The sequence below is a fragment of the Kitasatospora kazusensis genome (genome assembly GCF_039529945.1).
Lineage (GTDB): Bacteria > Actinomycetota > Actinomycetes > Streptomycetales > Streptomycetaceae > Kitasatospora > Kitasatospora kazusensis.
In genome coordinates, this window is record NZ_BAAANT010000007.1 from 1 (window position 1) to 57,671 (window position 57,671).

Sequence of the window (57,671 nt, forward strand, 5' to 3'; positions counted from 1 at the left end):
CATACCTCACAGCACATGACTACCGGGACCGACCCCCCGCAGGCAGGTGAATGCCCCTGCTTCACCCATCCGAGCGACATCACGGATTCAACTTCAGCAGCACTTCAGATCCTTCCCAGTGAAGGAATGGCCGCAGTCGGCACACTGCCGCTCAACTGCCTGACAGGTGCTGCACTTCAGCATGTCGCTAACGATCTCCCGGCCACACTCTTCGCAGTTCCGCTTGATCTTCCGACACGGTTTGCACTTCCTATTGGTGCCCTTGAACTTTTCACCGCAGTTGTCGCACGTGCGCTGCCTGCTGGAAGCACACGATCCGCAAACGCGCCCGTGTCCGTGAAACGACCGGGGGCAGTGCTTGCAGGTACGCCAGTCAGCGCGACACGGCGAGCACTTGAGGCTGGTCCCACGAAACTTGCGCCCGCATGCGCATACGCGATCTTGGACCGCCACGAGTCGGCACCCTTCCCCAGGACCCACCACGCGAAGGGTGGGATTTCTGCGGCCGACTGTAGAGGGCATCTCTGACAAAGCGACTCTGACGAGTGATCACGTGATCTGCGCTAGGCACAAATGCCAGTTCCCTTGACGTCGCTCAAGAGGGTATCTTCGCAGCTCAGCATTCATGCGGGGACTGTTAAGAAAGTGGCATTGGGCCTAGTCCGTACCCCACCGGGAATGGCCGAAGGAGATCCAGTTGCCGAGCGGCCCGGAGGCGCTGCCCAGTTCCAGCCGGCCGTCGGGGTAGACGAAGAGGTTGACCTTCGCCGCCGTATCGCAGGCCACCAGCAGCACCTCACCAGCCTTGGGCCGGCAGTTCGCGGCCGGGATGGTCCCGATCCGGCCGTTGCCCTGGCCGGCTGGGATCGCGATGATGCCGCGCAGCTGGCAGGTGCCGTCCGGCATCCGGCGCAGCTGTGCGGGCCGCCACCCGCCGAAGTTGCTGATGCCGCTGGCGAGCTGGACGGGCTGCCATGCCTCGACGGCGAGTTCGCGGTCGTTGAAGGTGTAGGTCGTCGCGGCGCTTCCGGCGGCGGGGAAGGCGGTGACGATGACGCTGCGGCCGGTCCCGCCGATGTAGAGGTTCGGGGAGTTCTTGTCGCCTGTTCCCAGCTCGATGTGGCCGAGTTCGGTGGCGGTCACGGAGGAGTTCAGGTCGAGGTAGGCACGGCCGTACCCGTAGTGGGGGGCCTGTTGGCTGAGGCGCCCGGCAATCGGGTCGGCGTAGACCGTCCCCGGGGACTTCTCCCCCGCGATCCCCGTATAGAGCAGCACGGCCGGCATCGTGGTGCCCGGGATCCAGCTGATGTCGGGGTTGATGACGACGCGGGCGCCGGTGGTGCCGGTCTGGACGGTGCCGCCGGTGATGGTCGCGCCTTTGATGGTCTTGCCGTCGATGGCGTCGGCGGACAGGGTGGTGGCGGTGACGGCGCCGGCGGCGAGCTGTCCGGCGGCGATGGTGTTCGCGGCGATCTTGTCGGCGGTGATGCTGAGGGCCTTGATCTCGCGGCCGGTGATGGCGTCAGCGGCGATCTTCCCGGCGGCGACGGCCCCGGCGGCGAGCTGCCCGGCGGTCACGGAGCCTGCGGCCAGGGCCGGGGTGGTGACTGCTCCGACGGCGAGTTTGGCGGCGGTGACGGCGGCGGCGGCGAGTTGGAGTTCGCCGATGACGCCGGCCAGGACCTCGTCGGCGACGACCTTCGCCGGGGCTGCGGTGGTCTCGGCGGAGGCGGGTGAGGCGGTGCCGGAGGTGGAGCGGGTGACCAGGAGCGCCCACACTGCCGCTCGGGCGGGGATGACCGCTGTGCCGCCTTGCGGGGTTTCGATGGTGGTGACCAGGGTGGCGGCGCTGGGGGTGAAGCCGGTCGCGGGTGCGGCGTGGACCTCGACGCGGGCGAAGTCCAGGGGGCATGGCTGTCCGCCGGTGAACGTCCCGTCCCAGCCGACCCGGACCCCGCCGAGGACCGGGGCGGCGTTGGGGCGTGAAGGCGTGGGCGGGACGGGGCCGTTGACGACGGTCACCGCGGTGGTGCCGTCGGGCTGCTGGCCGATCAGCGCCCGTAGTCTGCCGTCGGCGGTGACGGCGAGTGCGCCGTCGTCCACGCTGGACTGCGCCAGTCCGGAGGAGCGGTCCGCCTCGCGCGTGGCGCGCTCCAAGTCCGTTAGGCGGCTGACGAGTTGGTTGATCGGGTCGGGCACGGTTCAGCCTCCGGTGGAGTAGGGGCGGGACAGGCGCAGCGTCGCTTTCTCTTGTCCGCCTTGGGGGTTGGGGTGCAGGGTCCAGGCGGTGATGCGGCACCAGTTGTCGAAGTCGGTCCACTGGTCGTGGACGGTGACGCGGATGTCGTCGCCGATGGCCCAGGAGCCGATGGGGGCAGCGGGGTGGTCGGTAACGGTGATTTCGGTGATGTCGCCGAGGCGTTGGCGGCGGGTGCGTTCGGTGCGGGTGCGGGCGGCGAGGCGGTCGGTGCTCTTCTCGGCGGGTGCGTCGAGCACGCTCTCCAGCCGGAGCCGGTTGTTGCGTGCGGCGTCGACAGTGCGGACCTTGGCGCTGCCTTCGCCGGCGCCGAGGCCGATGACGACCTGGGCGTACTGGTCGCCGTCGAACAGGACCGGGACCGCCGCGGTGATGTTGACGCCGGTGGTGAAGGTGAGGTCGGTGCGGCGGGTGCCCAGGCGCGGCCAGCCGACGACGACGGTGCGCTGCGGGCGCCGGCCGCTCCAGGTGACGCGTTCGGTCCATTCGGGGCCCTGGTCGAGTGCGGTCATGTCCCGGACGATGGTGGCCAGTTCGGGGGCTTCCCATGGCTTGGTGGTGTAGGGCTGCTCCTTGGTACCGACCGTGATCCCGGCGGGGGTGGTGTCGACGTGGACGCCGAGGTCGCCGTCGGGGACGGACTGGCAGTACTCCCAGACGTCGCGGATCACCGCGCAGGGGTCGGCTGCGGTGTAGGGGCCGCGTCCGGCGAGGTTGCCGTGCAGGTCGTGGCGGCGGGTGAGGTAAGAGGAGAACCCGGCGCCCTCGATCGGGTAGCGGCCGCCGACGGGCTCGGCGCGCCACACCAGGCCGCCCCACAGCAGCTGGTCGTCGCGTTCGGCGAACAGCAGCGTGTTACCCGCGTCCGCGAAGGCAGGGAGCACGTCGGCCAGGCGCGGTTCCAGGGTGCCGGTGAAGGATCCGGGGCCGTTGAGCTCCGGGCCGAAGGCGACGTCGCCGACGGGCAGGTTCCAGGTGAGGATGTCGCCGGTCAGGGCGTGCTGGGTGAGGTAGCGGTAGGCGGCCACGTCAGTAGACGCCTTCGAGGAACTCGGTGTCGAAGATCAGGGCGGTGGAGGAGTTGACCTCCGCGCCGCCCTTGGCCCACCAGTTGTACCGGCCGCCCTGAAGACGCAGCTGCTGGCGGGTCCCGCGCATCGGTGCCGTGATGCGCGGGGTGTCGGAGGCGAGGACGTTGACGTTGGAGTAGGCGGTGATGGTGTCGGTGTCGACCTGGAACTCGGCTCCCGGCGCGCCGGCCCAGTTGTTGCGGAAGCCGATGAACGTCTCGCCGTAGACCCGCAGGCCGGCGAGCGTGGTCACGAAGTTCGCGGACACCGCCCACGCTGGGACGTCCACGTTGACCACGCCGTTGGGTGGCCAGTTGGGCTGCCACACCCCGGCGTCGGCGGGGAACACGCTGGGGGTGAAGCCGTTGATGATCTGGAGCTTGCGCTCGCGCCGGGGGTTGGCGATCTGCCGCAGGTCCGTGATCATCGCGTCGGTGACGGTCGCGCAGTTCGGCGGCAGGGTGATCCGGGCCAGCGGGATCGCGGTCATCCCTGTCGGTGGCGTACTGGTGGTGGCGGGGACGTTGGGGATGACGTGGAAGTAGCCGATCTGGTCGGTTGCCGGGTTGCGGCCGCCCTCGTACTCGGGGTCCTCGACGCGCAGGCACAGCAGGTCGCTGCGGCCCGTTCCGGCGGTGGGTGCGATCGGCACGGAGGCGTCGCCCACGTTGTACTGGGTGTAGGCGCCCTGCCCGAAGGTGGCGCCGCGCACCACGGCGGACCCGTCGCCGACCCGCACGCCGGCGCCCGGCGTCGCGGTCGAGCTGACCTTCAGGTCGTTGCCTTCGGTCACGCCCTGGGAGCCGCGGGCAAGGTCGCGGACCATCATGCGGAACGCGCGCGCGGGGTGGGTGCCGCCGTGGACCATCATCGGGGGCTGGATGAGCGTCATGCCGTTGTCCTCACAGGCTGGTGAAGGCGTCGCGCCAGGTGACGGCGAGACGCGCGGTGTTGGTGTAGTCCGTGGCGGTCCACCGCAGCTCCGAGCGGCCGGGCGGGACCTGGAAGCGGTCCAGCCGGGACGCCGCGCTCAGGGCGCCGGCGGCGTTGCCGGTGCCGTTGCGCAGCACAGTGCGGGTGCCGGGACGGGTCTCGATCTGCACGTACTCGCCGTCGCTGAGGGCCAGTGACAGTTCCAGGACCTGGCCGGTCTCCACGATCCACAGCCGGGGGTTGGTGACCGGGCCGGTGATCCGCAGCGACGGCCACGCCGGGCTGTCCCCGGTGCTGACCAGCCAGCCGGGGCGGGTCGCCGGGTTGGCGACGCCGGTGGTGACGGGCGCGGTGATCGGCGCGGTGAACCCTTCCCGGGTGTTGGAGACGTCCAGGGACAGCGTGACGCCGGAGGTGGTGTCGGACTGCCACAGCGGATCCGCTGCCGTGAACTCGATCTCGACCGGGATCCAGCCGTGCACGGCCCGGGCGACACTCGCCGGGTCGACCCGGCGGACCCTGCCGTACAGACGGCGGGCCGGCTGCCCGGGGCGCTTGGCGCGCAGCACCACCAGAGCGCCGGGGCGGCGGCGGATCTCGGGGGCGGCGCCGGCCCTGGCCAGTTCCGCGAGGCGGTCCAGGACCGCGCCCGGGTCACCGGCCTGCCGGATGCCCGCGATGATCCGCACCAGCCGGGGCCCGTACAGGTCCACCCCGGCGAACGCCCCGTCCTCGCCGGGGATCTCGGCGTCCTCGGTGCGCAGCGGCGCGGTTCCCAGGCCCTGGATGTCCTCGATCAGGACGTCCGTGCCGGTGCCGATGACCGTCCCGGCGAGGTCGAGCTGCCAGTTCTCCAGGTCGGCCATCAGGCGTGCCCTCCCCGTTGGACGGAGCGCAGGCGGCGCATCACCGCTTCGGCGACCGCCTCCCCCGTGGTGCTGTTGTTGCCGGTGACGGTGATCGGCATCGACCCGACGAGCGGCCCGGTGCGGCCTTCGCGGACGACCACGACGGTGGGTGCGCCCGGGTGGGCGGGGACGAGCTTGAGGGTGCTGCGGGCCGGGGCGAGCGGGCGGGGCGCCGTGCTGGTCCGGCCGAGGACCGCGCCGTCCGCCAGGTGCTGGAGCTTGCCGTAGACGACGTGGCCGCCGAAGCGGCGGGCGGTCTCTTCGAGGATGGCCTTGGAGCGGGGGCGCTTGGAGGCGGCGAGCGGGATGTACGCCTCGCCGTGGGTCTCGGGTTCCGCCCACACCCGCCAGGCGCCGGCCGGGGCGATCTGCGCGACGTGCTGCTCCCGGCCGCCGGTCAGCGCGCCGTCGGCGAAGAACGTGAGGACGGAGCCGTCTGCCTGGCGTTGCATCTCCTCACGGACCCGCTCGCCCTGGCGGCTGAACATCACCGGGATGGTCACGGAGTCCGGGGCGTTCACGGAGACGTTGATGGTCTTGGAGCCGGGGATGGCCCGCACGGACGCGCCGATGCTGTCCAGGGCGGCCTGGACCTTGCCCAGGTCGCCGGACAGCAGCGCCTGGGTGAGGGCCTGCGCGGCGGCGGCGCCTTTGTCCTTGCTGACCTGCGCGATCAGGGTGAGCATCGCCGACCACTGGTCGTTGGCGCTGGTGCCGGCCTGCTTGAACGCCCCGACGACCGCGCTGAGGTCGGGTGGGTTGATCGGCTGTTTGCTGCCCCAGATCGTCTGGAGGGTCGTCATCGCGCCCTCGATGTCCCCGGCGAGCAGGGAGCGGGCGAACCCCTGGGCGGCGTCGGTGCCCTTGGCCTGCGCGACCTGCGTCACCAGGTCCAGCCCGGTGGCCATCTCCGCCTTGGACGCGGCGGCGCCAGCCTGGACGGCCTTGGTCATGTCGGTGACGGCCATCTGCTGGAGGATCTTCCCGAACGCGGCGACGTCGTTGGTCTGGGCGGCCGTCGCCCACGCGCGGGCGGTGGCCTGCCCGTACCGGGCGGCGATCGCGGGCAGCTGCTCCAGCCCGGCCTGGAACGTGTTCTGGCTGCGGGCGGCGTCCTCCACCACGATCGACTGGAGCTCGTCGGCGACCTTCGTCTTGCCGTCCTTGAGCTGGCGCACCAGCTCGTCGAGCATCGGCGCCGCCGACACCCCGAGCTCCGCGAAGTGCCCGGTCAGGTCGGAGTACCCGGCGAGCGCGAGCTCGGACAGGTTCGCCTGGAAGTCCCGCTGCGCCTTCAGCTGGCGGCGCAGCTCGGCGAGGTAGTCGTCCAGCCCGGCGCGGGTGGCGTCGACCAGGCCGTTCAGCTGCTCGGCAGCTCCGGTCTTCCCGGCCTTGAGGTTGGCCACCAGGTCGTGGGCCATGCCGGCCGAGGCGTCCCCGAGCGAGCGCAGGTGGTCGGCGAGCGGCGCGTAGCCGCGCGTGGTGAGCTCGTCCAGGTCGCTCTGGAAGGACCTGGACGCCTTGGACTGCTCGGCGAGCTTGTCGATGTACCCGGAGATGCTGGTCTTCGTCAGGTCGATCTGCTGGGCGCCGGTGCGGCTGCTCGCCGCGGCCCGGTCCTGCGCCGCCTTCCACGCCTCGGTGGGCTGGACGATGTCGCCGACCGCCTTGGCCAACGCCTTCATGCTCTCGGCGTACTTGGGGGCGCCGTCCTTGTCGGTGGGCAGCAGCTGTTCCAGCGACCACGGGCCGCCCGCGCCCCGGACGGCGCCGTCGACCTTCGCCTTCACGATGTTCATGGCGTCGGCGTACTCGGCGGCGGCCTTCACCGCGTCCGACCACGACTTGGAGCGGTCCTGGAGGACCTTCTTGGCCTGGTCGAAGCCGGTGTCGTAGGCCCCCAGGCTCGGATCCCACGACTTGGCCTTGCCGAGGTCGAGCTTGTCGTTCAGCGCGGCCAGCTTGGCGCCGCCGTTGACCAGCCCGTCCACGACCTCGTTCAGCTCCAGCCCGGCCGCCTTCAGCTTCTTCATGTCGTCGGAGTTGGCCAGGCTCTCCGCCAGGGCCCGCAGGCCGGCCCCCGTGTCGTGCTCCTCCTTCTCACGGCGCAGCGCGGCGACCAGGTCGTCGGTGACGGCTTTGGCCTTCTGCTTGCTGGCGGAGTAGGCGGCGTAGCCGACCACCCCGATCGCCAGCAGGCCGGTCAATCCCGACACGGCGAGGCTGGTGCCGCGCAGGACGGCGGGCAGGACGGAGCCGCCGGCGGCGGCCTCGGCGGCGGCTGCGCGGAACGCGGTCACCTGGGAGGTGATCTGGGCGAGCCCCGCGCGGCCGATCATGGCGGCGGCGGCCACCGCGATGAGGATCCCGATGGCGCTCTTCACCGGCTCGGGGAGGTCGCCGAACGCCCCGGCGACGATCCCGGCTTCCTGCGCCAGTTCCTGGAGGACCGGCAGCAGGACACGGGCGATGTCCATGCCCACCGCCGACGCCTTGTTCTTGAACAGGTCCCACTGGCCGGACGTGGTGTCCATCTGGATGGCGTAGGCGCGCTGCGTCGCCCCGGCGCGCTCCACCTGAAAGTTGATGGCCTGGTAGGTGTCGGCGTAATTCTTTCCGTCAGCGGCGGCCAGCGCGAGCGCGGCGCGGGTTGCGCGGATGTCCTTGAACAGCACGGCTGTTGCTTCGGCCTGGCCGTGCGTCACGGTCTTGACCTTGTTCATCACTACGAACAGGCCGTCCTGCTGGACGGCGCTGGCCGCCGACTCGTACCCCAGGCCCTTGATGAGGTCCTCAAGGTCCTTGCCCGGCTTCATCATCCGCGTCATCAGCATGTTCAGGGCGGTCGCGGACTCCGCTGCCGGGATGCCCGCCAGGGTGATCGCGGCGAGCGCCGACGACAGGTCCGCGAAGCTCACCCCTGCGGCGGCCGCCATCGGCACCACGTCGCCGAGCTGCTGCGCGAGCTCCTCGAACGAGATGACGCCCTTGTTGACGGTCTGGAACATGATGTCCATGACGTCGGCTGCTGCCGAGGCGGGCAGGCCGTATGCCTTCAGCACGCCGAGCAGGGCCCGCGCGGCGACCTCGGTGGTCGTGAGGCCGGCGGACGCGCCCTGCGCCGCCACCCGCAGGATCGTCATCGCCTCGGCGCCGTCGAACCCGGTCGAGACGATCTGGTACAGGCCCCGCGCCAACTGGCCTGCGGTCTGCGGCAGTTCGGTGGACATGCGGATAAGCTCGTCGGTGAACGCCGCGACGTTGTCGCCGTTGATCTCCTTGGAGATGGTCAGGACGTTGGCCATCTCCCTCTCCAGGGAGATCGACCCGGCGACGCCGGCGGCCAGGACCGCCCCGAGCACCAGGCCGCCCTTCAGGAACCCGGAGATCCGGGCAGCGGTGACGGCCTGAGCGGCGGCGGTGGCCTCGGTCTGCGCGCGGGTGACGGCGGCGGTGGCGGCTACCGCGCGCTGCGCGGCCTGCTCCTCGGCGGCGCCCTGACCGGTACGGGCGCGGCCCGCCGCGAGGGCGGCCGACGCCGCCGATGTGCTGGTCCGCTCGGCGAGCGCGGTGGCCCGGGCGGAGGTCTCCTGGGCGGCAGCGGCCCGGGCTGCCTGGGCGGCCTGGGCCTGCGCCGCGCGGGCGGCCGAGGCGGCGGACGCTTCGGCGGTCCGCTGCGCGGCTGCCGCCCCCGCCCCGGCGGTGGCCTGGGCGCGGGCCGCCATCGTCTGGGCGATCTCCTGCGCGCGGACGGCGCGGGTGGTCGCCTCGACGGCGGCGGCCTGCTCCGCCTGCGCCCGGGCGGCTGCCGACGCCGCGACCGCCTGGGCTCGGCCCGCGCGCTCGGCCGACGCGGTGGCGGCGTTCTGCGCGGCAGCCGAACGCTCGACGGCCGCCTGGACGGCGGCCTGGGAGCGGACGGTCTCCGCCGCTGCTGCGGCCTGGGCCCGCCCGAGTCGCTCGGCCGCCGCTTCGACGCGTTGCAACTCGGCGCGGGTGCCGGATAGTTGCCCGTCGAACGCGCGCAGCTGCTGCGCTCCGCCGCGCAAGCCCGTGGTCAGGCCCGACAGGCCGGCCTGGAGCTGGACGTAGAGGGTGTAGGCGCCGGCCACGCCGGTCACTCCTGTCTGGGCCGCAGCCCGATCTTCACCCCGCGCGCCTCAGGCCCCTGCGGGACCTGCTCCTGCTCCATCTCGACCAGCTCGCAGCCCAGGCAGCGATGCGACTGGGCAACGTAGGCGAACCGGTCGCCGCCCTGCTGCTCGTCCCACTCCGCCGGCCTCGTCCCGCAGCCCTCGCACACCGCCCGCGTGAACGCGAGGTGAGCCAAGGCCTTGGCCCGGTCCAGCGCCGTCCACCGGCCCGCCCCAGCGCCCATCAGCTGCGAGTGCGGGATCCGGTAGGCCGCGCACAGCTCCATCTCCGACCGGAACCCCGGGTCGGCTACGAGCCTTTTCCCAAGTCACCCCGCACCGTCTGGTTGGGCAGCAGAGCGGCGGTGAACAGGACCTTGGCGTCGGGGTCCGACCACTCGTCCAGCAGTGCCTGCGCGTCCGCGACGCTCATCCCCTCCACCTCGGCGCCGGTCCCGTCCCGCTCGACGTGGCACGCCGCGACCAGTGCAGCCGGGAACGTGTCGACGTCGTACTCCATCCCCTTGTCGGCCTGCTCCTCGCTCGGCGCGTGCTCGCGCAGCAGCTGCTCCCAGGCCGGCCGGGGCAGCGCCCGGAACGTCAGGGTGAACGTCGCCTCCGCCAGGGCGTGTTCGGCCGTCGCCAGGAGGGATCGGGCGATGACGACCTGCGGCTGGGACTCCAGCCAGGCGTCCTGCTCCCGCTCCGAGATGCCCGCGACGGCCGCAGCGGTGCGCGCGTCCGAGCGGGCCTTCACCAGGTTCAGTGTCGCTTCCGACACCGTCCGCTTCGCCTGGTCGTCGTCGCAGAAGCTGGCCGGGCGCTCCGCGAGCTTGCGGGCCTTCAGTCGGGCCAGCTTGGCGGCCCAGTGCGCGTCGTCGGCCACCGCTCGGGCGGGTGGCTCCTGTCCGGCCGTCATCAGCCGGCCGCCGGTGCCGGGACGGCCGCGTCCAGGGTCGGGATGTCCGTGACGGCGAAGACCACCTTAAACTTGGCGGGTTCGGTGCCGGTGGAGTAGCTGGCGGCGCGGGAGGCGACGCGGACCGGGAAGGCGTCCAGGCTCTTGCTGGCGGGCACGTCGCCCTTGCGCAGGATGACGACGTACCCGGTGGTGCCCTTGGACAGCAGCGTCTCCACTGTCTCCGACGCCAGGTCCTCGTAGAACGTCAGCGAGCTGGTGGCGGCCTTGTCCTCGCCGGGGATGGAAGACGCGAACGCATTTCCCAGGTCGGGGGTCTCCAGGGGTGTGTTCTCCAGCGCCCAGCCCTCGACGTCGGAGATCAGCCTGGACAGGTCCGTGGCGCCGGGCCCGGTGGTGAGTTCGGCCCGGGTCGGGATGTTGGTGGGCGCCGCGATGGTCTTCAGGAAGTAGATCTTGGTGATGCCGCGGCGCATGAACCGCTGCTGCGTGGATGCCACGCCGACTCTCATTTCCGGGGAACACCGGCACCGGGGATCACAGACCACCGGAGACCCGTCCCCTGACGGCCACCCACTACGAGAGGTGGTCGGGGAGTCAGCCCGTGCCGGCGGCCGGGCGTCCGTGCGGGGGTCTCCACGGTGAGAACATGCTCGGCGGTCAGCTGCCCGGAGTTGTCACATGCAGGGCGAACCGCTCGATGTAACTGTATACGCCGCTCACGACGGTGACCCCGTCGCTCTTGTCCAGCTCCCGGCCGGTGACGACATGTCCGGCCGGTGCGACCGGTGTGGCGAACCCTGCTCCCGGCGCCCGCCCCAGCAGCGCGCCGCGGACCTTGTCCGCCATCCACTCCGCCTGCTCGGCGGTCGTCCCGATGCTCGTCACCTGAACCAGCACCTTCGCGTCCGCGTCCGCGTCGCCGAACGGCGGCCCGTCCGAGACACTGCCGAGCGGGTACAGCACGCAGTACGGCACGGTGTTGCCCGTCGGCTTGTCCGCGGCCACCGGCGCCGTCGCGTAGCCGCAGCTGCGGCCCGTCGCGCCGGACAGCGCCGCCTGCACGGCGAGGGAGACCACGCGTCCCTGCACAGCCACCGCTACTCCCCCTCCCTGTCGTCGCCGTCGTCCGCTTGGAGGCGGGAGGCGGTGAGGTGACCGGCCAGGTCCAGGCTCGCGTACGACACCATCCCCGCCCGGTCCCACGCCGGCATGTCCTGCGGCGACGTCTCCACGAACATCCCGAGCTCCCCGGAGTCTTCGTCGAACACCTCGACCAGCAGCACGGCGCGACTCAGCAGCCCGGCTCCGTGCGAGCGCAGGACACCGGAGAGGGCTTCGTGCAGGTCCTCCACGAACTGGCTCACCGGCTTCCCTCCGCCACCGCGCCGAGGGCGGCCACGAACAGCGGTGTGATCCGTTCGACGGCCGGGCCCACGTGGGGGTACGGCGGCTGGTGGAAGATCCGGCCGAGGATGTCCGGCCCGACGAACCCGAACTCCAGCCGCCTCGACTGGGGCTTGTTCGTCCCGACGACCGCCTCGACACCGTCCGCCCCAACCTGGACCTCGTGGGTCCAGGAGCGCCGGTAGTCACCAGTCGGAGCGTTCGGCCCCGGCCGGCCCGAGGCGTTCGCCTTGACCGCGGTCTCCAGCAGCATCGCGTGATGGCGGACCGCCGCGACGGCGGCAGGCAGCAGCGCGGCGGCCCGTGCCTCCAGCTGGACGGCGATCTGCGCGCCATTGCTGTACGCACCGGCGGCGGGGTGGGCGTTAGGGTGCGGGTTCAGCGGGGACGCCATCACGCGGCCTCGTTCTCGTCCAGAACGGACCAGTTCCCGGCCGCCCACTCCCCCAGCTGGAGGAGCAGTGCACGGGTGAACTCGGACGAACGGCCGTCCATCAGGTCGTGGCGGCCAAGGGCGGCGCGTTCCAGCTCACCCGGGTCGATCGCGGCCAGGAACCGGACGGCGGCCGGCCCCGGATCCGGCGCTTCGCCGATCGCGACCCGGGCCGTCCCCTCCCAGCCCTCCACAGTGGCCGGGTTGAGGAGGAGGAGCAGTTCCGGGAGCTGCCCGGCGCGCTGGTTCAGGGTGTAGGCCGCGACCTGGGAGGAGATGTCCCGGCCGTCGAGCTCCAGGCGGGCAGCCGGGCCCGTCGCGGCGATCCGGACGTGGCTGGTCCGCTCAGGTGTGGTGGGAGTGTCCATGATCCCGACCCTAGAAGCCGTGAAAGACATCCTCCCGAGAGCGCCGGTCACGGCGTGGTGATCTCGTCCAGGCGGGTCACCCGGGCGACTTCCACCGTGCTGGCCTCCGCCGGGTCGAGGACCTGCCAGACCCGGCCGACCGTCCCGGCTGTCGCTGACGCGGCGGCGGCCACCTCCACCCGGTCACCCCGCTGCGCGAGCGGTGCGGCCAGCGGCGTGACCAGGCCGTACCAACTCGACGTGTCATCGAGCCATTTGCCGCCGACCAGGCGCTCAACCGTGCCGAGGCCGTGCGCCGAGAGCACCGCTCCCGGCCCCTCCCACACCAGCACCGCAGGTGCTGGCCCGACGAGCCCGGTCACCACGTCAAGAATCGGGGTGCCGGTCGGCCGGGAGATCCGCACGGTGTCCACCATCACCGTGCTCTCCAGATGCTGACGGACCGCATCCAGGTCCACAGGCGTACTCACGCGCCGCCCCCGGCCGAACCGGTCTTCTCGATGCGCATCCACGTCGTCCTCACGACCTGGAGCGTGCCGGTCTCCCCCGGGTCCAGCGCCCGCCACACCCGCCCGACGGCCGCGCCGTCCCGGCTCTCCACCATGGTCACGAAGTCCCCAAACTCCGCGACCGGCGCCGACAACGGCGTGAAGAGCAGGTAGCGGCCCTCACCGTCGTCCTTGTAAGGCTGGCCTTCCAGCCGCAGGACGATGCCAGGCCCGCTGACGGGCCGGTGCGCGCCAGGCCCGGACCAGACGACGAGATCAGGGCCGGGCTCCAACTGCCCGGTCGCCGGGTCGAGGACCTGCGGGCCCGGCCGGTAGATACGGATCACGTCTTCGAGGAGCTTGCGCTCGACCAGGGCAGTCACACCGTCAAGGCGCAGACCGCTGGCAGGGGTGGGGGTCGTCATGCTCCTGAGCGTAGGAAGAGCGACCGACACCCGACCCTTTCAAGGGCGCTGCTCGGGCAGCGGTCGCAGGGGCTTGGCGTTCCAGGCGAGCGGCACCCGGAAGACGTGGTGCAGGACGTTGATCGACAGCCCGGCGTCGGTGAGGGCATGCAGTGGCATGACTCCGTCGGCGATGCGCCGGATCACCTCGACCTGCCAGCCGTCGGGCAGCCTTGCGAGTCGGCCGACCAGGTCCCGGCTGAGCTCGACCTGGCGCTCCTCGGCGTACCGATGCACCGCCGCGGGTCACCTCACCCGCCACCCAACCCGACGACGGCGACGAACCGCCCCTTTGTGCAGCACCCGTCCGCTGACGTTGCCGTCAGCGTTGCCATCAAGAACGCGAAAAGCCTCGCCAGAAAAGTCTGGCGAGGCTTCTCGCTTTTCTCCTGAATTTCAGCTTCAGCCGGATTCTCGCCAGCGAGTCACAGCACGCTGGCACAGGGCGAGAGCGAAGGACCCAAAATCATCCCCGGGCCTCTCCATGCTCTGACGGTCCGCGACGCCAGGATTCCAAACGAGGACCGGATACTCACCTTCCGAATCCACTTGGGAGGAATCTAGAACGATCAAGCCACCCATTCCGTCAAACATTACAACGATCAGGTCGGATGGCATTCCGTACTGACTGCAAGCATCCAGAGTCTCAGCTACGGAGCCCAACAGCTTCTGCCCCATGGCGGGTGTCTGATACACGCCGAGGAACTCTTCGCCAGCGATATCCCAGGTCCCGAACTCTTCGATCACGCGGCGGTACGAGGGAGGGAACGTGACGCCTAGGTCGTGCTCAGCGGCGGCGATCATCGCTGCGTCGCAGCCATCTGCATGGTTCGCGATGTCGTCGTTGCCGCGAACCAGCTCGACCAGGCGCTCACTGGCCTCGATTGCGCTCATCATTCACCAAATCCTGCCGCTCTGTCTTTCCAGTACTGGGATTTCCAAGCATTGAAGGCATCGCGATCGATTCCGCTGGGGATCTTGGTGCCCGCCTTCCAGTGCAGCTGATTATAGTTCCCGAAGTGCATGGAGTGCGTCACCTCGGCGATCGGCCCGTCCTGCGTCTGGAGCATGTGATGAAGGTTCAGCGGCTTGTCATCCGGGCCCATCGGGGCCAGCCCCTGCTGCATTCTCTTGAGATTGCCTCGACCATACTTATCTGCAGGCGAAAAGTAGTCCGGATTGACCAGATCATCCCGCTGGTAAATACGCTGACCGTTGTAGTCGGTCGGCGACCAGAATTGGCAGTTTGAGTTGTGAACCAGGACCGGCGTGGTCCCCGCCAGCACATAGTACGTGTGGAGCTGGTTGACAGTCAGGTTGTGCATGTCGGCCGCGCCAGGCACAGGCTGCTCGGCAAGGACCACAACGTGGCCGCCAGCAGCAGTTACGAGGGCATGGCCGATCGGGAGCCGGCCAGCGGCGACCCACTCGTGGGTACTGTCATCCCAGAAGGGGTGGTTGTCCGTCGTGTGGATAGTGGCCGTTGAGCCGTCTTCGAGTTTGATCTTGAGGTCAAGGAGGTCAGTATCATGGTTGGTCCAGGTGGCGGTTACTGTGCGCTGGCCCGTGTTCTTGCCGGAGGCTGGATCAGCGGCCTCAACCTGGTCACCCACATGGATTTGACCGATGGCTTTTGAAGATCCGTCACCCATGAGAACTGGCGTATCAGATGAAAAGCTGCAGCCTTCATTGCCGGGGAGGTCGTGGTCAATCGAGGAAGTGCTCGTCACTATCTCGGAGTCGCTCTTCAGGCCCTGGATCACTGTCTTTACAGAACTGCCAAGGCTCCCCGATTCGGTAGTACCAGCCTTGATGAATCGTCCGACGTCAGCGACAATATCGACTGCACCATCAGCCCCCGTGGCCAGGGTGGCAAGGGTCGTGACGACGTAAGCAGCCTTGTAGCCGTTCGAGTTCCGATCAACGTGGAAGGTGTCCGCGAACGGGTGATCCGAGGTCGTGACGGGCTGCGGGGCTGGCGCTCCCGCTCGGTTCAGCGCGCCTGAGGCCGCGTTGGCGAGGCGGGCGGCGGGGTTGATCGTGTTTATCCAGCCGATAAGTGCGTCACCAACTGCTGCAAAGGCTTTCGAGAACGAGAAGCCGCCCTTGGGACTAGAACCCACCATCGCGTGTGCGTCCTGCACGTCACAGGTGAACTTGCCCCCTCCGTGGCAGGTGGGGCCACTGTCGCCACCACCGTTACCGTCATCACCGGTGTCAAGACCACCGTAGACGTTGTCGATGTTGCCAACGTTGTTGGGGCCCTTATAAGCGTCGTCGCCCCCCTGGTTCGCCTCGTTCTGAAGGCCGTTGGGGTCGCTGCCGGTGGTGGGGTTGTTGGCGGCGTAGGTGTAGCCACCCATCTGGTTGGGGTCGCCAGCTTCGAGGATGGGGTCGGTGCTGAGGAAGCGGCCGAGGGTGGCGTCGTAGTTGCGGGCGCCGAGGAGGTTGAGGCCTGTTGTGGTGTCGGTGGGCTGTCCGAGGTAGCCGTGGTTGTCGGCCCAGGCAGTCGGGGCGGTGCCGCGGGGGTTGCCGTAGGGGTCGAAGGACCGGCGGGTGACGGCCATCGTGCCAGCGTCGACCTGGAGCCCGGAGGTGTGTTGGGGGTTGGTGGGCTGGTAGGTGAGGGTGCCGGTGCTGGAGCGGACGATGACGGTGCCGTCGGGGTTGTGGTAGTACCGCAGGCCGCTGACCGTGGTGGGGCTGGTGGTGGTGTTGAGGGTGAGTTGCTCGGCACCACCGAAGAGGTACAGCACCGTGCTGGTGGGGCCGTGCTGGATGAGCAGGCCGCCACTGGCGTCGTAGAGGTAGTCGGTGTGCTGGCTGACGCCGGTGCCCTGGGTGGTGGTGACGGTGGCGGTGCGGCCCTCGGCATCGTAGGTGAGGGTCTGCGAGGCGCCGGGGGCGGCGGCCGTGTTGTTGGTGGTCCACTTCTGGCTGGGGGCGGCCTTGCAGGTGGAGGCGACGAGCCCGGTGCCGCTGACCGTCGTGCCGTTGGCTGTGTCCAGGCAGAGGTTGGCGGCGGGGTTGTAGATGGTGCCGTCCGGGCGGATCTGCCAGGTCTGCGGGTTGCTCACGGCACAGGCAGCCAGCTGGATCGGGTTCCCCGAGGTCTGGTTGCCGACGATGGCGGCGCACTTGCCGTACAGCTGCAGCGTGCTGGTCTGGTAGGACCACTGCTGCGGGTTCGACTGGTTGCAGGTGTACACGTACACCTGCGTGCCGGGCGTTTTGTTGGCGTTGTACCCGTCCACGCAGGTGCCGCCGGAACTCACGATGGTGGTCTTGGTGGCACGGCTGGTGGTGTTGCCTGCCGAGTCGTAGGAGGGGGTCTGGGTGACCGTGCCGGTGGCCGGGGTGGTGCTGGTGACGCTGCTGAGGGTGTTGGGCTGTGGGGCGGCCGTGGTGCCGGATCCGCGGTAACTGCTGGTCTGGGTGCTGTCCTTGCTGGTGTTGCCGGTGATGTCGTGCTGGACCTGCTGGGTGCGGTCACCGAGGAGGTCGTACTGCCAGCTCTGCCAGTAGGGCGTAGGGCCGCCGATGGTGGCCGGAGTCGGGGCGGGAGTGGTGCAGTGCGAGAGCTGGCCGGCGGTGGGGGCCGTGGTGCCCTTGGTGTCGGTCCAGGCGGTGGTCAGCCGGTCCAGGCCGTCGTAGGTGAAGCACTGATTGTCGGTGGTGAGGTCGGTACCGCCTGACGACTGGGCGTCGGTGACGCTGGTGAGGTTGCCAGCCGGGTCGTATCCGTAGGTGGTGTAGTCGATCGGGTTGGCGGTGGCGGTCTGGAGCCGGACGCTGTTCTTCGTCAGGCGCCCGGTTGCGGCGTCCCAGGTCTGCGCGGTGCTGAGTTGGCTGCCGGCGTTGCCGTAGGTGGACTGCTCGATCTGGCCAAGGGGGCTGTAGTAAGCCGCATCGAGGTAGTGCGTGAAGCGTCCTGAGCCGCTGGACACCTGCAGGCCTTGGAGGTCGTACCCGTAGCCGACGCTCTCGGCGGCCAGGCCGCCGTCCGCGTTGTAGTTGGTGTTGCTGAGCAGGCCCACCGTGGGCGAGTAGGTGGCACCGACGGTGTAGGTGTTGGCAAGCTTGGTTTCGGCGGCTGGGATGGTGACGGTGCTGCCGGTTGGCTGGTAGGCGGTGTTATAGCCCGTGACCGCCTGGGTGTAGGCGCTGCTGCCGGTTCCTGATCCGCCGATGTAGCGGGTCGCGGAGGTGGGGTAGCCCTTGGCGAGAGTGTCGTAGGTGTATCCGGTGAGCTGCTTGGTCGCGTCCGTGGTGTTGGTGCCGGAGTACTCGCCGGTCTTACGGCTCAGGATGTCGTAGGTGAACGAGAGGGTTTGGTTGCGACCGTCGGTCGTGGTGGCGATGCGGCCCAGCTGGTCGTAGGTGGTACTGGAGTTGCCCGAATCGGGGTCCGTCTGTGCGGTTTGCTGCCCGAGGAGGTTGTACGTGTAGGTCCAGGTGTTGCCGGCGTTGTCGACGGTCGTGGCGGGCTTTCCGTCGGGGGTGTAGGTGTAGCGGGTGGTCACGTCACCGATGCCGGTTCCGCCGTGGACGACTGAGGAGGTGGTCTGGCCGAGTGCGTTGGTGAATGTGGAGGTGGCGCTGGCGCCTGGGGGTGGGGTGGTGTCGACCTCGTCCACGCCTGGGTAGTTGGTGGTGGACTGCCACAGCAGGGATGCGCTGGAGTACAGCTGCGACGCCGTTACCCGGCCCAGCCCGTCGAAGACGGTTTTTGTCTCGGACGGGACGCTGTTCTCGGCTTCGACGAACAGGGTGGATCCCGGTGCGGTGATGGTGTCCGACCATGTGGGGATGCTGGTGGTGGCCCAGCCGTGGCTGTCGTACCAGGTGGAGGAGACCAGACGCCCGACAGAGTTGTCCGCGGTGGTCGTCTGGGTCTGGCGGGCCTGCAGGTACCCGTCGTAGATGGTGACGGCGGTGTTGTAGGACCCGTCGTCGCGCAGCGTCTGGGTGGTGACGCTGGAGGGGTCGGGTGCGGTTGTGGGGGTGGGGCGGGTGCCATGGATGGCGTAGGAGAACGTCTTGTCCGGGGTCTGGGTGGCCTGGTCGCGGCCAGGGGTCCAGACCTGCGTGTGGCGGCCCAGGGCGTCATAGGTGGCGGCGGTGACCCGGTTGTTGGCGTCAAGGGACTTCAGTGCCAGTGAGCGGGCCGGGTCGAGAGTTGTCGTCTGGGTCCAGCCGAGAGCGTTGGTGCTCATCACCGAGGTAGGAAGGATCCCGTGGTCGGGGAGGTACGCGGTCTTCGCTGAGGTTCCCGCCAGGCTCGCGGTATCGATCGCTCGACCGTACTGGTCATGCGTGACCGCTTGCATGGTCCGGTAGACCGGGTTCCCGGAGGCATCGTAGGAAGCGAGTTGCTGGACTGCGGACGTGTTGCCGACGGTGGTGCCAGTCTGCCCGATCACTCCGGGCTGTCCCGGGTTGGTGATCGTGCCGTCACCGTCGTAGAAGAGCCGCTCGTCACTGAGGGTGGTGGACGTCGACGGCGTCGTAGAACAGGGGCCTGAGACCCGCAGCACCCGAGCTGGGTAGGAGGCCATCATGGGGTTGCTCGACGGCGGCGTGGCGTAGGTAGTGGTGGTGCAGGTTTCCTGCGCGGGCACGCTCAGATCGCCCTTGGCATCGATCGTCCAGGGCCGTCCAGAATCGTCATATGTGGTGCTGGTCTGGGTGGTGCGCCAGGTCTTGCCGTCTGACATCAGGCCCACGGAGCGGCTGCCGGCCGTCTTGATGCGTCGGGCCGTCAGGTCCGGCAGTGTCGACAACGGTGGCCTAGTCGACGATGTATCCGTGGTGTAGGCGGTCCGTGGGCTGGAGACCTCGCTGGTGAGAGTGGATGGGTCGGCGATGGTCTTGGCGGTGATGGTGCCGCCGTCCTGGGTGTAGGTATCCGTCTCCAGGGCGGTCCCAGCGAGCCAGTCGCTGTCCGTGGTGAGCGGCTCGTTGGTGGGTGCCTGGCTCAGGGTGGTACCGACCTGGACGCTGCGTGTGGTGCCGTCGGCTTTGTAGTCCCCGTCCATGCCCTGCAGGTAGGTGGTCACGGACTTGGTGATCGGGTCAGGGGCCTTGCCGCTGGTGATGGTGATGGTGCGGAAGCCGCGGAACTGGTCCCAGGTCCGGTACTGGTCGTCCGTCAGGTCGGAGTCGTCCCGGTGCCAAGCCGGTCCGTCGTAGGTGTAGTTGGTGACCTTCTGCGGGGAGCCGGCCTTGGTGGTGTCGTTGTCGGTGATCTGGCTGACCAGGGTCTTCTGGAACCAGTCGGCGATGGGTTTGGCGCCCGGCGGGCTCCAGTAGGCCTGGTAGCAGGCCATGGTGTCACTGTCCGGGGAAGGCGGCATGTGGTTGCTGGTGCGTGAGCACTCGGGGGCCCGGTAGGTGACGGCGATGGACTCGCCGGTCTCCGTCTGGATGCTGGTGATCCGGGGGTGGTACAGCGGCGGTGCCGCCGGGCTGGGGCCGTCGACGCGGTTGTCGGTCTCCTGGCCCATGAAGGTGACCGGGTCCAGCTGCGTAGGACCGCTGCCACCGGCTGAGGTGTCCTGGCCGGTGTGCTGGATCGCGGACAGCCACATCACCGACTGGATCGCGCCGACGTCCTGGGGGTTACCGTCGATGCCCGTCTGGCCGGTGACAGGGTCAGCCGTGCCGCCGGCGTCCGAGAACGCCTGCGAAAGGGCGTAGGAGTCGACGTTCTGCCATCCCGTACTGGTCTTCACCCGGGTGGTGATCTCGCGGAGCCGCACGGTAGACCAGAAGGTGGGGGACGCGACCTGGCACACCGAACTTCCGGTCCCGGAGGTCGTGTCCGTGGAAGGACAGTTCAGGTCGTACGGGACGTCCGGCCAGTTCACGGCCGTGGAGCTGGACAGATTGGAGGACTGGCAGACGGTGTCGGAGGTAGTGCACCGCTGCGCCGCCGGGTAGTCCGGGTTGAAGAGGACCTGCGCAGCGGGGTCCCTGCCGGCCGCCTCGTCAGCGAGCTGGTAGCCGTAGGAGATCTGGGTGAGGTAACCGCCGCGGGTGTACGAGGTCAGGGTGCCCGCACCGCCGGACGCTGCGACCTGGCCGTAGCCCATGTTGTACCAGTTGGTCTCGGCGGCCCAGTCGTAGCGTTGGACGTTGCCCTGTGGGTCAACTACGAAGTCGAGGTTGAAGCGGTAGCCGACCGGCTGGTTGCAGGTGGAGCTGCTGCCCTTGGCGGAGTCGTAGCACGGGTCGCCGGAGTTGGGGTGGTAGACCGGCACACCCCAGGCACTGTTGGTCGCCGCGTCGGAGGTGGTGTTGGGCGCGTGGTTGGCACCCAGGTAGTAGGAGGTGCCGTCGGTGGTGGTGACCTTGAAGTACTCGCCGTTCCAGAGGCCGTTGGAAGCGCCGGAGAGGTCTTCGACCTTGGTGCCGTCATCGCCGAGCAGATGGTAGACCTTGGACTTGCCCAAGCCTGGGGCGCTTGTGTCCTCGGGTACCAGCCGACCGGTGTGGGAGCCGAGCGAGATGGTGGCGTTGTACCCAGCCCAGCATTCGTCGCCGGAACCGGTGATCCCGTCGGCCGTGCACGGCTTGAAGGAACGCTCGATGAAGCCGGGGCTGTAGTTCCAGCCGTCGCCGATCCAGGAGGACTGGGAGTTACGTCCCGAGGTCTCTCCGTCGATGGACTGCGAGTTGTAGGAGAGGCCGACGGTCGGGGCATTGCCACCGAGGGACGGCGGTGAGGTGATCGAGTAGTTGTAGGTAAAGGCGCCGGAGGACGACTGGGACCATGAGCCGGACGGTGACAGGGACGTCGCCGTGTAGGAGCCCTGCGATCCGCCGGCACCGGAGATCGCGGCCACGGCCACGCCTGACGTCAGTGCTGCGGTGCCCGCTGAGGGGGCAGCGAACGCGCTGGCGGTACGCTGTGCGGCCGACAGGCCGACAGTGGTCGTCAGCTTGTGTCCGGCTGTGTCGTTCGTGAAGTCGAGGGGGTGCTGTGTGCGGCACTGGGCAAGCTGGGGGGTGGTCAGCGCGCACGAGGGCATGGCCACCAGTTGCAGACGTGACGCCCAGGCCCCGCCGTATGCCTGCGCAACGGAACCGTAGTCCAGCGACACCGAGAGGCCGCCTGCGCTGCTCTGCCCGTCCGCGCGGGTCAAGCCGACCAGCAGGCCGTCGACGTTCGCCGCCTGCGCGCCTGCGCGGTCGGCAAGTTGCACCTTCACCGATGTGGGCGGGGTGAACGGTGTGACCATGCTGAGCATCGACCGCGCCTGCGCGCCCATCTGCTGGGACGGCACGGCGCCCACCGATACCGGAGATGATCCGGCTCGGACCAGATCAGCCCCGGCTGCAGCGGCGGCAGATGCGGCGCGGCTGCCCGCCCCCAGGGATTTGGCCGCCGACGAGGTGAGGTCGACGGTCGAGGCGGAGGCTGCGGGCCACTGCGGGGCGACGGCGGCATGGGCGGCCATCGGCCGCGCACCCGCCTGGAGCGGCGCCGAACCTGTGTGGCCGGGGCTGTTCGCCGCGTGGCCCTTGACCTTGGGCTGTTTGGGGAGTGGATCGCCCGGCCACACCTTGCCGGTGTAGTGGTATCCGCCGACAACGATTTCGGCGCTTGCCGTCGGAACGATCAGGGACATCGCCGCCGCTGTGGCTACCGCCACCGTGCCGCCCCGTCCCCACCTCCGACCGCGTGCGCCCTTGATCCAGTGCAGCCTCGTGCGCACGCCGAACACCCCAAAAATCGGTCCACAGAATGGAACACCAAATTCCAGCCCTCGGACGGCTGGGGACAACACGTGAAGCCGGACATACGGCTGGGCGTGGTCGGCTGAACCGTATTGTCATCCCATCAGGCGGCGCAATAGCCTCCCCCGACACCCGCATGCCACAAGGCCCTTTGACCTGGAGTAACTCGTCGACACTGAGGGTGGATGAAGCGGATCACGAGGTACGAACCGGACACCTCACCAGGGATGCAGTGCAAAGAAGTCCCAAAATTACATCATTGAACTTTTGCCTGATAATTACTATCTGAAGGAAGACACCATGCCCCAATCTCATCCACAGCGACGGAGTCGGCCCCGGTCCGGCCTCCGTCGTGCGGCACTGATAGCCGCCGTCACCGGACTGCTCGTCAGCGGCGCCGGTCCCGCGCTGGCCGACGACCGCCCGTGGGCCACCGACCCAGGCCAGAGCACCCCGCCCCCCGGCACCACCCCCGCCCCAACTCCCGGCGGCCCGATGCAAGCCGCGCTCCTCCAGGCGAAATCGAGCGGCCAGCCGGTCACGGTCGACACACTGACGACCCAGACCTCGATCACCGTCGCCAACCCCGACGGCACCCTCACCCAGACTACGAACATCCAACCGGCCCGCGTCAGCAAGCAGGGCGCCTGGACCGGCGTGGACGCCACTCTGGCGAAGAACCCCGACGGCACCTACTCGCCGACCGCCACCCCCTCCGGTGTGGCACTCTCCGGCGGCGGCACCGGCCCGCTGGCCACCTTCACCGACCCGGCCGGTCACAGCTTCGCCATGACCCTGCCTATGTCCTTGCCAGCACCGGCCGTCACCGGCAACGCGGCGCAGTACACGGACGTCCTGCCCGGCGTGGACCTGAAAGCCACCGTCACGGACCAGGGGGCCTTCCACGAGGTCCTGATCGTCCGCGACGCCACCGCGGCCGCCAATCCCGCGCTCAAGACCCTGCGGCTGGCGACCAGCACCAGCGGACTGAACGTCACCACCGACCAGGCCGGGAACATCACCGCCGTTACCCCAGACGGCACCCCCGTCTTCCAGGCGGCCACGCCGGTCATGTGGGACTCCAGCACCGCTGCCCCCTCCACTGGCAACCTCGCACACACCACGGCTCACACGGCCGTGCAGCGCGCAGCAGTACCGCGCGCTGCGTCAGACGCCCCCGGCACCACGCCGACCGCCCCGCTGCCCGGCGGAGTCGACCCTGCCGGAGTGCCGACCTCGTCCGCCGACGGCCCCGGCCAGAACGCCCGCATCGCCGCCGTGGCTGTGCACAGTGACGCCACGTCCGTGACCCTCACGCCCGATGCGGGCCTGCTCGGTGGCGGCAGCACCACGTGGCCGTTGTACATCGACCCGTCGGTCAGCCCCGTCAGTACCGGCACCAACCACTACACCGAGGTCCAGCAGGGCTGTGTTCCCCTTGACGTCAACTCGACCCTCTATGACAAAGCCCAGACCAACGGCGAAGGCATCGGCTATCAGCACTATGCCGGCGACTGCTACGGCCTCTACCGCTCGTTCTACGAAATCGACACCAGCAGCCTGACCAGCAACATGGTCATCTCCAACGCCACCATCTACTTCAGCGAGACCGCCGGCGCGAACTGGGACTGCAACGCCACCGCTCCCGTCACTCTCACCCACACCGGCGGCATCGGGCAGGGCACCACCTGGGCCAACATGCCAGGTCCTACCAAGGAACTGCAGAACCCCGTCCTGGGGACCCAGAGCCCCACGAGCGCCGGGCCCAACGGCACCTGCCAATACCAGTCAGTCAACTTCGACATCACCGCCGACGTCCAGAAGTTCGCGGGCAACCACCCCAATCTGACGTTCCAACTCTCCGGCGACGAAAGCCAGTCCGACACGAACTACGGCTTCATGCGGTTCGGTACCAATCCGGCCCTCATCACCAAGTTCGACATCCCGCCGAAGACGCCGAGTGCGCTGAACACCTCACCAAAGTCACAGAACCCGAGCGACCCCGCCTGCGGCAGTGGAACCCCCGGATGGATCGGCAGGACCACCTCCACCGGGAACGCCTCCAACATCAATCTCAACGCCCTGCTGATCACCGACATGAACGGCTTCAACCTCTCCGCCGGGTTCCACGTCTGGGACAACATGGCCAACGACACCACCGGACATCCCAAGACCGTCGCCTGGCCAGGAAGCGGCTGGGCCGCCAGCGGCAGCACCGTCAGCGCCAACATCGGATTCCCCGTCAGCGACGGCCACACCTACGGCTGGAACGCCTGGGCCACCGACGGCACTCTCAACAGTCCCAACTCCCCCAACTGCTACTTCAGCGTCGACCTCACACCACCCGCCCCGGCCACCATCGCCAACTCCACAGCCTTCCCCCCTCTCGGCAGCGGCATCCCAGTGACCGGCCATGCCGGCGACGCAGCGAGCATCACCGTCACCACCACCGACCCTGTCCCCCCGGCCGGCAGCTGCACACTCGCGTCGTGCCTCAGCAGTGGCGTCGCCAAATTCGAATACTCGCTCGACCAGAACATCCCCGTCCAGGGCGCGCTGAGCACGCCCGCTACAACGACCAACGGGGTAGCCACCGCAACGATCCCCATCACCGTCGGCCCGGACCACTGGGGTGACCACACCCTGTACGTCCGCGCGGTCGACAAGGCAGGCAACTCCCAAGCAACCGTTGCGACCTACAGCTTCTACGCCCCGTGGAACAGCAGCCTCAAGGTGACCCCGGGTGACCTTACCGGCGACGGCATCCCCGACCTCCTCGCCACCACCACAGACGGCAACCTCAGCCTCATACCCGGCAACGGCGCGGCAGTGCCCACCATCGCCTCCACCCCCGCGACAAGCCCTACTCCGAACACCGGCTGGGACAAGTTCCTCATCGCGCACCACGGAAGCCTCACACAGGCCAGCGTCGACGACCTGTTCGCCTTCAACACCATCAGCAAGACGATGTACACCTACAAGAACGACTCCAACGGCACCACGCCTGGAACACCTGGACACTTCACCCACACCCAGAACATCTCAACGGCCATACCCCGACCGACCTGTGCCTCCACGCCCAGCAGCAGCTGCGCCGGCTACAACTCGGCAGACTGGTCAGGCGTCTCCCAGATCATCGCCCCCGGCCCACCGGCTGCCGACCTCATCACCGTGGAGAACGGCCGGCTGTGGTACTACACCAGTGGCGGAGACGCCGCCCACTTCTCCAACGCCTTCCCGATCAGCACCGGTGACTGGTCCAACGCCACCCTGATGGCCCCCGGCAACACCGTGGACCGCGCGTACACCCTGTGGGCCCGCGACAACATCACCGGAGCAGTCCTCAGCTACCCACTGACCTTCGATACCAACGGCAACCCCACCTCCACCTTGGCGGCACCCACCCACACACCGCTGGTCTCAGGCATCCAGGACACCAAGGGTGCCAACCTGTGCCTGGACATCAAGAACGCCACCACATCCAACGGCACACCCGCACAGGTCTGGTCCTGCAACAGCAGCGATGCACAGAACGCCACCCTCGGCCTGGACAACACCGTCCACATCCTCGGGAAGTGCCTCGACATCGTCAACGGAGGCCTGAACCACGGCACACCCGTGCAACTGTGGGACTGCAACAACACCGGATCCCAGCAGTGGACCCCCGGTGACTCCCCAGGCTCCCTGAAGAACCCGCAGTCAGGGATGTGCCTCGCGGACCCTGGCAGCAGCCAGGCCCCCGGCACCCAGTTGATCACTTGGGAGTGCGGCACCGGCCACCCCGAGCAGAACTGGGCCTACACCACCGCCGGCTACGCCCTCCCCGCCCCGCAGTCCCTCCTCCCGCTCGGCATCAACAGCCACGACTACCGGGGAATCGCCTCGCCCGGCGACGTGCACAACAACGGCCTCCCGAGCCTGTACACCACCAGCTCTTCCGGCCAGATATCCGAGTACCCCGGCGCTCCCGCGTCCGCCCCGGCGGCAGTAGCCCGGCTGAGGCTCACCGACACCACGAACACAGCAAACCCGCAGCAGAACAACCTGACACTCAGCGGCACCGCCGCCTTCACCACCGACGCCACCCGGGGCGCCGTACTCAGCCTCGACGGCACCGCCGCCTCGGCCTCGACAACCGGCCCTGTCCTGGACACCAGCACGAGCTACACCGTCTCAGCCTGGGTAAAGCCCGGGGACCTGACCACCACCGGTGTCGTCGCGTCCCAATCCGGTACGAACGGCTCAGGCTTCCAGCTCTACTACTCGGCCGGCGCCCACGCCTGGGCCTTCGGCCGCAGCAACGCCGACGACACCAGTAACACCTTCAGCGCCGTCTACGGCCAGACCAGCGGCCCCAACAGCCCCCAGCTCGGCAAGTGGGCACACCTCACCGGTGAATACGACGCCACCGCGCAGCAGCTCACGCTCTACGTCAACGGCACCATCGCCTCCACGGCCCCGTACTCCGGTACGACGTGGAACGCCACCGGCCACGTCCAGATCGGGGGGCGCGTCCTGGTGGGCGGCACCTTCGGCCAGTATGTGAAGGCTTCCATCAGCGACGTCACCATGTGGGGAAGCGTCCTGACACCCGCCGCCATCACGCAGACCTACATCGGCGCAGCGAAGTTCGGCGCGCCCGTTACCGTCGGATACGTCGAACAGCCCGCCGACAGCTGGAAGCTCAACGGTGACGGGTACGACGGGTCAGAGGCCAACAACACCACCAAGGTTCACACACTCACTGTCAATGGCAGTTCCTTCACCTCCGACAGCAGCCTTAACCGGCAGGTCCTCACCCTCAACGGCAGCACTGACTACGCTGCCACCAGCGGCCCCATCATCAACACCGGCAAGAGCTACAGCATCTCCGCCTGGGCCAACCTCGCCAACACCAACGGCTTCGCCACCGTCGTCGGCCAGTCCGGGAACACCGCGAGCGCCTTCTACCTCCAGTACTCCAAGTCGCTCAACGCCTGGGCCTTCGTCTCACCCGCCGCAGACAGCACCAGCCCCGGCAGCTACGCCGTGGCAGCCTCCAGCGCCGCAGCGGTCACAAAGAAATGGACGCACCTGGTCGGCGTGTACGACGCGACAGCGCAGACCATGAGTCTCTACGTCGACGGAGCACTCACCGCCACCACCAGCAACACCAGTCCATGGGCCGCCACCGGCCCCCTCACCATCGGAACGGCAAAGAACGCAGGCAACAACTTCCCCGGCTCCATCAGCGACGTCCAGTACTTCGACAGCGCGCTCACACCCGCAGCCGTTTCCCTCATCGGCTCTCAACCCGCCACCACACAACTGAGCTGACCCCACATATAGCCGGGGTGGTTGCTCGTCCAGCGGACGAGCAACCACCCCGGCTCCGTCACTCCGGCAGGCCCTTCAGGCCGTCTGGTCAGGGGGGGCATCTCCGCTTCCATGTCCGGACCCTGGAGCGGCTATTGACCGGTGGATTCGGGGTCAGTGGTCGGGCTTCGATAAGACGAGCAGGAACAGCTATCTCGCTACAGAGAATCTCCATGGCATCACCGTCAGGAATACTCTGACTATGTCAGGTCATTGGGAACCATGGCCAGGTGATCGCCAGCACGAACACAGTAGAGGGCAACACAGGTGGGACTCATGACGAAGTGGTGGCAACGAAGGTCCGACAGTCGCCTTGCTCAGCAGGCCGACGGCCTGCACGCGCAAGGCAAGCGCCTCCTGGCTGAAGGCAAGGCACAGCAAGCGGAGGACGCTTTCCGTGAAGCGGTAGAGCTGCGAACCCAGCTGCTGGGTCCAGACGCTGAGGCCACCCTTCAAGCCCGGGTCGATGGGACCCATGCACTCCTGATCCTCAAGCGTCTCGACGACGCCGAGGAAGAGCTCCGCGACGTCCTGCGCCGTTGTAGCGGGTCACCCAACGGAAGCGACCAGCTTCTTCTGGCGAGGGTGCACTATGCCCTAGGACTGGTGCTCCGTGCCGCTTCGCGTCTCCAAGAGGCCGAGGTGGAGGCACGCACCGTCATGTCGCTGCGCAAGGCCATGCCCTTGGACCCTCTTCTACTGGCTGCCTGGGGGCTTCAGGCATTCACGCTCGGGGATCTGGGACGGCATGCCGAGGCCGTTCAGAAGTACGCCGCCCTGGGCGGCGCCCTCACCGAAGTCAAGGGTGATACACGGTTGCGAATCCTGAAGGCCCGTTCCGACAGCACGCCGCACCTCTCCTACCTCGGTCGGTACGACGAGGCCGAATCGGAGTGTCGTGCGATCGTAGAAGCTGCCAAGCTCAACGGCTTTGTCCCGCTGCACATGGCGGCGTGCAACAACCTGGTCTTCGCTCTCGCCGGCCTCGGGCGCTTCGACGAGGGCGAACTCGTAGCAAGAGCAGCGATCGAACACGCCGCTGGCCTCGCAGACGCTCGTTTCGGCAACACGCTTCATCTGACGTTGGCCAAGTGTCTGAATGGCCAACACCGGTACGAGGAGGCGGCGCGGGCCGTCGGCCAAGCCAAGGTCGGATTCCTGAAGACCTCGGCGACCAGGAACAGCGATCTCGCTGCTGTGGGCATCGCCACAGCTGCAGGACTGCTCGGACTCGGGAAGCATGCCGCTGCCGAGAAGGAAGCCCGCGGAGCCCGCGCGAACTGCGAGCCTGGATTCAGCGCGACCCATCACCGCACCCTCGAAGCGGACCAGCTCATTGGTCTGGCGCTGGCGGGCCAAGGGCGGCTCCTAGAAGCCGATGAGGCGCTGCGCGCCAATTACGCTGCATGGAAGGCGAACTTCGGCGAGGACCATCCCAATACCGCGTCTGCAGCCGCCGCGCTCGCAGAACTAGCGCGCGAGGCCGGCTCCAGCAGCGCATGATCGCGAACGCCTGGGATGGCGTTGCAGAGCATGCCCGGCACGTGCTGCACCTCGCTCTCCTGGTCGACCACTGTCTCCTCTTGCTACAGCAGTCCAGGCTGTGACCCGGCTGAAGGGTTCGCCATAACCGCCACAGGACCCCATAGTGGCCGTAAACCTATTGTGGCGATTACCGGCATCCGGGGGCTCACCTCGCGACTGCTGGCGCGCCCTTGACGGCAACACCCGCCCAGGCGGCCGACCGGTACGGCGCCCGCTGCTCGGGGCGCCAGTTCTCGGTGGCCGTCAGCCCGGGGCTGAGCAGCGGCAGGCCGCAGAACAGGGCCCTGACCTCAGCCCGTTCACGAAGGCGCAGTGGTAGGCCCGCGCGTGTGCAGATCTGGGCCAGGGCGGTGGCGGTCTGTGGGTGGTGGTCGGCGGTGGCGTGGGTGATGGACAGGGTGCTTCCTGGTGGGAGCCAGGTGACGAGGCTGTCCATGGCGTGGTGCAGGGCGGGGTCGTCGGTGATCCAGTGCGCGACTGCCGTCAAGGTCACCGCGACGGGCAGGGCTGGGTCGAGGTGCCCGCTGATCTGGGGTGCGGTGAGGAGGGCGGGCATGTCGAGGATGTCCGCTTCGAGGGTCCGGACTGCGTCGCAGTCGTCGAGCAGGGCGCGGGCGTAGCCCATGACGAGGGGGTCGTGGTCCACGTAGACGATGCGGACGTTACCGGGTGTCGCGGTGGCGTCCATCGCGGTGCGGTGGACGGTCGGGAGCCACCGGTCGGCCCTCATCGTGTGCTCGCGGCGGGCGTACCCGCAGCCGAGCTCAAGGAACTGGTGGATTCCCCGGCGGGCGGCCAGTCTCGTCACCCGGGTTTTGAAGTCCCAGTTGGCCGCTGCGGCCGGTGGGAGGCAGCTGGCCTGGGCGAGCAGGTCGTGGCCGAGTTCGCGGTCAACCCAGAGGTTGTTGTGACCGTCGGCGAAGAAGTCGTGGAGGCGGCCAGGGGTCGGGCGCATCAGCCACGGGAGGTGGAGGGCGGGGTTGTCGGTCGGGTGTTCCACGGGGGTGCTCCGTTGTGCTGGCCTGCGGGGGCAGGGCGGAGGAGCGGCCCGTGCGGCGGGGCCGTCCGCCCGCGGTGTCGTATCGCCTGTAGTCGGGGCTGTGCTGCGCCGGCTCGGTGCTCACCGCGTCCACCCTTCGGTTGCGTGAGGGGTGCCTCGCAGGTACGCGGCGATGCCGGCGGCGTTGTAGGGGACGGTGTGGGAGGGCAGTTGCTCCGGGGTGACCCAGGTCAGGCCGGCGCACTTGGCGGGTTCGGCGTTGACCGGCTCGCCCTCCCAGCGGCGGGTGGCGAAGAACCAGCCGACGCGGGGCTGCCCTTCGGGGTTTCGGAAGTGGACGACGTGGACGGTCCGCAGATCGTCGGCGTCGACCTTGATGCCGATCTCCTCGAAGGCTTCGCGGATCACCGCGTCGGTGACGCTCTCGCCGTCGTCCACCTTGCCGGAGGGCAGGTTGAGGAGTCCGTCGGCGTAGCCGGTGTTGGCGCGTTCGGCGAGGAGGATCTTTCCGTCGGCGCGTTCGAGAATCAGCATCACGTCGAGGACAGGTCGCTGGGTGCTCATGGTCGGGGCCTTTCCGGGCCCCGCCGGTCAGGGTATGAGGAGGCCCAGATCGCTAACGCGGTCGGTGACCCACCGGACACGCGAAGCGGTGTCGAGGCCGGTCGGCAGGTCGAGGATCTTCACTCCGGCGTGCGCGCACGCCTCGTGGACGGTGTGGTCCACGGGCCCTTGGAGGTCGAGGACCTTGTCGCGGAACCGGTCGCCTCCGGACTGCTGGTCGAAGTGGTCCCGGCAGTACACCACGGCGTCGTACGCGTGCGGCATCCAGGCACGGCAGAGGGTCTGCATCGCGTGCAGGGTCTCGCGGACGGCCGGGTCGTCCTGGTCGAGGACGAGGCGGGCGTAGGCGAGGACGTTGGCGGGGGTCTTGTCGGTGATCAGGAGCCGGTGGTTGCGGGCTGCCCGCATGGCTGTGGTGAACTGGGCGGCGAAGAGGTCGAGTTCGGCGGTGAGGTCGAACGTCCCCTTGCCGTGGAGGACGATCTCCTCCATGAACGGGCTGACCCGGGCGGGCTCGCCGGTGCACTCGACGTGGATCCCGCGCTCGCGGTAGTGCGCGGCCAGAGCGTGGACGAGGGTGGTCTTGCCGCCGGCCTGTGTTCCTTCGACGGCTAGGACCGCGCAGGTGCGGATGGGCACGGTTCCTCCAAGAGGGCGGTGAATGTGGGCGAGTTGAGCCATGGCCAGGCGCCGGTGGCTCCGTGGGCGAGGATGCGGTTCACGTTGACCGGCCGGCTCCAGGTCGCCAGGCCGGCGGCGCGGGCGGCGACGAACGCGGTGGAGAGCGAGTGGCGCAGGTTGAGGACGCTGATCCGCTCGCGGGCGGTGGCGTCGTCCTTCTCCAGCCAGCGGCGGTGCAGAGCCGTCATCGAGGTACTGCGCAACTCCGGCTGGGTGACGTCCAGTTGCAGTTCGGTGCACACGTCGACCAGTCGGCGTGAGGCCTGGGCGAGGAGGTGCCCGGCGTCGTAGCGGGTGTCGAGGATGTGCGGGTCGCTGTCCTGGGGTGTGCGGCGGCGACGCCACGCCTCACGGGCCTCAGTCACGGGCGGAGGCGCAGCGTGGGCGGTGAGCACCCCGAGGTCGGCGCACAGTTGGTGGCCGACCAGGTAGTCCGCGCCATCCAGGGCGGAGCGGACGGCCCTGCCAGCAAGCTCCATCAAGGCCCCCACCTCCTGCGGGTCCTCGACGTAGACGCTCGTGAAGCCGTAGCCGCTGGCGGGCAGAGCCACCGGTCCCCGGCGAGGGAGGTCCATCCAGACGAGGGAGAAGCAGAACGGCTTGTTGCCGTTCTTGATACGGCGGTTCTTCGTCCACTCCACATCGAGGGACGCGAGGCGCACGCTCCCCTTCGCCCGCGCGGGCGGGCGGTGGGGCCGGGCGAGGTTGCTGACGGTGATCAAGTTCGGTCTCTCTTCGTGGTGCGGCGGCGGGCCCGGTTCGCGGGGCCCGCCGCGTGACGCTACCGACCGGCGGCATCCAGCGGAGTGGCGGTGAGGGCCTTCGGGAAGGAGTCCCAGGCGACGGCCCGCGCGAGCCTGCCGAGCGGCAGGGTGCCGTCCCAGCGGATGTGGCAACGCGTGTGGCCCGCCAACAGTGCCACCGCGAGGGCCTGGTGGAGTGCCGAGCAGCCCAGCGCCTCGGCCGTCTGCGCCGTCGCGGCGGTCGGGCTGTCGTAGAGCCGCTGGATCTCTGCGGGGGCGAGGATGCCGTTGTCCCCGGTGGGGCAGTCGAGGTCGCTCTCGCGGCACACCGCGTTGACGGACCAGCCAGACAGTCCCGAATCATCAGCGGTGTCGGTGAGTTGGGCTGTTCCGCGTTCCCGGGCCGAACGGTCGGCCCATCCGTCGGCGACCGCGGTGATCCCGGGCATCCGGCCGGGCGCGTACGTCAGCAGGGCTCCCACATCGTCGGCAAAGGAGTGCCAGGCCAGGCCGGCGGAGTCCCGGCGCCCTTGGACGAGAACCCCGTCGAGGAACGCGACGAGTTCCGGGGCCTCGCGGTCTCCTTCGGTGGCCAGGACCCGGTAGCCGAAGTGCAGCGTCGGCAGGTCGACCAGCACGGTGGCCGTGCGGTGGACCGGCAGGAACACCGCAGCGGCGGCCACCGGCACCGCCTGGGATCCGTTGTCCGCCCACTGCACGGACAGGCCGGTCAGCAGCCGCACCGGCCTGCCGAACGGACGCTTGTCCACGCCGTAGGGAGTCTGCGGCCACGACAGGTTGGTGAACTCACGCACCGCTGGCCCCCGCGTGGTCGGTGGAGCGGATCGAACGGCCGAGGTACTTCGCGAAGTGGTTCTCCTTGAACCGGTACCGCCTCCAGATCTCGGTGACCGGCTCCCGGAGCACGTTGCCCAGCGGCTCGAACAGGTCCTTCGCGTCGTACACCGGCCAGGCGTTCGCCGCCCCGGTCGGCTCGACCACGATCATGTGGCCCTCGTTCTCGGGCGTCCACGTCGTCAGGCGCAGCGCCGGTGTCCAGGCGTGGACGGCGCGCAGTTCCCGGAGCCGGAGGAAGGTGTCGGCGGCTTCCTGGTCGGTGATGAACTCGTTCTCCTCCAGTTTCAGGGCATTGCCCTTGCGCAGCGGCATGATGAGCTTGAGTTTGCCCGCGTCCAGGGTGTCGGCGATCTGGTAGGTGAAGGGCAGTGCGGTCAGGGTGGAGCGGTAGACGACCGCTGACAGCGACAGGGGCAGTCCGGCTTCGCGCAGGGCACGGACGCCGGCCATGACCTGGTCGTAGTCGCCCCGGACGCGGTTGGTGGTGGCGCGCGGCCCTTCCAGGCCGATGTTCATGAACGCGACCTTGCCGACGATCCGCTTGGCGTGCTGAAGTCCCTTGGTGGCGTTGGTCGGTACCCCGATGATGAAGCCTTCGTCGGCGTACATGTCGACGATGTCGCCGAAGTCCTCGCGCAGCAGCGGTTCACCGCCGGAGAGGAAGACCCGCTTCACGCCCTTGAGGTTGTCGCGCATCGTCTCCAGCTGCGCCAGCGACGGGTCGGGCAGTTGCAGGACCTCGCTGCAGAACGAGCAGTCGAAGTTGCACCTCTTGGTGACCTGCTTGATCACCGACAGGGGGACGGTGGCCTCTTGGGCGAGGGCGGTGATGTCCGCCTGCGGTGCGGCGGTGAAGTGGTGTCCGGCTCCGAAGCTGACCCCGCTGCCCAGGTCGAGGGCGGTGCGGCGTGGCACTGAGGGTGTTCCGAGCAGAGTTGCCATGGGACGTGTCCTCTCGGTTGGTGTCGTGGTCGTGTGATCGGTGTGCCGCAGCGGTGCGAGGGGGAGGCGTCCGCTGCGGCACCCGCCACCCCCGGGCCGGTGTGCCTGCACTGGTTCCGGGGGTGGAGCTGGTGTGGACGGCGTGGGGCGGGTCTACTGGCCCGGCGGGGTGGCCATGAGCGTGGCGAGTGCCTGCTGCCGCTCCCCGGCCGCGCGGACCTTCACGTCGAGGAGTTCGGCGGTGAAGGACTCCAGCGGGCTGGTGCCGGGCGGATCCTCCGTCTCCCGGATCTCGGCGCGGGTCGCCAGCCCGTGCTGCTCCAGGAGCGCGGAGAACTCGGCTCTGGTGATCGCGTACCGGCGGTAGATCCGCGCCAGCGGCCGGCCGTTGCGGTACGCGGCCAGGATCTCCGTCTCGAACTCGCGCCACGCTGGGACCGGCCCGCTCACCAGGCACCACCTCCCGTGGTCCGGCCGGGCAGGTGCCGGCACTCGGCGGCCGTGTGGAGACGGCTGCGCATCCAGGCGAGCGCGGCGGACGCCGGGAGCTCCGACGCGCGCGGTGTCCGTTCGAAGCTGTAGATGTCGCGGTGCACCGCCTGGCCCGCCACCGCGACGGCCACCGCTGTGATGTCGGAGTCGCTTGCGTCGTCCAGGGCCCCGTGCTCCCTCCCCCACCGCTCGGCGTCGTCCGGGTGGTGGCCGGCCGCGATCAGCCGGGGGATCATCAGCGCCGTGTCCAGCCAGGGCGGCCCGAACCGGGACCGGTGCCAACCGACCGCAGCGATCCGGTCGCCGTCGCGCAGCAGGTTCCCCGGATGCAGACCCCCGTGGACGAGGTGGCCGCCTCGGAGAACGCCGTGTGCCTGTTCCTGAAGGGCGACGAGCCGGTGCATCAACTGCCCTTCGCTGTCGGCCACATACCCCGGAGGCAGGTCCGAGAGCGTCGACCAGCCGCTGAACCGGGCCGGGCCGAACCAGCCGGCCGCATCGCCGATCCCATCGACGGGCTCCGCCACCGGCTCCTGCGCCGCCCGGCGCAGCCACGCCCCGACCAGCGGGAGGTCCTGCGAGCCGTAGCTCAGGTCCACCGCCCGGCCGGGTACGTGTTCGTGGACCAGGAGCCGCATCTGCTGGGAGCGGACCTCGGCAACCAGTCGCGGCCCGACGGCCGCGACTAGCGAGGCGATCTGCGACTCCCACCGCAGCGATCGGTAGTCCGGGCTCCTCCAACTGACAACGGTCAGGTGCAGCCGCCGCCCGTCATCGAGTTCCAGCGTCCCGCAACGCTCCGATCCCGGGCTGGCGGGAATCTGGATGAACGCCTTCACCGAGGCGCCAAGTGCCTTTTCCAGAGCCTGGACCACGGTGTCCGCCAACTGTCCGGGCCACCCGGCAGAAAGCTCCGAGCTGGTCGGCGACGTCCCTCTTCGATGATCGGTCACAGCGGCCACGCCGTCTCCCTGCCCGGCAGCACGGGCTCCACGCCGCTGCTCGTCTGCGCGGTGAACACGTACACCGCCTGGTCGTCCGAGATCGTCAGAGAGTAGGACTCGCCCCAGTGCAGCGCCTGCATCGCCGCCCCCATCACGTCCTCGTCCGCGAGCCAGCGCGCAGCCGGGACGATGTGGCCGGCGTCGAGCTGTTCGGCCAGGAACGTGACCCTCATCTGGAGCCAGCGCACGGCCAGACGCGCATCGGGGGCCGGCTGGGAGCCGAACAGGACCGGCCGTCCCGCCCCATGGTCGTAGGCGACGGCGGTGCACCAGAATGCTGTCCGCAACCGCTCCGGACCAGCCACCGTGCTTCCCGGTCGCTGCCCAGTCCGGGGCCTGCCCGCCGGCGGCCGCCCCGCCGGGCGGGTGGTGGGTAAGGCGCGCCTTCGGCCACTGCCGAGCCCGAGCGCCCGCCTCATCAGGCCCTTCACGCTGCTACCCCCCTGTCTGTGCCCTTGTCGGAGATCCGCAGCACTCGTGCCCACACCGTCTTGCCCTTCTCCCTCTGTTTCACCACTCCGAAGTCGTCAGCCAGTGCGTTCACCAGGAGAAGACCCCGGCCGCCCTCACCGGTCACTGCCGCCGTCTTGGCGAACTTCAAGGTGGGTTCCGTGTCCGACACTTCGATTCGGCAGCCCCCGTCAACCTCCTGCAGACGCACCATCACCACGTCACTCGGGCCGCTGCCATGCACGACGGCATTCGTGACCAGCTCGGAGCAGATCATCATCAGGTCGTCGACCCGTTGGCCGTCCCAACCCCACTCACTAAGGCGTTGCAGGAGGTGGCGTCGAGCAAGGCCGACTGTCTCTGGCTGAGCGGGGAAGCCCGTCGCCCACACCCGGAGGCGCCGGGCCGGACAGGGTTGTGTGATCACCACCTGAGTCGCTCCCATCGTCAAGATCGTCGTGTGGCGCTCCATCGATTACCCGAAGGGGTCGAGCCCAGCTACGGCCTGTGCGCCTGTCGACGTTCCGCCGTCCCGCAAGCGACAATGGGACTACTGTCAGTCATGTCCCTTGGCTGAAAGCTGCATTGGAAACGCTACGTGAGTTGGGTCACCGACTCGACTGACCGTGGGTACGAGTATCAGCAGCAGCCAACGCCCCCCGAGAGGCGGAATGGTTCCTATGTCCCAGTTAAGGCGCCCCGGAACGCTTACCAGCCGCAGCGTTACCCAGCAGCGCGCGCAAGAGGTATCAGTCACCGGCCACGTCTTCCGCAAGATCCGGGAGCAGCTGGCGCTCACTCAAGAGTCGGCAGCTGAGGCCATCAGCGTCGACAAAGCAACCATCCAGGGCTGGGAGTCTGGCCGCCGGCCGCTCGCCTCCACCCGTGCAGCGAATCTCCGCTCCCTTCGCCGCACCCTCCTACGCCTGGGCGCCGACCCGACGATGCTTCTCCTCCTGGATGATGCGCTGGACGCTGACCTGCTCATCTCCCACGCGCTCGCTGGCCCGCCCAGCCCCGAGATTAATCAACATCCTTTGTCCAGCTGGGTTTTCACCCGAGATGTTGCCCACCTCATCGCGTGGGCGCTGGTAGGCGTCGAGCCCTCCTCGATCCCCCGGCCCCCGAGCGGCGCCCCAAGGCGGCGCGGCCCCGCCCCCGTGTCACCAGAAATGACCGCCGCGGAGCGCAGCGCATTCTTCACACACATGCGCAGAGCTGCGGAACTAGCCGACCACACAGCCGAACAGGGCGCGCTGCTTCGACGCCAGGCCCTCTACCTGTGCTCATACGACACCGCAACGGACACCGGCCCCTGGCTCGCCGAGATGCGGAAACACCAGCCCGGACTGCGCGACGGTCGCTGGACCCCGCACTGGGCAGACGTGCGATCCGTGGCAGCATCCCTCACCCGCCATGGCGACCGGGACACTCTTCGGTCCTTCATCGCCCACGGCATAGACGACGACGCAGGCGAGACGGCCAACCTCAACTACTGGGCCTACTGGCTTGGCCTGGACCCGCACCCCCAGCCGGACGACAGCTTCATGGTGACCCGGTCAACCTCAGCCTGGGACGGCCTATCTCTGCTCCGGCTCCTGTCGAATCGGCTCCAACCAGATCTCGGCTGCATCGATCTGAACGTTCACTCCGTCTGGGCACTGGTCGCGTCCCGACGCGGAGTTCTCCTCGCCGATCCTCAGCTCAACCGGCTCCTCGGAGAAAGGATCACTGCCCTCCTCGACCAGGACACGATCTCCAAACAGTCCCGGCGGGAACTTCACGCCGTGCACTACGGTCTGAAACTGCACGCTTGATCGGCCAGAGAGGATCAGCACGATGACCGACCGCCAGACCGCAGAAGGTACCGTCAGCTACCTGTTCGAGATGGGTGCCCTCAAGCGCGGAAAGCGCACCGGCTGGTGGATCGCCGGCGTCAAAGACCCCGAGACCATCGCGGAGCACTCATGGCGCACAGCCATCATCGGCTCGATCCTGGCAATGATGGAGGGCGCCGACGCTGCCAAGGTTGCGCTGCTCTGCACGTTCCACGACACACAGGAGACGCGCATCGGGGACATTCCATGGATCGGCCGACGCTACATCCAGGCAGCAGCGAACCAGGAAGTTACTGCTGATCAGGTCGCTGATGCTCATGCGTGCGTAGCCGCCGGCATCAAGGCTGTCGTGGACGAGTACGAGACCGGCGAATCGCTGGAGGTGCTGGTCGCCCACGATGCCGATAAGCTCGAATGCATGATTCAGGGCCTGGAGTACCTGCAGCAGGGATACCCGAACGCCCAGGAGTGGGTTGACAGCACCCGAGCGAAGCTCAAGACCCCCTCCGCCCAGGCCCTGGCTGAGGCAGCACAGGACATGTCCGCTTCGGAGTGGCAGCGAACCTACCTCCGCTGACCTAACTTCCCTTGTCAAGCTGAGAGTCGGCGTCGGGGCGGGGGCCAAAGGATCGGCGGCACCGCGGGTGAGAGATCGGCCATTCGGCGGTGCGCAGTGTTCGGTTGGCCTTGTCGGTGTCGCTGTGGGCGGTCCAGCCGCAGTCGGGTCCGTCGAAGACTTCGACCCAGCGGACGCCGTCCTCGCGTGCGCGGTTGAGGGTGCCGGCGTTGTACGCCACCGCGCTCTTGGCGAGTGCGGCAGCCTCGGCCCAGGCCCGGACCGGCACCCGGGAGCCGTACTCGCGCGGGGCGGACATCGGCCTGAACGAGGTACAGGGCGTGATCAACGGCTGACCCCCGCTCGCGCGGGGCGGACAACGGCCCGGAGTACATCTGCCTGGGCTCCGGCGGCTGACCCCCGCTCGCACGGGGCGGACACTGGCACGACGTGGCCCCAGGGGAAGCGGAGCGGCTGACCCCCGCTCGCGCGGGGCGGACTTTGAGGTCGCCCGGATCCGAGAGTTCAAGCGCGGCTGACCCCCGCTCGCGCGGGGCGGACAGTCCCAAGGAGGCCTGGGTGAACGTCGTCTCCGGCTGACCCCCGCTCGCGCGGGGCGGACCGGGTGTCGGTGGAGTCCCCGGCGAACGAGTTCGGCTGGCCCCCGCTCGCGCGGGGCGGACGGGGTCGTGTAGGGGCCGCCGATCCAGTGGATCGGCTTACCCCCGCTCGCGCGGGGCGGACGCTCGGGCGCTGCGTCGCGCCCCATAGTCCGGCGGCTGACCCCCGCTCGCGCGGGGCGGACCTGCTTATTCAGTGCGCCAAGTTCCTGGAGCACGGCTGACCCCCGCTCGCGCGGGGCGGACGGCCACGGTGGGCGCGACGGTCACCGGGGGCGCGGCTGACCCCCGCTCGCGCGGGGCGGACTCCGGGACGATGCACTCCGGTACTTCGAGGGCCGGCTGACCCCCGCTCGCGCGGGGCGGACGCCCGCCAGAGACCGCCGACGTTGGTCTCGTGCGGCTGACCCCCGCTCGCGCGGGGCGGACCTCCCTGAGAACGGCCGCGGTGGTCCGGACTGCGGCTGACCCCCGCTCGCGCGGGGCGGACCGCTTCGAGCGTGGCAACGCGGCCAACACGTCGGGCTGACCCCCGCTCGCGCGGGGCGGACGCCACCCGCCCGCACGGTCCGGGCCGCGTCGCCGGCTGACCCCCGCTCGCGCGGGGCGGACCCTTTGTGACCTGCGACGTTTCTACGGCTTTGCCATTTCTTGACCGCCTGTCGCTCCTGCCGGGCGGAAGGCCAGCAGGGTAAGGCCGTCGAAGTCCACCGGATACCTGCGTTGCTCTCCGGCGGTGCGGAGTTCGAAGCCCTGTTCGTTGGCGGCCGGATGGACAAGGACCGCGACGCCATCTCCTGCACAGGCGCTGACGACGGTCCAGAGTTCGTCGCGGACTCGGGCCGAGACGGTGCCGACGTAAAGATAGGGCGTGACTTCGAGGAGCCAGCGGGTGAGGGCCCCTCGTACATGGTCGGGGACGTTGGTGACCGAGAGCGCGATCATCGATGCCATGGCGGCTCCAACAGTGGCGTGAGTACTACGCCGATCAGGGTCATGTTGCTTCCCCAGTCGCGTAGTTGACGCCTCCTGGGATGGTCCCGGAGACCGGGTCCCAGAGGTCCACGAGTTGCTCCTCGGGGTCGGGCGCCGTGATGTCGGCTTCCGGTGCCAGGAGGCGCTGGATGTCCGTGACGATGCGCGGCAGGAGCCGGAAGAGGCGGAGTCCGTCGCGGAAGCTTCGGCGGGCGTCCTGTTCCGGTCGCGGGGAGCTGTTGAGGGAGAAGGCGAGCGGGATGGTTAGTTCCGCCTTGTAGAGGTCGGCGACGTCGTAAACGAAGGCCTGTTGGTTGCCGCTGTGGACGAAGCCGAGGGCGGGTGAGCAGCCGAGAGCAACGACGGCTGCGTGGACGATGCCGTAGAGGCAGGTGTTGGCCGAGGAGAGGGCGAGGTTGACGGGGTCCTGGGTGTCCCAAGAGGCGGGGTCGTAGGCGCGGCGGAATCGGCCGATGCGGTACTGCTGGGCGAGGAGGCGGTAGTGCGCCTTGACGCGTTGGCCTTCCATGCCGCGCAGTTGCGCGAGTGTGGTGCCGGCGGGGACGGTGGTGGGGCTGAATCGCTGTTCGTACATGGCGGTGGCGACGGCGAGGCGCTGGTGGTCGTCGGCCCAGGCGCGGGCTTGGAGTTCGAGCCAGGTGGTGCTGAGGGAGTCGGGGAGGGTGCTGGCGTAACAGCGGACGCCTCCGGAGCCGGTGATGACGACGGTGGTGCCGTGGCGGGCGAAGGTGGCTAGGGCGCGGGCGGTGATGGAGGTGCCGGGGCCGAGCAGAACGCAGTTGAGTGCGGCGGTGGGGAGGTAGACCAGTTCGGTTCCGCGTTGCGGGCTGGTGACTTCGGCGCAGACGCCGGTGTCGTCCTGGACGATGCGGACGATGTCGAGGTAGAGGAAGGAGAGGGAGTCGGCGGCGCGGGGCAGCATCGCGACGGTGGGTGCGGCGAGTTTGCGGCGCGCTGCTGACGCGTCCTGGGGGTGGGAGCCGCTCATGGGCGTCGGGTGGGTGCGAGGCTGAGGAGGCCGCAGCCGTAGGCCTTGCCCTTGCCGATACCGTCGGTGAGACGGGTGCGGAGTTGGTCGGGGTCGGTGATCAGGGCGGTGCCGTCGAACTGGGTGCGGGTGTGCTTGACGCGGTGCTGGTCCTGGCGGCGAGCGCCGGTGGCGGCGTCGAGAAGGGTGGAGTGGACGGTGATGACCTTGAGGCCGGAGGCTTCGGCCTGGCGGGTCCACCAGTCTTCGGCGGCTTGGCCGTTGAGGGGGACGACGGCGCTGAGGTTGTACAGCTCGCGGGTGGTGCGGCCGGGTTTGCGGATGGCGTTGGCGGCGATGCGGTAGCGGACCGTCAGGTCGGGGCGCAGGGCGTCGAGCAGCGGGGTGAGCGGTTTGGAGAGGGCGGGCCCGTAGCCGGCGGGCAGGCGGGTGAGGTCAGGTTCGGCCGCGCTCTGCATGAGGATCTGGACGCCCGTGGGGCTGTCCTCGGTGCGGAAGAGGATGCCGAGGTGGCTGCGTGCCTGGTCGCCGAGGTTGTCGGGGAAGAGGGACATCAGGCGGTGGTGCATGTCGACGGCCCCGGCGATGTCCTTGCGGGCGTTCGGGTGCTTCTGGTCGGGCTGGATGCGGGTGAGCCACAGGCTCATGCGAGGCCCCTCTCGGGGTGGCGGGTGTGCTGGTCGAGGTAGTCGGCGAGGGTGGTGAGGTAGGCGGTGCCAAGGCCTGCGCACTGAATGGCGGGGAGGGTGAGGGTGCGTTGGTAGCGGGCGCGGGCGCGGTAGCTGCGGGTGCGGGGGTGGAAGCCGAGGGGGTCGTCGTTGATCTGGCCTGCGGGCGCAGTGCCGTCGGCACCGTCGGTGCCGGAAGCTGCGCCGGGGAGTCGGTCGAGGGGCTGGTCACCGTGGAAAACCACCCGGACCGAGGCGCCGTCGGCGCTGCGGGCGCGGGAGGCGAGCGGCAGCCGGACCAGGTGGTGCAGGGGCTGGTCGAGCAGGCCGATCAGGAGCGGTCCCTCCGGTGGGCAGGAGCGGCGGCCGAGGTAGGGCGGCCATTTCGGTGCCTGTAGGGCACGGGCGCAGTCCTGCAGCAGCGCGGCATCGGCGTGGGGGCCGGTGACGGCGGCGGTGAACGCCGCATCGGCCAGGTAGTAGCGGTGCGAGAGCAGGGTGGCGGTGGCGCCGCTGCGTTTCTTGCCCTCGGCGGTGGTGACGGTGTCCTTGCCGCGCAGGCCGCCGCCGACGGTGTGCAGGTCGCGCAGCAGGACGCCGGGGCGGTCGGTGCGTACGGTCAGGGAGAGGCGGGCGAGGTCGTGTACGGGCTGGTCGCGGGTGCGGCCGAGGGCGGAGGCGAGGAGGCCGATGATGCCGGAGCGGGTCGGGAAGGGCGCGGTGTCGCGTTCGTTGAACTGGCTGCGCTCGCCCCAGGACTGGAGCGGGCCGGCCAGGTGCAGCAACAGTCCTGGGCCCGTCGCGGTCATAGCGGCGTCGGGCGTGGTGTTCACGCGTGGTCCTCGGCGGTGCGGGTGGTGTCGAGAGCGGCGTTGACGGCGAGGTCGATGAGTTCGGGGAACGACTCGGTGCGGGTGCCCAGGCCCGTCAGGTCCTTCTCCTCCAGGCTGGCCCAGCCGGCGGTGACGATGCCGCACTGCCCGAGGAGCTTGTTCGCGGCGGTGGCGTAGGCGTCGAGGGCGGTGCGGGAGGCGGCGGCGTAGCCGCCGTCGTGGTGGGAGCGGACGGGCTTCTCGAACGCGGCGGCGTAGGAGAGCGGGCGGTTGGAACGGACGCTGAGGTGGACGAGGTCGGGGATGGTGTGGGGGGCGGTGGCGGTCTTCTTGGCCTGCGGGAGGGAGAGGATGAACGCCTCGATGAACGCCTGTGCCAGTTCCTTGGCGGCCGCGTGGTCGCCGCCGAGGTTGGACAGGAGGTCGGCGAGGTCGAGGGTGGCGTAGCGGTAGAAGACGCCGGCACTGAATTCGGCGTGGCCCATGTGGGCGCTGCCGGTGGTGTCGCCCCAGGTGGAGGTGACGTCGTCGACGGCGGAGAAGTAGTCGAGTTCGACGTCGGTGCCGTGGGTAGTCATGGCGTGGGCGACCTGGACGGCGCCGTCGACGCCGGCGTCATCGACCTCGGCGAGCATCCGGCCGAAGAGGTTGATGACGCCGTTGCGGCTGCGCAGGATGGTGTCGATGCGGTCCTGCGGGAGGACGCTCTTGTCGGTGCTCTTCTTGATGTCCTTCGCGTTCTCCAGTTCGGCCCGGAACTCGGCTGCCAGGTCGGCGAGTTCGGCGACAGCCGTCTCGGGGACGTAGACCATGGCATTGGTGAGCACCACCGGTTCGTTCTTGCCGAGCTCGAACTTGATGCTGCTGCCGGCTGCGGCGTGTTGTCCGGCGCGCTGTGCGAGGCCGGCGGGCCAGTCGCGCTCGTTCTCCAGCAGGTGGGCGAGGCGGGCGCCGACCCGGCGGGTGCGCAGGGCGTGTTCGCCGATGCTGTGCTGGAAGTACTGGCGTACGGCGCGCTTCCAGGACTGGCTGCTGACGCGGGTGCGGTCGGTGTCGCCGTAGCGGACGGTCTTGACGGAGTTGTTGTCGTCGCGGTTCAGATTGGCGAACGGGACACTCTGGACGACGTGGATGTCGATGAACCGGGCAGCGGCACCGGTCTCGGTCTTCGTCGGCATGTCTACTCTTTTCCTTGTGGGAGAACGGAGTTGGGCGGTGATATCAGTTCTTGGGCCGGGCGCCGGCGGGATCGGGCTCGGGCTGGGCGGCAGGGTCGGCCTGGCGGGCCTGGTCGTACTCGACGGTGCGGCGGGCGCGGTAGAAGTCCTGGAGCCAGCGGCGCTTGATGCTTCCGGAGTGGCGGTTCCAGCGGCTGAGGTCCACCAGGAGTTGCGCCCAGTCGATGTCGACCTGCTTGTCGCGCAGCTGGCGTACCGCGCCGGGGAGATGGCGGTGGAGGCCGTTGACGCTCTGGCGGGTCAGGAGGTTGAGGCGGGTTTCGGCCGAACTCTCCCGGATTCCGCTCTCGCTGCCTTTGGCGACGGCTTGGGCGTAGGCGGCGCCGAGACTGGTTCCGTACGGACGTTCTGGCGATGTCGTGGCGGCGGCGTCGGGGGTGTTCTTCGTGGTGCTGTTCTTCGCGGCGGCGTACTGGTCGCGGCGCTGGGCGGCGATCAGTGAGGCGACGGCGTAGTAGGCACGCTGGGCGTCGGAGGTGCGCAGGTGTTCGGCATTGAGCCAGTTCACGACGAACTTGTGCATGTACGGGACGTCGTCCAGCGGCCGGCCGACCCCACGCCGCAGGGCGCTGCGCACGCCGGGGTCCGCGTGGCACCGTTGGTCGATCCAGCGGACGAACGCCCTGGCATGGCCCAGGACCGTGGCCGGCCTGTCCGCGGCAGCGAAGGGCGGGCCACTCGCGGGCGGCGCAAGGGCGTCGGCGGTGGCATCGGTGGTGGCGTCGCTCACGTGTCCTCCGGGGTGGTGGCGGCGGGGCGGGTACCGGCAGTCTTGACGGGGGCCTTCGCCGGGCCGCCGTAGAGTTCGGTGCGAGCCTGGGAGCAGGCCTTGGCGCCGCGCATGGTGCCCAGGGCCTTGGCAGTGACGTCGTCGTAGACCTGCTCGGCGAGACGGCGGAAGGAGACGGCAGCCGTCGCGAAGTCGGCGGCGTCCAGGCGGCGCCAGAACTCCGCCTCCGCCGCAGGCCAGTAGCGCGCGGCGGCATCGACCGACCAGGTGCAGTCCGCGATCTTCGCCGCGTCGGTGTAGACGGCCCATGCCTTCTTGACCGCCCGGTCCAGGCGCGCACCGTACGTCTCACCGACGATGCGCAGCTTGCCGATCTGCGGGGCGATCCGGGGGTTGAGGTCCTCAGTCAGGCCGAGGACGGGCGGGGTGGAGGCGTCGACGAACTGAACGTCCTTGGCCTGGCCGTCCTGTTCGAAGCCGAGCGCGCGGATCCGCAGGTCCTCCGATACCTCGTGCGCGGTCGTGAACACCTTCGGCTGGAGCGGCAGGGCTGTGCCGCTGGGCTTCTTCAGGAGTAGGGCGTCCAGGTCGCGCCAGAGTGCTCGGTGGGAGTCGGCGGGGCGCGGGTAGGGGTTGCCCTCCTTGCTGGTCTGCCAGATCAGATAGGCGTCGCCGAGGCGAGAGATCTTGTCCCGGTGGGACCAGGTGATGAAGGCGTCCCGTACGTGCTGCCCTGAGTCGTCGGGGACCAGTAGCAGAGCGTGCTGGGAGCGGGCCGTCAGATCCGAGCACAGTCCGCCCAGTTCCGGCAGCACCGACGGGTCCGGCAGGTCGTCCCGCTCCCAGGGGCACAGGTCCCTCGATCGGCGCACTGTGCTCCCCGGCTCGGGCAGCCCTGCGAGAAGGGTCTCGAACAGCGTGTTCCCTTCGGGGTGGTAGGAGAGGGTGCTGCGCAGCGGTCCGGCCAGGGCGTTGGCGGCCTTGGTAGTGCTGACGGTGCGACTGGAGCAACGTCCTGACGGTCCGTAGTAGTGCCAGACCATCAGGTGCAGGGCGGCCTCCGCGGCGCTCGGGAGGTCGGGGGCGTTGTCGCAGACGTGGCGGAACCAGGCGTGGTTGTTGCCGGAGGGGCGGGTGGTGATCAGTTTGTTCACGCCGGCGGTGTTGGCGCCGTCGCACTCGTGGGCCAGGCGCGGGTCCTGGAGAAAGGGGCGCTCGGGGTCGAAGAGGTCGAAGCGCAGGCGGTTGGACTGCGCGAACTCCTGGACGGCGTCACCGTCCAACTGTCCTTCGTCTGTGAGGTCCCGGCGTCGGTGCGCCCAGGATCCGGGTCCTGCTTCGTCGAGCTTGGTGATGCGGGCGGTGATGGCGTAGAGGATGCGGTAGAGCCCGGAGAGCGCGGGCGGCAGGGCGATCGCGACCTGCGTGATCTCGTGGCTCCGGAGCAGGAGTTCACGCAGGCCCACCGCCTCGGGGAGCGGGCCGTCGGTTTCAGGGGCCCAGCGGACAGGGATCCAGGGTTCGTCGAACAGGTTGTACGTGGGTGCGTCGGGCGGCATCCTGCCTCCGGTCGAGGGCTGAGCGGGTTACGGCTGGGTAAGCTGCGGCAGGGTCCCCGCTCCGAGCGGGGGTGAGCCCTGCGGGGTGTAGATACCGTCCAGCCAGGGCGCCGCACCTCCCCGCGCAAGCGGGGGTCGTGTCGCCCCGGCGCGACATGCCGCGCCGGGACGACACGTCTCACGGTATACCCAAGTGCGGCGTGTAGATGGTCAGTTCGCGGAGATCCCGACGTCGGAGATCTCGATCTCCCGCGTGCCGAGCCGGCACGTCCACCGGCCGTCCTCCCCACGGCTCATGGGCAGCAGGGCGAGGTCGGCCAGGATCGGGCTGGACCTCCAGCTCTTGGGGACGTCGTGCTCCTCGGTGCGCCCAGCCAGCCAGCGACCCGGCAGCGGAACGGTGTGGCTCATCACCTCGGCGACCTGTCGGCGTGCCGGTGCCCGACCAAAACTGTCCGGCAACTCGACTGCGCCGTCCGGGTCGAGGGTGCGGAATCCGGCGGGCTGGATGTAGACGCAGACGGCGCGGCCTGTGTCCGCTCCGAGCCGGGTCGTCAGCAGCTCCTCGGTGATCCCCGGGTCCGAGCTGCTCAGGACGGACAGGTCACCGCGGACATCCTGTGGCGCCGGGATCGTCACCATGCGCGCCAACTGACCTTCCGCCGCCGTCGCGGCGAGGCGCGCTGCGTCCAGGTGCGCCAGCTTGTCGCGCTCGGCCGCATCCGCCAGGTGGTCGGAGAAGTCGTCCGCGTACACGGCGTCCACCAACTCCTGCACGTCCCCGGGGACCGCGATGCCCGCTCCGGCACGCTTGTTCAGCAGGACGCTGGTACGGCGCAGCAGTGCGTCGTCGTAGACCGCTCCCCAGGTCTTCGGCGCGGCGACCGTGCCGTCCTCACCGAGGGGCTCCAGCACCACTAGGCGCGGTTCTCGCGGATCCCCCGTCCAGGAAGGACGGTTGGCGCGCTCGTGCCGCTTCCCGCGGCCGGCTCGCTGGAGCAGCTGGGCGAGCGGGGCGAGGTCGCTGACGACCAGGTCGAAGTCCAGATCGAGGGACTGCTCGACGATCTGGGTCGCCACCAGCACCGACCCGGGACGTACAGCGGCTGCCTGTGCCTCGTCGGCCGGCTTGCCGAAGGCCGACTCGCTCTCGGCGGAGATCCGTTGGCGCACGTGGGCCGGGTACCGGGAGTGCAGCAGGCGCAGCCCGCCCTGACGGGCGGCAAGTTCGGGGAAGGCGTGTTGCAGGTCGCGGTAGGTGCGCTGGGCCTCCTCGACGGTCGTGCAGCAGACAAGTACGCAGCCGCCCTGCCCGGTGACCGGGGCAATGAGTTCGCGCAGGGCCGCCCGGCGTGATCCGGGCCGCGGCGTCGCGTCGGGCCGCTCCCTCACGTCCCAACGCACCTGGCGGGTCTCCACCCGCAGGTCGCGCTCCCGGTCACTGTCCACCGCGCGGGGCTCGGACACCTCACCGGTGTGCGCGTCGGCGTAGAGCCAGCCCGGGTAGCAAGGCTCGACGCGAGCGGGCTCCGGGAAGCCGGCGCCGCGACGGTACGCCTCGACCAGGGAGGAAGCCGCCCGGCCCGTCAAGGTCGCCGACAGCAGTACCACCGGGGCGCCCAGCGCGCCCAGCCACTCCAGCAGCCGCACCAGCAAGCTGTGCATCCACGGCCCGTACGCGTGCGCCTCGTCCACCACCAGCACCTTGTCCGACAGGCCCAGCAGCCGCAGCACGTTGTACCGCACCGGCAGCACCGCGGTCAGGGCCTGGTCGATGGTGCCGTTGCTCAGCGGCGCCAGCAGACCCCGGCGCGGCGTACGCAGCCAACGGCCGGCCTCGGTACCGGTCGGGCCGTCCGACGACACCACCGACCCCTGCCCCAGATCCTGCCCCTGGCCGTCGGCGTAGGCCGGGCTGAGCCAGGCCATGCTGTGCAGCAACGTCAGCGCGCGCTCACCCTCGACGTTGCCGTCCGCGAACCGCCTCACCCGATCGAACATCGCATCCGCGGTGGCCATCGTCGGCAACGCGAAATACATCCCGGACGCGCCCGATACCCGTGCCATCACCGACGCCGCGTGCAGCGCCGCCTCCGTCTTGCCGTCCCCGGTCGGCGCGGTGACCAGCAACAGGCCCGCCCCGGACACCAGGCCGGGCAACCGTGCCGCGATATCGGCCTGCAACTTGTTCGGCGGGAACGGGAACTGCTCCTCGAACGACCGCTGCGGGAACTGCGCCCGTCCAAGTCCCGCACCGCGCACCAGCGATGGAGGCATCGCGAGCGCGCCACGGAAGTGCTCGTCCAACTCCGGCCCACTCCCCCGCCAATCGGCCGCCGGAAGACGGGGCTCGATCACGTCGACCTGGCTCACCAACCAGTCCGCGACGACCACCAACCCCGTAAGCACCGCCGCCGTCGGCCCCGACAGTGCCCCCTGCGGCACCCTCATCGCGCCCGTCAACCGACGGACAGCAGCCGCATGGGCGTGCCGCTGCTCCCGCCAACCGTCCTCCCCCAGCCCCGGCTGCCACGCGGCGACCGCCCGCAGCTCCTTCTCCCGCAACACCGACCCGAAGCATCCGTGGTGCCCGCCGAGAAGCTGCGCGACCTGGTGACCGGCGGACATGCGGACGAGCCGGTCCTGCGGGTACCCGCACTCGGTCAGGAATTCCACCAACGCCCAGTGCGTCGCCGTCTCGTGGCGCAGCGAACGCTCCGACACCGCGTGAGCAGCACCGGCCGCGAACTGCGGCTCGGCAGCCACGGCCGCGAACGCCTCGGGGACCTTCGCCTGGAACGGCGCAGTGATCTTCCCGATGTCGTGCAGCCCCGCCCAGAACGCGACGATCCGACGCCCCTCGGCCTCCGGCACTCCGAGTTCCCGTGCGATCCGACGCCGTGTCCGAGAGCTCAACACGTCGTCCCACAACACCCCCGCCACCGCCGCGGTGTCCAGCAGGTGGCAGATCACCGGATACGCCCGCGACAGCCCGTCATACTTGCCCCAGAGTCGGACATCCACCACAAGATCATTGCCCACAGTGACAGGACGGTTGTTCTCAGTCATGAGGGAAGAGCTATCAGTCGGCACTGACAATCCGCCCGCCCGACCCCAACAGTCCACGTCGAAGGCTGGCAACGACCGGCCCGCAAGTCGCCCCGCCCCCACCAAGCGGCACACACGTCTACCATCGAACCTTGCCGCTCCGAAGTGGCCTGAGCACGAATTCGGCGACACCACCGTGGAATCAGAGGCCCCATGACACACAGTCAAGAAATGGCAAAACCCGCCTAACGTCGCAGGTCGCAAAGAGTCCGCCCCGCGCGAGCGGGGGTCAGCCGCACGGACGCGGCGAACCCCAACTCCCCGCTGCGTCCGCCCCGCGCGAGCGGGGGTCAGCCGCCCGATCTCATCCCCTGCCACCCCGACTTCAAGTCCGCCCCGCGCGAGCGGGGGTCAGCCGGTGGCAACGATGCTCTCACCCGCCGCCGTGGTGTCCGCCCCGCGCGAGCGGGGGTCAGCCAGCACCCGCAGCGAGATCACACCGACCTGCGGCGTCCGCCCCGCGCGAGCGGGGGTCAGCCGCCTCTCGTCCTGCCGACCAACAGCCCGCCGCCGTCCGCCCCGCGCGAGCGGGGGTCAGCCGGCGCAGCTCAACGCCCACGCGACCGACGCCCTGTCCGCCCCGCGCGAGCGGGGGTCAGCCGGCGGTTGGACCGTCTTTGCGGATGAGCTGTATGTCCGCCCCGCGCGAGCGGGGGTCAGCCGCGCGCAGCCCCTCGGCCTCGGCCGGGTCGAACGTCCGCCCCGCGCGAGCGGGGGTCAGCCGGCGTGTTGACGTGCGGAAACCGACGGGTAACGGTCCGCCCCGCGCGAGCGGGGGTCAGCCGGATCTCCTTTATGAATACACCGGAAAAGAAGAGTCCGCCCCGCGCGAGCGGGGGTCAGCCGACAACCGGGCCGCCGAGCGCGGCCGGGGGACCGTCCGCCCCGCGCGAGCGGGGGTCAGCCGCGTTCAAGAGCGCCATCAACATGGGACTCGTCGTCCGCCCCGCGCGAGCGGGGGTCAGCCGACTCCTTGACGGGCCGTCAGCATGGGTTGACCGTCCGCCCCGCGCGAGCGGGGGTCAGCCGTTCCCCAACCAGCAGGACCGGAGGCACGACGCGTCCGCCCCGCGCGAGCGGGGGTCAGCCGCGCGGGGAGCACTGGTCGACCTGCTTTGTCGCGTCCGCCCCGCGCGAGCGGGGGTCAGCCGTAGATCGGCCGGTCCGGCGGCATCCCCGCGGTGGCCGCCCCGCGCGAGCGGGGGTCAGCCAGCGGCGGCCGAGGTGACCCGGGCGGACGGCGCGTCCGCCCCGCGCGAGCCGGGGTCAGCCGTCGTCGTCGCCGCGGAACGGGGTGATCAGTGGGATGTCCGCCCCGTGCAAACGGGGGTCAGTCGGCCGACGGGCAGCATCCACCCATGCAGCGAATCTCCAAAGGATCACCGCCCTTCTCGACCAGGACACGACAGCGAACCTACCTCCGCTAACCTAACTTCCCTTGTCAGATTGGGAGTCGGCGTCGGGGCGGGGGCCAAAGGATCGGCTGCACTGCGGGTGGGAGATCGGCCAGTCGGCCGCCTCATCAACGGTGCGCAGTGTTCGGTTGGCCTTGTCGGGGTCGCTGTGGGAGGTCCAGCCGCAGTCGGGTCCGTCGAAGACTTCAACCCAGCGGATGCCGTCCTCGCGTGCGCGGTTGAGGGTGCCAGCGTTGTACGCCACCGCGCTCTTGGCGAGTGTGGCGGCCTCGGCCCAGGCCCGGACCGGCACCCGGGAGCCGTTGCGGTAGACGACGTGGCTGAGTTGGTGGTCGGCGGCGAGGCGGGCCGCGAGCGCGCGGCTGGCCTGCCGGGCCGTCACGTTGCCCGCAGCGAGTAGCGGCACCTCGCGGCGGGCCGCTGCCCTGGCGGCCCTGTAGAAGGCGTCGGCCATCCGACCGGCCTCCTGGGAGCGGCGCAGGAAGTCCTCGTAGCTGTCGGCGGCGAGGGCCTGGAGGGCGTCGCGGTGCAGCAGCGTCCATCCGAAGCGTCCGCCGGTCACCGCGGTGGCAGCTTCAGCTCCCCGCTCGTACAGATGTGGCAGCTGGCGGCCGACGAACTGTGTCGCTTCGTTGTCCACAGCCCTGTGGAAAGCCTCGATGGCTTGCTTGAACTCCTCCAGGGTCGCCAGGACGTGCGGCACCCGCCAGTTGTCGGCGAACGCGGTGATCACGGCGGCCTGGCGGGCGTTGAGCCGCTGCCAGGCGTCCTCCAGGACCGCTGCGACTCGGCGGGCGACCTCCTCAGCGTCGCCGGGCACCAGCGGTGGCCAGTCGTACGGCACAGCCGGCTACCGGGCGCGCCGGGTCGGCACGAGCGCGGTGACGTCCAGGTGCGGGGCCGCGTCGTCACCGGCCGCGTCGTCCGGGCCGGGGTTGGCCTGGATCGCCGCAAGCTGCCGCTCCAGGCCGGTGAGGTTGGCGGTCTGGTCCATCGTGACCACACCGTCCACGACCAAGCGCAGCGGTTCGGCGAGCAGCTTGGCCCTGCGCTCGGACAGCACCTCCATGGCGACGGCTCGGGCGCTGCGCAGTCGCTCGTACCGGCCGGTGAGTTCCGTCAGGTCGGTGGGGCCGAGCTGGGCGAGCAGCCAGGACCGAACGGTGTCGTCCACGGCTATCTCCTCTCAGGTGCGTGTGGGGCCCGGCACCGTGCCGGCTGCCGGGCCCCGCCGGGTTGAGCTACTCGGGGTCGTCGTCGTCCTCCGGGGCCTGGTCGTCCAGCTCGTCGTCGGGCTCCCAGGCGTCGGGGTGAGTGATCAGCGCGGCGACCTCGGGCTCGGGCTCGTCTCCCGGCTGGAGGATGATCCGCTCGCGGGTGACGGGGTGGTCGAGGTGGACTGCGGCGGCCAGGCGGGCGCCCATCACAGGACCTTCGCCACGATGTGGGCGTCCGGGGTGTGCAGAACGGGCATGCCGACTGCCGCGCCCTTGGTCCAGATCTGCACCGGGTCGTCCTGCACGCCTCGGGTGATGATCACACCCGGTGCGTCCTCGCGGTCGATCTCAGGGTTCGTGCCGCGCGACAGCACCAGGGCTTCGGCCGTGATGCCGAACTGGAGCTGGCCCCACTTCGTGCGGTCCGGCGGCAGCATGATCCACCGGTCCTCGGGCAGGACCTTCGTCGGCACCCCGTCCACCCGGACCTGCGCCTTGTAGAAGGTGATCGGGGGGAGGCCGTAGTTGCCTCGCACGACGTTGACCTGCTGCGGCGTCAGGGTCGCGGTCGGCGTGGTCGACGGGTTCACCGAGCCGTAGTAGGCGGCCCGGTAGGAGTTGTTCTTAGCCAGGAAGCTGTACGCCTTGCGGGAGGTGAGCACCATGGCGGGCTCGGGCGCTCCGAGGTCGTCCAGGTACTGGGTCCAGGCGAGCTCGTCGGCGATCGGATCGGACGTCGGGTCCGACCACGGCTTCGCGGCCGTCGGCATGTTCCCGGCCGGGACGCCGAAGTCCACTTCCAGGGTCAGCCCGTTCTCCCCCGCGAGCGTGAACTTGCCGTCGAGGAGGACGTCGCCGGCGGCGAGCTCCAGGCGGGAGCGGATCGCCTCGACGTGGCGCTCCACGTCGTCGTAGAGCAGCTCGATCAGCCGGTCCTGGTCGGCGCCGTGGGACTGCTCCAGCAGGATCTGCTCCTGCTCGCCCACCACGAGCTTCTGGCCGAGGGGCGGCAGGAAGCCCTCACGGGCGTTCTCCCACGCCTGCCGGTCCCCGAACGGCACGGACGCGTCGTAGGCGCGGTACTTCGCGGTGCTGACGTAGCGGCCGTTGTTCTTGATCCGCCACTTCACCTCGCGGGAGACCAGCGTCGGGAACACCTGCTGGGTGAGCAGGAAGTCCTGCGGGTTGGGGATGGCGCGGGCGAAGGCGGTCAGGTCGTGCGCCGACACGTCCTTGATGAGGTCCTGGATGGTCATCGGTCAACTCCTCTCAGACGAAACGGATCTGGGGGCCGGTCACCGAGGCGGTGACCTTCGTGGTGTCGATGCCGCCGGGCACCTTCGCGGCCTTCACGACGCCGTGCCAGAGCAGGGCGGCGGGCACCTTCGGCTGGGCTGGGGCGAACAGCGTCTCGGCGAAGACGAAGCCGGCGAGGTTCTGGGTGCCGTCGGCGGCGGCCGGGTTGAACGGCCCGTACAGGCCCGACGCGGTGATCTTCCCGACGGGTAGGCCGGACAGGACGCGGCTGTACGGCTGCGTGGTGTCGGTGGACACCTGGTAGTGGGTGCCGGCGGTGAACTTGCTGATGTCGAGGGTGATCGTCTCGATGCTGTCGGTGCCGTGCAGGCTCGCGAGCCAGCTGCGGTCGGCCGTGTAGCTGGCCGAGCTGCTGATCGGCTGGATGGTCAAAGCCCCTCCTGGGGACGGAAGACGGAACGGTCACGTCTCGCACTCACCAGCGGTGGTGCCGTCCACGAGAAGGGGCGTGGTCCCGATGGCCCTGATTGCTGCTGGGTCAGGAGGGCTGGAGGTAGCCGCGTCGCTTGGCCATCTCCAGCCCGGCCGAACCAGTGGCCGGGGCCTGGCCGCGCGGCGGCGGCCCACCAGCGGGCGAACCGCCAGGGGCCGGAGGCGCAGTCGTCGGCGCGGCCGGGCCGAACAGCTCCGGACGGCGGACCTTCAGCGCGGCGGCCGCGTCCTTCACGGCCTGGTCGTCAGCGTCGTCCGGCACGTCGAGGAGCCGCTCGGCGTCAGTGAGGCCGTCACCTGAAGCACCAAGGCGAGCCAGTGCCGTCTGGCGGACGGCCGCTCGAAGCCGCGCCTCGGCAGCCTGCTCCCGCTGCTGAGCAGCCTGCTCGCGCTGCTCGGCGGCCTGCTCGCGCCGCTGGACCTCGCTCAGCGCGGCCTGCTCCGCCGTCCGCTGCGCCTCGACCCAAGCACCCAGGGCGGCCGCATCGGCGAACCCGAGAGTGTCGACGAGCTTCTTCACCGCGGCGCGTTCACCCTGCGACTTCTCGCGGGCCAGCAGGCGAGTCAGGGTGTCCTGAGTGATCAGGGCGCTGCCTGGGTCCGAGACCGGCGGCTCAGGCTGCAGCAACGGATCGGCCGCAGGCAGGGGCGGCTGGGGAACGGCGGTCATACGGATTCCTCCGGAGCAGCGCCCCCGCGCCGATGATCAGTGTAACCGCGCCTCTGGGCGGGTGAGTCTCGACTTCCACCGCTACGAGGCTGCTGGTTCACACGGATTGATTCAGGGAACCCCAAGCGAACCGCTCCGGTCAGGCCCGGCGACCCGACGCGAATACCCAAGCCGCCCCCTCAACTTGGCCGCCTCGCCTCGGAGCGGCGCAGAGCAATACCGATCAGTGAGAGCAGATCCCGCCCACAGCTGTTGATCTCCTCATCCACCGAACGTTCCGCGAAGGCAGCAGCCAGCGCCCCAGACACCTGCGCGGCGAGAGCAGGCCTACGGCGGAAGTAGTACTCCTTCGAATCTCGGTATTCCTGGCGAGCCCAATCCAGGAGTTCAAGGTCCACGCGGTTGCCACGGACGGCCTCCATCGCCGTGCACATGGAACGGGTGTACTCCACGAGACCATCCACAGTCACTGCCGCTTCTGGATGCCCCTCAGCACGAAACAGACCACTGGCGCCGAAAACACTGGGCGGCTCGAACACTGCCCGAGCCGCATCCTCCAGCTCTGCGAGGTCGGCTTCATTGCAGCGACCTGAATGGCTGATGCCCGCGAGCAGCCTAACTAGCCGCGCTCGCGCCGTCTCCGAGGCACAGGGGTGTTCCATCTGAGCGACCATCTGCTCAGCGCCGATCCGCGCCACCTCAAGGTTTCGGCGACCGTCTCGCAGCCAGGTGCCGAGCGCCTTGCGGACCTGCCGCGTGGGAACGTACTCCTCGCCCCACCCGAGCCAAATCGAAAGCGGTACCAGGGCCAGGCTCGGCAGGCGCGGCATCTCCTCGCGCTTCTGCAGAAGTAGGAGAAACAGCTTGCGCTGGTTGACGGCGTAGAGCCCTATATGCGAGCCGCGCCCCTTGCCGCGACGGGCCGGATTATCGAGCAGACCCTCTGCGACCCAGGCGTGCACGGTTCGCGGCTTGATCTCATACCCAGCTGCCAGGGCGTCAGCGATCAAGTCATCGATCGTCCCCGGCCCGGTCACAGTGGTCCACGGCTGCTCCACGCTCACAAATTACATCGACTTGCCCTCTGCCCAAGGCCGTTCGTGCGAGACACAGACCGGTCGCGGTCCCTAAGGTCAGAAGTAGAGGAGCCCGCAGGCCAGTTGCTTGGTCGGCGCTGCCTGCGGGACTCCACATCTGGAACATCTCCATCACAACAGGAAGGACCAGTCCCATGACTCTCGACTCTAAGCCAGCTCCCTCCCCGACGTTCCGGCGGGGACTCCGCCGGTATCGGCGATTGATCACCACAAGTACCCTGCGCGGGTTCTGCCAGGGCGCGGGGGTTCTGCTGTTCGGGGTGCTGGTGTCGCATTTCCGCCACCTGTAACGCTTCGGCAGACCCACAACCTTGGGGAGTAGGAGGGCCCCGGCGGTCATAACGCCAGGGCCCTCCCGTCCACCCAAGGGCGAACCGGCCTCACGCCGACCCAGGTGCCGGACCGTCACCCCTGCTAGTGCCGCATCAGACAACGTTCGCCTCGTTGATGTGCTGTCCGACTGCTGGGCGAGTTTACGGCGCGCTTCTGCTTCGCAGGCCTTGCTCCACGGCGAGGGCGCGGGTCGTGATGTCGCGGTGGAGATACCTGAAGATTTTCAGCATGACGATGGGCAAGTAAACCACCATCAACGATATGGTCGCACTGTCCCAACCCATGCCCGAAGAGACCAGTAGGAAGGTCCTTACATAGCAAGCGATATCGAGAGCTGCGAGAACGTATCCGGCCGCTCGTAGGACACGACCGGAGCGCGGCGTCAGCTCCGCCGTCAGGAGCAGGATTGGTATCTGCGCAGCGAGCCAAATGAGTGGCGAGTAGCTGGCAGCGTAGAGCCCGGAGATGTACAGGCAGCTCGGGACCGGGAAAATGGCGGCCCTGAACAGCATCAGGACACGGAAACCGGATTCATGCTGCTCGACGCTAGTGTTCTGGACGGTGACCGGTGCCGGCTGGGCAGGGACCGTGTGCCAGGGTCGGGGGGTCTTGGGTTTGGGTACGGCGGGTGGGGCCGCCGTGTGCCGGGGGCGGGGGGTCGTCTTGGCTTTGGGTGTGGTGGGTGAGGCCGCGGGCTGCTGTGCGAGGTGGTGCAGGGCTTTGGCGAGGGTGTGGGCGTCCGGGTGGCGCTCGGCGGGGTCTTTCCTGAGCAGGGTGAGGACGAGGTTGTCCCAGGATTCGGGGATGCCCGGGGTGACCGAGCTGGGCGCGGGCGGTTCTTCGGTGAGGTGCGCGGTGAGGTAGCCGAGGGTGTCGGGGGCCTGGAAGGGGAGCCGGCCTGTGATCAGCTGGTAGAGGAGGCAGCCGAGGGCGTAGAGGTCGCTGCGCGGTTCTGGGAATCCGCGTGCCTGTTCCGGGGCCATGTAGGGCGGCGTACCGATGATGAAGCCGCTCTCGGTGAGACGGGTATCGGTCGGATCGACGGCGCGTGCGATGCCGAAGTCGAGGACTTTGGCGGTGCCCGCCGGGGTGATCAGGATGTTGGACGGCTTGATGTCGCGGTGCATGATTCCGGCGTCGTGCGCTGCGGCCAGCGCATGGGCGATCTGCTCGCCCCAACGAGCGGCATCGGCCAGAGTGGCGGCACCCCGACGCATCAGTGTGTCGAGACCCTCGCCCCTGACCAGTTCCATGACGAGGAAGGGGACGCGGTCCTCTCCCTCTCCGTGTTCGCCGAGGTCGTGGATGGTCACGATGTTGGGGTGCTGGAGGCGGGCGGTGAGCCGGGCTTCGCGCAGAAACCGGGCGCGTGCCTCGTCACCGCGGCTCCCGCCACCGGTGAGCAGGGAGATGACCTTGACGGCTACGGGCCGGTCCAAGGTCTCATCTTGGGCCTGCCACACCTGCCCCATGCCGCCTTGGCCGAGCTGACGCACTAATCGGTACCGCCCGACGAGAAGCTGCGCATCCACTGCCATTACTCCCCCAGTTGTTCGTCAACTCGCCTACCTTACTGGGGCTCTCTGGCCACACGGAACGGTGCGTGAAGGCGGCTGCGGATCACTTCTGGGCCTGGGAATCGAGACGGCCGGCTGCAACGAGGCGAACGTTGCCTGATGCGGCACTAGCCGGAGTGGTAGTCGCCGACTTGGCCGGTGCGGGCAGCGGCACCTTGGGGATCTCAGGGCTAGCCTTGGGCAGGCCGAGGTACTCCCGGACGGCGCCGTTGTCGGCGGTCGCGTCCGCGAGCGCGACTGCAGCGACGAAGGCGCGGGCTTGGATGCGCTTGACCTCCTGAGTGGCGTCCTCGATCGGGTATCCGGCGTCGGCGAGCATCCGCACGGAGGTCTCCAAGCTGAGCACCCCGGCCTGGAAGCCCTTGGTGACCTCGTCCAGGACAGCCGCTCGGTCGGTCGGCGTGTGCGGCCCCCACACCAGCTTCGAGGGCAGCGTCTCCCCCGCGGGCCAGCCCTCCGCCTGTCCGGCCTGGTGCAGACGGCACACCATCTTGAACAGCAGCACGTACTTGTGGGCGCGAGCGAGTCGCATGGCGGAGACCAAGGCGTCCAGCGGTCCCAACGCCAGCTGGAGGGCGTAGCCGGACGGGACGGCGGACGGGTCGAGGGTGCCGAGTCCAGACGAGGTGAGCCGGGAGTTGCCCGCCACCCGGTCCAGGAGGTGGTCGACGCGTGCGCGCAGCTCGGCCAGCTGTGCGGAGGTGTCGAGGGTGTCCATGGAGC

Annotated in this window: 49 protein-coding genes and 2 CRISPR repeat arrays (1 of these 51 running past the window's edge); of the genes, 4 read left to right on the forward strand and 45 right to left on the reverse strand. The window is 69.3% G+C overall.

From position 1 onward, the window contains the following. Positions 1–657: 657 nt before the first annotated feature. The 17 genes from ABD330_RS08015 to ABD330_RS08095 form a co-directional block, all read right to left on the reverse strand. Positions 658–2,199 carry a phage tail protein gene (locus tag ABD330_RS08015; protein WP_344462326.1) on the reverse strand — a complete coding sequence of 514 codons (1,542 nt, stop codon included), beginning with the start codon at positions 2,197–2,199 and terminating at the stop codon, positions 658–660. A gap of 3 nt (positions 2,200–2,202) precedes the next feature. Further along, the gene (locus ABD330_RS08020) at positions 2,203–3,285 is read right to left on the reverse strand and encodes a hypothetical protein (protein WP_344462328.1); all 1,083 of its coding nucleotides are present in this window, start codon (positions 3,283–3,285) and stop codon (positions 2,203–2,205) included. Between the two features lies 1 nt (position 3,286). Next, positions 3,287–4,219 carry a hypothetical protein gene (locus ABD330_RS08025; RefSeq protein ID WP_344462330.1) on the reverse strand — a complete coding sequence of 311 codons (933 nt, stop codon included), beginning with the start codon at positions 4,217–4,219 and terminating at the stop codon, positions 3,287–3,289. 10 nt (positions 4,220–4,229) lie between these two features. After that, positions 4,230–5,126: a phage distal tail protein gene (locus ABD330_RS08030; protein ID WP_344462332.1), complete on the reverse strand. Its 897-nt coding sequence runs from the start codon at positions 5,124–5,126 to the stop codon at positions 4,230–4,232. Further along, complete coding sequence (locus ABD330_RS08035) at positions 5,126–9,280, reverse strand: phage tail tape measure protein (RefSeq protein WP_344462334.1); 4,155 nt, start codon at positions 9,278–9,280, stop codon at positions 5,126–5,128. The genes ABD330_RS08030 and ABD330_RS08035 overlap by 1 nt, the downstream gene beginning before the upstream one ends. Positions 9,281–9,285: 5 nt before the next feature. Continuing rightward, entirely contained in the window at positions 9,286–9,588 is a 303-nt protein-coding gene (locus tag ABD330_RS08040) for a hypothetical protein (protein ID WP_344462336.1), read from the reverse strand. Positions 9,589–9,611: 23 nt separating this feature from the next. Further along, positions 9,612–10,220 carry a hypothetical protein gene (locus tag ABD330_RS08045; protein ID WP_344462338.1) on the reverse strand — a complete coding sequence of 203 codons (609 nt, stop codon included), beginning with the start codon at positions 10,218–10,220 and terminating at the stop codon, positions 9,612–9,614. Then, positions 10,220–10,720, reverse strand: coding sequence for a phage tail tube protein (locus ABD330_RS08050; protein WP_344462340.1), 501 nt, complete (start codon positions 10,718–10,720; stop codon positions 10,220–10,222). Before ABD330_RS08050 ends, ABD330_RS08045 begins: the two co-directional genes overlap by 1 nt. Positions 10,721–10,880: 160 nt before the next feature. Next, a complete protein-coding gene (locus ABD330_RS08055) occupies positions 10,881–11,318 on the reverse strand; it encodes a hypothetical protein (RefSeq protein WP_344462342.1) in 438 nt (145 codons plus the stop codon). 2 nt (positions 11,319–11,320) lie between these two features. Then, a complete protein-coding gene (locus tag ABD330_RS08060) occupies positions 11,321–11,587 on the reverse strand; it encodes a hypothetical protein (RefSeq protein WP_344462344.1) in 267 nt (88 codons plus the stop codon). Continuing rightward, positions 11,584–12,021, reverse strand: a complete 438-nt coding sequence (locus ABD330_RS08065; protein ID WP_344462346.1) for an HK97 gp10 family phage protein — start codon at positions 12,019–12,021, stop codon at positions 11,584–11,586. The genes ABD330_RS08060 and ABD330_RS08065 overlap by 4 nt, the downstream gene beginning before the upstream one ends. Further along, positions 12,021–12,428, reverse strand: coding sequence for a hypothetical protein (locus tag ABD330_RS08070; RefSeq protein ID WP_344462348.1), 408 nt, complete (start codon positions 12,426–12,428; stop codon positions 12,021–12,023). The genes ABD330_RS08065 and ABD330_RS08070 overlap by 1 nt, the downstream gene beginning before the upstream one ends. Before the next feature lie 47 nt (positions 12,429–12,475). Beyond that, a complete protein-coding gene (locus ABD330_RS08075; protein WP_344462350.1) occupies positions 12,476–12,898 on the reverse strand; it encodes a DUF6093 family protein in 423 nt (140 codons plus the stop codon). After that, positions 12,895–13,341, reverse strand: coding sequence for a DUF6093 family protein (locus ABD330_RS08080; protein ID WP_344462353.1), 447 nt, complete (start codon positions 13,339–13,341; stop codon positions 12,895–12,897). The genes ABD330_RS08075 and ABD330_RS08080 overlap by 4 nt, the downstream gene beginning before the upstream one ends. A 39-nt stretch (positions 13,342–13,380) precedes the next feature. Next, complete coding sequence (locus ABD330_RS08085; RefSeq protein WP_344462355.1) at positions 13,381–13,617, reverse strand: hypothetical protein; 237 nt, start codon at positions 13,615–13,617, stop codon at positions 13,381–13,383. 165 nt (positions 13,618–13,782) lie between these two features. Then, on the reverse strand, positions 13,783–14,274 hold the full coding sequence (locus tag ABD330_RS08090) for an SMI1/KNR4 family protein (RefSeq protein WP_344462358.1): 492 nt from the start codon (positions 14,272–14,274) through the stop codon (positions 13,783–13,785). Continuing rightward, a complete protein-coding gene (locus ABD330_RS08095) occupies positions 14,274–22,013 on the reverse strand; it encodes an HNH/ENDO VII family nuclease (RefSeq protein WP_344462360.1) in 7,740 nt (2,579 codons plus the stop codon). Before ABD330_RS08095 ends, ABD330_RS08090 begins: the two co-directional genes overlap by 1 nt. A gap of 409 nt (positions 22,014–22,422) precedes the next feature. Between ABD330_RS08095 and ABD330_RS08100 the strand changes: the two genes are divergently transcribed. After that, complete coding sequence (locus ABD330_RS08100) at positions 22,423–27,438, forward strand: LamG-like jellyroll fold domain-containing protein (RefSeq protein WP_344462362.1); 5,016 nt, start codon at positions 22,423–22,425, stop codon at positions 27,436–27,438. A 315-nt stretch (positions 27,439–27,753) separates the two neighbouring features. Beyond that, positions 27,754–28,980, forward strand: a complete 1,227-nt coding sequence (locus ABD330_RS08105; RefSeq protein WP_344462364.1) for a tetratricopeptide repeat protein — start codon at positions 27,754–27,756, stop codon at positions 28,978–28,980. Positions 28,981–29,167: 187 nt separating this feature from the next. On the opposite strand, the gene ABD330_RS08110 is transcribed toward ABD330_RS08105, so the two are convergent. From ABD330_RS08110 to ABD330_RS08155, 10 genes are all read right to left on the reverse strand, one after another. Beyond that, a complete protein-coding gene (locus tag ABD330_RS08110; protein ID WP_344462366.1) occupies positions 29,168–30,022 on the reverse strand; it encodes an SAM-dependent methyltransferase in 855 nt (284 codons plus the stop codon). Between the two features lie 120 nt (positions 30,023–30,142). After that, on the reverse strand, positions 30,143–30,586 hold the full coding sequence (locus ABD330_RS08115; RefSeq protein ID WP_344462368.1) for an NUDIX hydrolase: 444 nt from the start codon (positions 30,584–30,586) through the stop codon (positions 30,143–30,145). 27 nt (positions 30,587–30,613) lie between these two features. After that, entirely contained in the window at positions 30,614–31,225 is a 612-nt protein-coding gene (locus tag ABD330_RS08120) for an AAA family ATPase (RefSeq protein WP_344462370.1), read from the reverse strand. Further along, positions 31,198–31,989, reverse strand: a complete 792-nt coding sequence (locus tag ABD330_RS08125) for a hypothetical protein (protein WP_344462372.1) — start codon at positions 31,987–31,989, stop codon at positions 31,198–31,200. Before ABD330_RS08125 ends, ABD330_RS08120 begins: the two co-directional genes overlap by 28 nt. Before the next feature lie 59 nt (positions 31,990–32,048). Next, positions 32,049–32,825 (reverse strand): hypothetical protein, encoded by a 777-nt coding sequence (locus ABD330_RS08130; protein ID WP_344462375.1) that lies wholly within the window; start codon positions 32,823–32,825, stop codon positions 32,049–32,051. Next, positions 32,818–33,810 (reverse strand): radical SAM protein, encoded by a 993-nt coding sequence (locus ABD330_RS08135; protein ID WP_344462377.1) that lies wholly within the window; start codon positions 33,808–33,810, stop codon positions 32,818–32,820. The genes ABD330_RS08130 and ABD330_RS08135 overlap by 8 nt, the downstream gene beginning before the upstream one ends. A gap of 153 nt (positions 33,811–33,963) precedes the next feature. Then, complete coding sequence (locus ABD330_RS08140; RefSeq protein ID WP_344462379.1) at positions 33,964–34,260, reverse strand: hypothetical protein; 297 nt, start codon at positions 34,258–34,260, stop codon at positions 33,964–33,966. After that, complete coding sequence (locus tag ABD330_RS08145; protein WP_344462381.1) at positions 34,257–35,189, reverse strand: phosphotransferase; 933 nt, start codon at positions 35,187–35,189, stop codon at positions 34,257–34,259. The genes ABD330_RS08140 and ABD330_RS08145 overlap by 4 nt, the downstream gene beginning before the upstream one ends. A gap of 62 nt (positions 35,190–35,251) precedes the next feature. Continuing rightward, complete coding sequence (locus ABD330_RS08150) at positions 35,252–35,479, reverse strand: hypothetical protein (RefSeq protein ID WP_344462383.1); 228 nt, start codon at positions 35,477–35,479, stop codon at positions 35,252–35,254. Positions 35,480–35,733: 254 nt separating this feature from the next. After that, on the reverse strand, positions 35,734–36,228 hold the full coding sequence (locus ABD330_RS08155) for an ATP-binding protein (protein WP_344462385.1): 495 nt from the start codon (positions 36,226–36,228) through the stop codon (positions 35,734–35,736). Positions 36,229–36,436: 208 nt separating this feature from the next. Between ABD330_RS08155 and ABD330_RS08160 the strand changes: the two genes are divergently transcribed. Beyond that, positions 36,437–37,573 (forward strand): helix-turn-helix domain-containing protein, encoded by a 1,137-nt coding sequence (locus ABD330_RS08160; RefSeq protein WP_344462387.1) that lies wholly within the window; start codon positions 36,437–36,439, stop codon positions 37,571–37,573. Positions 37,574–37,595: 22 nt separating this feature from the next. Then, entirely contained in the window at positions 37,596–38,171 is a 576-nt protein-coding gene (locus tag ABD330_RS08165; RefSeq protein ID WP_344462389.1) for an HD domain-containing protein, read from the forward strand. A gap of 1 nt (position 38,172) precedes the next feature. On the opposite strand, the gene ABD330_RS32455 is transcribed toward ABD330_RS08165, so the two are convergent. From ABD330_RS32455 to ABD330_RS08250, 18 genes are all read right to left on the reverse strand, one after another. Next, positions 38,173–38,469, reverse strand: coding sequence for a hypothetical protein (locus ABD330_RS32455; protein WP_425555478.1), 297 nt, complete (start codon positions 38,467–38,469; stop codon positions 38,173–38,175). Positions 38,470–38,499: 30 nt separating this feature from the next. Then, a CRISPR array of direct repeats spans positions 38,500–39,382; the repeat unit is 29 nt; unit sequence CGGCTGACCCCCGCTCGCGCGGGGCGGAC. Positions 39,383–39,403: 21 nt separating this feature from the next. Beyond that, positions 39,404–39,724, reverse strand: coding sequence for a type I-E CRISPR-associated endoribonuclease Cas2e (gene cas2e, locus ABD330_RS08170; RefSeq protein WP_344462391.1), 321 nt, complete (start codon positions 39,722–39,724; stop codon positions 39,404–39,406). Positions 39,725–39,764: 40 nt separating this feature from the next. Then, complete coding sequence (gene cas1e, locus ABD330_RS08175) at positions 39,765–40,754, reverse strand: type I-E CRISPR-associated endonuclease Cas1e (protein WP_344462393.1); 990 nt, start codon at positions 40,752–40,754, stop codon at positions 39,765–39,767. Continuing rightward, entirely contained in the window at positions 40,751–41,401 is a 651-nt protein-coding gene (cas6e, locus tag ABD330_RS08180) for a type I-E CRISPR-associated protein Cas6/Cse3/CasE (RefSeq protein WP_344462395.1), read from the reverse strand. The genes cas1e and cas6e overlap by 4 nt, the downstream gene beginning before the upstream one ends. Beyond that, the gene (cas5e, locus tag ABD330_RS08185; RefSeq protein WP_344462695.1) at positions 41,398–42,231 is read right to left on the reverse strand and encodes a type I-E CRISPR-associated protein Cas5/CasD; all 834 of its coding nucleotides are present in this window, start codon (positions 42,229–42,231) and stop codon (positions 41,398–41,400) included. The genes cas6e and cas5e overlap by 4 nt, the downstream gene beginning before the upstream one ends. Before the next feature lie 20 nt (positions 42,232–42,251). Then, positions 42,252–43,433, reverse strand: coding sequence for a type I-E CRISPR-associated protein Cas7/Cse4/CasC (gene cas7e / locus ABD330_RS08190; protein ID WP_344462397.1), 1,182 nt, complete (start codon positions 43,431–43,433; stop codon positions 42,252–42,254). 43 nt (positions 43,434–43,476) lie between these two features. Further along, entirely contained in the window at positions 43,477–44,223 is a 747-nt protein-coding gene (casB, locus tag ABD330_RS08195; RefSeq protein WP_344462399.1) for a type I-E CRISPR-associated protein Cse2/CasB, read from the reverse strand. Continuing rightward, complete coding sequence (gene casA / locus ABD330_RS08200) at positions 44,220–45,782, reverse strand: type I-E CRISPR-associated protein Cse1/CasA (protein WP_344462401.1); 1,563 nt, start codon at positions 45,780–45,782, stop codon at positions 44,220–44,222. Before casA ends, casB begins: the two co-directional genes overlap by 4 nt. Positions 45,783–45,992: 210 nt before the next feature. Then, positions 45,993–48,953 (reverse strand): CRISPR-associated helicase Cas3', encoded by a 2,961-nt coding sequence (gene cas3 / locus ABD330_RS08205; protein ID WP_344462697.1) that lies wholly within the window; start codon positions 48,951–48,953, stop codon positions 45,993–45,995. A gap of 144 nt (positions 48,954–49,097) precedes the next feature. Further along, positions 49,098–50,227: a CRISPR direct-repeat array (repeat unit 29 nt; unit sequence GTCCGCCCCGCGCGAGCGGGGGTCAGCCG). A 91-nt stretch (positions 50,228–50,318) separates the two neighbouring features. Beyond that, positions 50,319–51,125: a hypothetical protein gene (locus tag ABD330_RS08210; RefSeq protein WP_344462403.1), complete on the reverse strand. Its 807-nt coding sequence runs from the start codon at positions 51,123–51,125 to the stop codon at positions 50,319–50,321. 30 nt (positions 51,126–51,155) lie between these two features. Then, positions 51,156–51,479 (reverse strand): hypothetical protein, encoded by a 324-nt coding sequence (locus ABD330_RS08215; RefSeq protein WP_344462405.1) that lies wholly within the window; start codon positions 51,477–51,479, stop codon positions 51,156–51,158. Positions 51,480–51,546: 67 nt separating this feature from the next. Next, a complete protein-coding gene (locus ABD330_RS08220) occupies positions 51,547–51,729 on the reverse strand; it encodes a hypothetical protein (RefSeq protein WP_344462407.1) in 183 nt (60 codons plus the stop codon). Then, on the reverse strand, positions 51,729–52,778 hold the full coding sequence (locus ABD330_RS08225) for a major capsid protein (RefSeq protein WP_344462409.1): 1,050 nt from the start codon (positions 52,776–52,778) through the stop codon (positions 51,729–51,731). Before ABD330_RS08225 ends, ABD330_RS08220 begins: the two co-directional genes overlap by 1 nt. 13 nt (positions 52,779–52,791) lie before the next feature. Next, complete coding sequence (locus ABD330_RS08230) at positions 52,792–53,211, reverse strand: head decoration protein (protein WP_344462411.1); 420 nt, start codon at positions 53,209–53,211, stop codon at positions 52,792–52,794. A 106-nt stretch (positions 53,212–53,317) separates the two neighbouring features. After that, positions 53,318–53,941, reverse strand: a complete 624-nt coding sequence (locus ABD330_RS08235) for a hypothetical protein (RefSeq protein ID WP_344462413.1) — start codon at positions 53,939–53,941, stop codon at positions 53,318–53,320. 179 nt (positions 53,942–54,120) lie between these two features. Further along, on the reverse strand, positions 54,121–54,999 hold the full coding sequence (locus tag ABD330_RS08240) for a hypothetical protein (RefSeq protein ID WP_344462416.1): 879 nt from the start codon (positions 54,997–54,999) through the stop codon (positions 54,121–54,123). A 512-nt stretch (positions 55,000–55,511) separates the two neighbouring features. After that, positions 55,512–56,909: a serine/threonine-protein kinase gene (locus tag ABD330_RS08245; RefSeq protein ID WP_344462418.1), complete on the reverse strand. Its 1,398-nt coding sequence runs from the start codon at positions 56,907–56,909 to the stop codon at positions 55,512–55,514. A gap of 82 nt (positions 56,910–56,991) precedes the next feature. Beyond that, on the reverse strand, positions 56,992–57,671 hold the 3' portion of the coding sequence (locus ABD330_RS08250) for a hypothetical protein (RefSeq protein WP_344462420.1). 1,225 nt of this gene lie beyond the right edge of the window; only the last 680 of its 1,905 coding nucleotides appear in the window; the start codon falls outside the window, past its right edge — the gene reads right to left on this strand; the stop codon is at positions 56,992–56,994.

Bases quoted from the DNA above. Each gene is read 5' to 3' on its own strand.
- ABD330_RS08235 (WP_344462413.1), bottom strand. From the start codon at position 53,941: ATGACCGCCGTTCCCCAGCCGCCCCTGCCTGCGGCCGATCCGTTGCTG.
- ABD330_RS08150 (WP_344462383.1), bottom strand. From the start codon at position 35,479: ATGAGGGTCACGTTCCTGGCCGAACAGCTCGACGCCGGCCACATCGTC.
- ABD330_RS08165 (WP_344462389.1), top strand. From the start codon at position 37,596: ATGACCGACCGCCAGACCGCAGAAGGTACCGTCAGCTACCTGTTCGAG.
- ABD330_RS08155 (WP_344462385.1), bottom strand. From the start codon at position 36,228: ATGGAGCGCCACACGACGATCTTGACGATGGGAGCGACTCAGGTGGTG.
- cas2e (WP_344462391.1), bottom strand. From the start codon at position 39,724: ATGGCATCGATGATCGCGCTCTCGGTCACCAACGTCCCCGACCATGTA.
- ABD330_RS08220 (WP_344462407.1), bottom strand. From the start codon at position 51,729: ATGGGCGCCCGCCTGGCCGCCGCAGTCCACCTCGACCACCCCGTCACC.
- ABD330_RS08030 (WP_344462332.1), bottom strand. From the start codon at position 5,126: ATGGCCGACCTGGAGAACTGGCAGCTCGACCTCGCCGGGACGGTCATC.
- ABD330_RS08090 (WP_344462358.1), bottom strand. From the start codon at position 14,274: ATGAGCGCAATCGAGGCCAGTGAGCGCCTGGTCGAGCTGGTTCGCGGC.
- ABD330_RS32455 (WP_425555478.1), bottom strand. From the start codon at position 38,469: ATGTCCGCCCCGCGCGAGTACGGCTCCCGGGTGCCGGTCCGGGCCTGG.
- ABD330_RS08160 (WP_344462387.1), top strand. From the start codon at position 36,437: ATGTCCCAGTTAAGGCGCCCCGGAACGCTTACCAGCCGCAGCGTTACC.
- ABD330_RS08045 (WP_344462338.1), bottom strand. From the start codon at position 10,220: ATGACGGCCGGACAGGAGCCACCCGCCCGAGCGGTGGCCGACGACGCG.
- ABD330_RS08040 (WP_344462336.1), bottom strand. From the start codon at position 9,588: ATGGAGCTGTGCGCGGCCTACCGGATCCCGCACTCGCAGCTGATGGGC.
- ABD330_RS08135 (WP_344462377.1), bottom strand. From the start codon at position 33,810: ATGGCAACTCTGCTCGGAACACCCTCAGTGCCACGCCGCACCGCCCTC.
- cas6e (WP_344462395.1), bottom strand. From the start codon at position 41,401: ATGAGCCTGTGGCTCACCCGCATCCAGCCCGACCAGAAGCACCCGAAC.
- cas1e (WP_344462393.1), bottom strand. From the start codon at position 40,754: ATGAGCGGCTCCCACCCCCAGGACGCGTCAGCAGCGCGCCGCAAACTC.
- ABD330_RS08105 (WP_344462364.1), top strand. From the start codon at position 27,754: ATGACGAAGTGGTGGCAACGAAGGTCCGACAGTCGCCTTGCTCAGCAG.
- ABD330_RS08115 (WP_344462368.1), bottom strand. From the start codon at position 30,586: ATGAGCACCCAGCGACCTGTCCTCGACGTGATGCTGATTCTCGAACGC.
- casA (WP_344462401.1), bottom strand. From the start codon at position 45,782: ATGCCGCCCGACGCACCCACGTACAACCTGTTCGACGAACCCTGGATC.
- ABD330_RS08065 (WP_344462346.1), bottom strand. From the start codon at position 12,021: ATGGCGTCCCCGCTGAACCCGCACCCTAACGCCCACCCCGCCGCCGGT.
- ABD330_RS08070 (WP_344462348.1), bottom strand. From the start codon at position 12,428: ATGGACACTCCCACCACACCTGAGCGGACCAGCCACGTCCGGATCGCC.
- ABD330_RS08095 (WP_344462360.1), bottom strand. From the start codon at position 22,013: ATGTCCCTGATCGTTCCGACGGCAAGCGCCGAAATCGTTGTCGGCGGA.
- ABD330_RS08080 (WP_344462353.1), bottom strand. From the start codon at position 13,341: ATGACGACCCCCACCCCTGCCAGCGGTCTGCGCCTTGACGGTGTGACT.
- cas7e (WP_344462397.1), bottom strand. From the start codon at position 43,433: ATGCCGACGAAGACCGAGACCGGTGCCGCTGCCCGGTTCATCGACATC.
- ABD330_RS08245 (WP_344462418.1), bottom strand. From the start codon at position 56,909: ATGGCAGTGGATGCGCAGCTTCTCGTCGGGCGGTACCGATTAGTGCGT.
- ABD330_RS08025 (WP_344462330.1), bottom strand. From the start codon at position 4,219: ATGACGCTCATCCAGCCCCCGATGATGGTCCACGGCGGCACCCACCCC.
- cas5e (WP_344462695.1), bottom strand. From the start codon at position 42,231: ATGACCGCGACGGGCCCAGGACTGTTGCTGCACCTGGCCGGCCCGCTC.
- ABD330_RS08225 (WP_344462409.1), bottom strand. From the start codon at position 52,778: ATGACCATCCAGGACCTCATCAAGGACGTGTCGGCGCACGACCTGACC.
- ABD330_RS08100 (WP_344462362.1), top strand. From the start codon at position 22,423: ATGCCCCAATCTCATCCACAGCGACGGAGTCGGCCCCGGTCCGGCCTC.